Genomic DNA, 57671 nt, shown 5'->3' on the forward strand with positions numbered 1-57671 from the left:
CCCAGACCACCGGCAGCTCGCGGTTGGCGCGCACGCCCGTGACCTGTTGAGCGTTGAGGGATAAGTCATCCCCCAGCACGCCCGCGGTCTTTTTCGCCGCCAGTTTTCCCATCAGTGAAATATCGTCCAGCAGCGTGGCGATATCATCGAGCAGTGTTAATAAGCTACTTCCCGCCAAAATAACGTTCCTTTTTTTGTTAATTACCACAACAGTATGGAGTAAAACCGCGAACCCCGAAACCATCCCGATTAAGTCAACAAATTATTCACATCTGCGACACAATTAAAGTACTCGCCAGCGTGATAGTTTTCACGTTAACTATATGCGACCTTTTTATTACGCCGTGAGGGAGTATGCGTTTCAGGCAAGTATTACCATTAGCGGGCGCGCTGTTCGCGCTCTATATCATCTGGGGTTCTACCTACTTCGTGATCCGCATCGGGGTGGAGAGCTGGCCGCCACTTATGATGGCGGGGGTGCGCTTTCTCTCTGCGGGCGCGCTGCTGCTGGCGTTTCTGTTCCTGCGTGGCCATAAGCTGCCGCCCCTGCGTCCGTTGCTCAATGCTGCCCTGATTGGCGTCCTGCTGCTGGCGGTGGGCAACGGCTTTGTCACCGTCGCCGAACATCAGAACGTGCCGTCCGGGATCGCCGCGGTCGTCGTGGCGACCGTGCCGCTGTTCACTCTCTGCTTTAGTCGTCTGTTTGGCATCAAAACGCGCAAGCTGGAGTGGCTGGGGATCGCCATCGGGATGGCGGGCATTATTCTGCTCAACAGCGGCGGCAACCTGAGCGGTAATCCGTGGGGCGCGGTGCTGATCCTGATTGGCTCGATGAGCTGGGCGTTTGGTTCAGTCTACGGCTCGCGTATTGCGTTGCCGACCGGGATGATGGCCGGGGCCATTGAGATGGTTGCCGCCGGGATCGTGCTGCTGACGGCGTCCGTGCTGTCGGGAGAAAAAATGACCCCCCTGCCCGACCTGTCGGGATGGCTGGCGGTGGGCTATCTGGCGATTTTCGGCTCGGTGATCGCGATTAACGCCTACATGTTCCTGATCCGCAACGTCTCACCGGCGGTCGCCACCAGCTATGCCTATGTGAACCCGGTGGTGGCGGTCCTGCTGGGCACGGGCCTTGGCGGGGAATCGCTTTCGAGCATAGAGTGGCTGGCGCTGGGGATAATCATAATGGCCGTGGTGCTGGTGACGCTCGGCAAGTATCTGTTACCGGCCAAACCGGTGGTTACGCCGTATCAGGCGGAGAAACCCTGAGCGGGCGAATGCCCTGAGTGTCGATCTGCGCGGTTTTGCCGCCGCTGCAGATCCACTCCTCCAGCCGCTCCATAAGCGCCCTGTCATCCAGCTTCATTCGGCCGCGCAGCGCACACTCCCACACCACCAGTACCCGCCAGCCCTGCTCCTGCAACAACGTGATATCCCGCGCGTCGCGCGCCACGTTTTTGCCAATTTTATCCAGCCAGAAATCGGTGCGGGTCGCGGGCACTTTAAACAGGTAGCAGTTGTGGCGATGCCAGAAGCAGCCGTGGGTGAAGATCACGCATTGGCCGCTATCGATAACAAAATCAGGTCGTCCGGGAAGCGCGGCGTCCTGCACGCGAAACTCAAATCCGACCTCCATGAGCAAACCCGCGAGCCGTTTCTCGATAGCGGTGTCCCGCGTACCGATGGCACGCATGTTTTTACTGCGCGTGGCCTTATTGTGAACGTCCGCCATACGCGGCCCCGGTCTTGCGTTGTTCTACCGCCTGCAGAATGCGCGACTCCAGCAAGCGTGCCACGGCGGCAAACGCTGGAACCACCACCGAGTTACCAAACTGGCGATAGGCCTGGGTATCCGATACCGGAATGCGGAAGCTGTAGCCCTGCGGAGTTTCAAAGCCCATCAGGCGCGCGCATTCGCGTGGCGTCAGGCGGCGCGGACGGTGGCGCTGATTTTCGGCATCATCAAAATCGCGCTCGCCCAGGGCTTTATCCCAGCCACGGTCGATGAGGATCTCGGCGCCATCTTTGTAATAGCGTGCCGACAGGGTGCGGGCCACGCTGTGCGGATTGGTGGGATCGACCATCCCAAAGCCAAAGCCGTTGCCCTTGGCCTGATGCTTTTTGGCATAGCGATAAAGATACTTCCACAGCACCGGGGTGAGAATGAATTTGGCGTCCACTACCGGCTCGAGTAGATCGGCAATCGTCGTGCGGCGGGTCGGCCACAGTCCAGGGAGATCGCGCAGCGTAAAGTTGCCCCGCAGGTTGAGATCCCGTCGAAAGCCCACCAGCACGATGCGCTCCCGGTGCTGGGGCAGGAAATGTTTGCCATCGACAATCTTCGGATCGTCCGGCCCGCTATCCGCCGCATCCGCCACGTCATACCCCAGCTCATCCAGGGTCTGCATGATGATGCGGAACGTTTTGCCTCCGTCATGGCTCTTCAGGTTTTTGACATTTTCCAGCACGAAGATCGCCGGGCGGCGGGCGTCAATAATGCGGGCCACGTCGAAGAACAGCGTCCCCTGAGTGTCGCAGGCAAACCCGTGCGCACGGCCCAGCGCGTTTTTCTTTGACACGCCCGCCAGGGAAAACGGCTGACAGGGAAAGCCCGCCAGCAACACGTCATGCTCGGGGATGTTGTCCCGAATGTGCTGCGCCGCTTCTTCGTCAGTGACGCCGCTCTGGTGGCTGAGCGTCACTTCGCGAATATCTTCGTTGAACTGATGCGCGTCAGGATCGCAATACCAGTTGGCCTTGTAGGTACGCACCGCGTGTTTGTTCCATTCGCTGGTAAACACGCACTGCCCGCCAATCGCCTCGAAGCCATGGCGGATACCACCGATCCCGGCAAACAGATCGACAAAGCGGAAAGCATAGTGAGGGTGACAGGCAGGAGGACGCGGGAGCAGGTTTTGCAGCATGCCAAATTCGCCGTCGCTGAGACGATGCCCTGCCCGCTCACTGGTCACCAGCCGCTTGAGGATCGCCGGGCTCCAGTGGCTCTCACCCTGAGCATTTAGAAGATGGGCCAGGGTTCTGGCATCGTAAATTTCCAGCAGTTGGCACAATAACGCCTGAACGGACGCCGTTGATTTTACTGCCAGCAAAGGCGCGGATTCCGTCACTGATACATTTTCCTGCATACATTTAACCGGACCAAAAAGGATGTAAACAGAGTAACACAGAAAGGCCTTACAGACCCTCCCGGAAGCGCTGTAATACCCCGCTGTCGGTACCTTCGTAATCCCCGCGCAGCTCGGCGCTGAGACGGGCCATAAACTGGATCAGAAAATCGGCGCTCTGGCGCGCCAGTTCGCGTCCGGCCGCGGTCTGCATCGTCCGGGGCAGGCGCAGCAGTTTGGTCTGGAAATGGTCCAGCGCAAACGCGCGGTCGTTCAACTCGCGCCCATCGGCAAAGGGATCGTCCGGATCGAAGAGGGGCACGCCCAGCGCGCCGGAGACGGCAAACACGCGCGCCAGACCAATGGCGCCAAGGGCTTCCAGCCTGTCGGCATCCTGCACGATTTTCGCTTCCAGGGTGCGAGGCGGGATCCCGGCGCTGAAGCTGTGCGCCTCAATCGCATGCTGAACGGCAGCGTAAAGCCGGGTGGGGAAATCCGCAAAGTATTCGCCCAGAATAGCGATCGTCTTTTCAGCGGCCAGTTGCGACGAGCGGCCCCGCTGCGGATGGTTTTTCGGCAGGCTGACAATATCGTGAAAATAACAGGCCGTCAGAATGACCAGAGCGTCAACCTGCTGGTCTTTCATCAGCCGCTGTGAGGTATTCCAGACCCGGCGAAAATGAGAAATATCATGCGCGGTATCATCGCTGGCATGATGCGCCATCAGCCAGTTTTCAAAACGTTGCTGCCACTGCACGAGTTCCATAGCGCTTTCCATATAGTGAAAAGCCGTACAATAGCAATTATTTACTGGTCTGGCACATCACGCGGACGGGTGTACCAGGCAATACTGGCAAGGATTGCCCCCACTGCGCTTAACGCCATAAAACGTAACATCACCCCCAACAATTTACTGGATATTACACAGGGATCGTCTCCCGCCAGCGAGTCCAGAAAAGTGGTGACTTTGCCTATCACCCACATATAGTGCATTACTGTCCAGATGAAATAGCCGCAAAATGCATAAAAGACCCACAAGGCCAGTATTCCGCCAGGGCTACGTTCGCGTTTGTTTTGCATATTCCCTTCTCCTTTTGTGCGATGCCGGGGCAACATTCACATCACCAATCCATATTAATAAATCAATTACATTTTATTATAAAATACATTCCCCCGTTACAGAATCCTCCTTAAAAAAATTAATTAAGTTGATCCAGCGCAATTTTATATTGATGATAATTATTAATTAATTAAAGTCATTCATAAAACAAATGGTTTCCACAGAAAGGCAAATAGCTAATTTCCTGCCGCCCCTGAGCCCAAGGAAATATATTCAACAAAGCGGATAAGTGTGTCATGATGCATGAGTTATGTGTTTTTTTCGCTTCACCATAACCACCCTCAAATTACCCTTTATTTTTCCCGATATTCTTATCGGGATTTTTTCCTTTTTGCAGACTATTTCATCTCGCAAATACACATCTCGGCTTCTATTCAAAATTCAAATAGATATTAATTCACAGCAGTCATGATTTCTAATAAATAATTCAACAGATATATAAATACTCATCAATTAACATTTAGAAATAATCTAAATAACTTAGTTACATTTATTTTTAAACAGTAAAAACCCGCTCTGAAATAGTATTGACCCGGTAACCCGGAGGGGGTTGCGTATATTCATAAAGAAAATACATGAAAGGGAATATATAATGAAAAGAAAAGTACTGGCAGTTCTGGTCCCCGTTTTATTGAGCGCAGGCGTGGCTAACGCGGCGGAAATTTACAATAAAAACGGCAATAAATTCGATCTGTACGGAAAGATGGTCGGTGAGCGTATCTGGGACAAGACCGATGATAGCAACAGTGAAAACGCCGATACCTCCTATGCCCGTTTTGGCATTAAAGGCGAAACACAAATCAGCGATCGGCTGACCGGTTTCGGTCAGTTTGAGTACAACATGCCCGCCAACGCCCCGGAAGGCGATCAGGAGCAGAGCACCCGTCTGGCATTTGCAGGCCTGAAATTCGGCGAGTACGGCTCCTTTGATTATGGCCGTAACTATGGCGTAGCCTACGACGCCGGTGCTTACACCGATATGCTCGTAGAATGGGGCGGTGATTCCTGGGTTCACACCGATAACTTTATGACCGGCCGTACCACCGGCGTGGCGACCTATCGTAATTCGGACTTCTTCGGCGCGGTTGAAGGTCTGGATTTTGCGCTGCAGTACCAGGGCAAAAACCATGATAACCAGGTGGAGAAAGCCAACGGCGACGGTTACAGCTCATCAGTTAGCTACAACTTCGATGGCTTCGGCTTCGTGGGCGTATACGGCAAATCTGACCGTACTGACAAGCAGGCTGCTGACGGCTATGGCGAGAATGCTGAAGTCTGGTCCCTGGCAGCGAAGTACGATGCAAACAACCTTTATGCAGCGGTAATGTACGGTGAAACCCGTAACATGACCTGGGCCGGTGGCGATGTTGGATTTGCTAACAAAACCCAGAACGTCGAAGCCGTGGTGCAGTACCAGTTTGATTTCGGCCTGCGTCCTTCCCTGGGCTACGTCTATTCCTCAGGCAAAGATCTGGGTGAGAAGAACGGCCGTGGCGGTTTCAACGCCGATCTCGTGAACTATGTTGAACTGGGTACCTGGTACTACTTCAACAAGAACATGAACGTCTACACCGCATACAAATTTAACCTGCTGGACGAAGACGACGCGGCCCGTACCGGCGGTCACTCTGACGACCAGTTCGCGCTGGGTATCGTTTACCAGTTCTGATTGGCCGACAACAATCTGTTAAGCCCGCTGCGAAGCGGGCTTTTTGCTTTCTGCCGCCCTCCGTTTTACATCCCTTTTACAAATTAGCGCCATCAGCGATAATGCCCTCCTTTCTGTATTTACCGGAGTTTCAATGCGCGATTTGCCGCCCCTTCCCTCCACGCACAAGCGCCCAATGAAACTCAACACGCTGGTCACATTGATGGTGTACAGCGTGACGGGCGCGGTGCTGCTGGTGATTTTTGTCCTCTATTTCGCGCAAATCACCCGGGCCACCCGTGACGGGGTGCGGGATACCGCCCTGGCGGTTGCCAGAACGCTGGCCGACAGCCCGGAGGTTATCCGCGGCTTGTCGCTCCCGCCGGAGAGCAACATTATTCAGCCCGTCGCCCTGGCCGTAATGCAGCGCAACAACCTGCTGTTTGCGGTTGTCACCAATATGCAAGGGATCCGCTATTCGCATCCCAACAGCACTCTGCTGGGCAAAGCTTTTATTGGCGACGATCTCCGCCCCGCGCTGGAGGATAAAGAAAATGTCGCCATCAATCACGGGGTGCTCGACGAGGCGCTGCGCGTGTTCACGCCGGTCTACAACGCACAGCATCAGCAGATTGGAGTGGTTGCGGTGGGGATCTCGCTCAATAAAGTCGAACAGCAGATCGCCCGCAACCGCTGGGATGCCATCTGGCTGGTACTGTTCAGCGCGCTGCTGGGGGCGCTCGGCGCCTGGGGGCTGGTCAGAATGCTGAAGCGCGTTCTGTTCGGACTGGAACCCTGGCAAATCTCAGCCCTGCTGGAGCAGCGTCAGGCGATGCTGCAATCCCTGCGCGAGGGCGTCATTGCCGTAGATCAGCAGGGGCATGTGACGATGGTCAACCATGCCGCCCGGCAGATCCTGAATATCAGCGCCAGCAGCAATACCCTGCATGAAGCCCCGCTGCTGGCGAACCTTCGCGAGGTGTTACGTAGCGGACAATCCCTTGAGGACCAGGAGATCAACTGCCACGGTCGATTGTTGCTCTGTAATACTTTGCCCGTGAAAAGCGATAATCAGCTGATGGGTGCTATCACCACTTTTCGCGATAAGACCGAAATCAGTGAGCTTCTGCAGAGACTGGACGGCATGGTGAACTATCTCGATGCCCTGCGCAGCCACTCCCACGAGTTTATGAATAAGCTGCATGTGATCCTCGGGCTGCTGCATATGAAGCAATATGCCAGACTTGAAGAGTACGTCCTGCTGACCGCCAATACCTGGCAGAGCGATGTCGGCACGCTGCAGCGCAACGTCAAATCGCCGGTGGTTGCCGGGTTTTGCTGAGCAAAATCAACCGTGCCAGAGAACTGGGGGTTAGCCTCACACTCTCTGATGCCAGTCAGGTTCCCGATAACCCGAACGCGCAGCAGGTCGCAGGCCTGGTTACCGTGCTCGGTAATCTGATTGAAAATGCGCTTGATGCCATGGCAACGCAGGGCGAAGGGGAAATCAGTCTGCTGCTGCATTATCAACAGGGCTGGCTGAGTGCCGAGGTGAATGACGATGGCCCGGGTATCGCCCCTGAGCATCTGCAGGCCATTTTTAGCAAAGGTTTTTCCACCAAAGGTGATAACCGGGGGGTGGGACTCTTCCTCGCCCGTCAGCAAATCGAAAATCTGGGCGGGGAGATCGCCGTAGAATCTGAGCCGGGCGTGTTTACCCAGTTTTTTGTGCAACTCCCCTGGGACAGTGAAAGGAATAACGCGTGATACATGTTTTGATTGTTGATGACGATGCCATGGTGGCCGATCTTAACCGCCAGTACGTAGACCGGGTCGAGGGATTTTGCTGCTGCGGCATTGCCACTTCCCTTGCAGAGGCTGAAGCCGTACTGCACTCCCCTGCCCGACAGGTGGATCTGATCCTGCTGGATGTCTATATGCAGCGCGACAGTGGCCTGAGCCTGCTGCCGACGATCCGCGCGTCCGGGCGTAAAACGGACGTCATTATGATCACCTCGGCCTCGGACGCCACCACCCTTCAAACCGCCATGCATTATGGCGTGGTGGATTACCTGATCAAACCGTTTCAATTTCCGCGTTTTGCCGAGGCGTTGAACGGCTGGTGCAAGAAAAAACAGCTGATGGATTCGCACCAGTATTATGAGCAGGCAGACGTTGACCGACTGCTACGCGGTGGTGCGCCGGAGCTGGCGGACAGTCGTCGCCTGCCGAAAGGATTAACCCCTCAGACACTACGTACATTGTGCTTATGGATTGATGCCCATCCGGGGACAGAGTTCTCGACCGACGATCTGGCGAACGCAGTCAATATTTCGCGGGTATCCTGTCGCAAATACCTGATCTGGCTGGCGCAGGTCAACATTCTGCACACCAGCATTCACTATGGCGCAACCGGCCGGCCCGTCTATCGTTATCGCCTGCGTCCAGAGCAGATTGCCCTGCTCAGACAGTATTGCCACCAGGAGTAATGTCCGTAAAACAGCCTCTTCAGGCAAACATCCTGATTTAGCTCACATATATTGTTATGAGGCGGTAAAGGGCTGTTACTTCTCGTAAGCGGAATGATAAGGTAACCAGCGCACAGGAAGTCTGGTGAGAAGCGAGCAGAAATTCTGACGAGTAATCTGGCATTTTAACAGACCATAACCGTTCAATTTTGTTCAAGTAACGAGTTTGCGAGCAAAGCGATGATTAAGTGGCCCTGGAAATCGAATGAATCCGCCCGAAGCGCGGCGCTGCCGTGGGAAGAGGCGCTGGCGATCCCCGTTCTGTCCACTTTATCGGATGAGGATAAATCGCGTCTGGTACAGCTTGCCATGCGGTTCTTACAGCAGAAACGCCTGGTGCCGCTCCAGGGTTTTGAACTCGACGATCGCAAGAGCACCCGTATTGCCCTGCTCTTTTGCCTGCCGGTACTGCAGTTGGGTATCGAGTGGCTGGACGGATTCCATGAAGTGCTGATCTACCCGGCGCCGTTTGTAGTGGACGACGAGTGGGAGGATGACATCGGGCTGGTTCACAGTCAGCGAATGGTGCAGTCCGGTCAAAGCTGGCAGCAGGGGCCGATTATCCTCAACTGGCTGGATATTCAGGACTCCTTCGACGCATCCGGTTTCAACCTCATCATTCATGAAGTGGCTCATAAGCTGGATACCCGTAACGGCGATCGCGCCAGCGGCGTGCCGTTTATCCCGTTACGTGAAGTGGCAGGATGGGAACACGACCTGCACGCTGCCATGAACAACATTCAGGATGAGATCGATCTGGTGGGCGAAAGCGCGGCCAGCATTGACGCTTATGCCGCCACCGATCCTGCTGAGTGCTTTGCAGTGTTATCGGAATATTTCTTCAGCGCCCCCGAGCTTTTCGCCCCCCGCTTCCCGGCGCTGTGGCAGCGTTTTTGCCAGTTTTACCAGCAGGACCCGCTGCAGCGTTTGCGTGAAAATGAAGGACCCGGCGATGATCCCGCCACGCAAGTACACTAAATCAGCAGCCTGAGTCATAATTAATCAATTGAATCAGGGCGTTGAATTTAGTGTTGACACAAAATAGCGAGGCCATTAATATGCGCCTCGTTCACACGATTCCTCTGTAGTTCAGTCGGTAGAACGGCGGACTGTTAATCCGTATGTCACTGGTTCGAGTCCAGTCAGAGGAGCCATATTTGAGAAGCCCGCTTAAGGAAACTTAAGCGGGCTTTTTGCTTTTGCACATTTTTATCAATAAAACTCATCTCAAAGCGCAAAGCCGTAATGGGAGCCATCCGGCAGATCGACCTCCACACGCAGTTTGCCCCCTGCCGCCTCAACATAGCGTTTCAGGGTAGAAAGTTTAATATCGCGCCCGGCCTTTTCCATACCCGCCACCGTCGGCTGCTTCAGGCCCAGCGCCTGAGCCATTTCGTTCTGCGTTTTATTCACTTTCTCGCGCAGTTCAGCCAGATGAATATTGAGAAGCATCTCTTCCGCCAGAACAGTGGCGGCGCTAATGACCTCTGGTTTTTCCTCTGCAAGCAGCTGCTCCAGCGTTCTGCCCATATTTTACTCCTCTCCTTTACTGTTCAGGTAAGCCGTCAATTCGCGATCCGCCAGCACGTTCAACCAACGATCAAACGTATCCGTCGTTTCAATCTTCCACACGAGTCCTCCCTGATAACATAGGTTAAAAACTATATAGGTTAAAGCCTATATTGAAACTATCTTTTTTACCGGGAAAGAGGAAGTGTGGCTGAGGGAAACTGGATGAGATTTCGCAAGAAACATCTTCATGCAATGTAACTGTGTTCATTGCTGGAAGCGACACAGAAAAAACCCCGCATGGCGGGGTCGTTCAGGCTATATCTGGTAGTCAATCGCCGCTTCTTCCGGCTCCATGACCTGACGTTTAATCTCATCCACCGACAGCCCGGCGTTGCAAAGTTCGATAAAGCGCCAGACATAGTTGCGCTGCAACTGTCCCCGCTTAAGCCCAAGCCAGACGGTGTTGGCATCAAACAGGTGGCGAGTATCGAGACGTAGCAAATTCCCCTGCTCGCGCTCGTCGCCGGACTGTTCCGCCACCAGCCCGATCCCCAGCCCCAGCTCGACGTAGGTTCGGATCACGTCGGAGTCCTGGGCGCTGAGCACCACATCCGGCGTCAGCCCTTTGCGGTTAAAGGCTTCATCGATGCGGGAGCGGCCGGTGATGCCCTGGCGATAGGTGATTAACGGCCATTTGGCGATAGCCTCCAGCGTCAGCGGGGAGACCTGCGTCAGCGGATGGTCGACCGGCAGCAGCAGGCTGTGATGCCAGCGAAACCACGGGAACGCCGCCAGCAGCGGATCGTTGCTTAAGCGCTCGCTGGCGATGCCGATATCCGCCCCGCCGTTTTGCAGCAGCACTTCTATCTCCTGCGGCGTGCCCTGGATCAGCTCCAGACGCACATCCGGGAACAGCTCCCGGAAGGCCTTGATCACCGGCGGCAGGCTGTAGCGGGCCTGAGTGTGGGTGGTGGCGATGGTCAACACGCCGGAGGCATCGTTGGTGAAGAGATCGGCCAGACGGCGCACGTTGCTCGCTTCGTTGAGAATGCGTTCGGCGATGGTCAGCAGCGCCTTGCCGGGCTCGGTCATCCCCAGCAGGCGTTTGCCGCGGCGAATGAAAATCTCAATGCCCAGCTCCTCTTCCAGCTCGCGGATATGGCGGCTGACGCCCGACTGGGAGGTGTAGAGCATGTTGGCGACCTCGGTCAGGTTGTAATCCCGACGGGCCGCCTCACGGATAATTTTAAGTTGCTGGAAATTCACGCTTCACTCCGGCGAATCTGACATGACGCTATTGTTAGAGTGTGCCCGTCGTGAGAACAAATAATAAAAACCCGCAACTTATACCTTTATGGAATATCAGCTCACCAGCTGTAGCTCGCGATTCTCCAGTGACGGGCGGCTCACCAGCGACATGAGGATCTCTTTCACCGCCTGCGCCTGTGGTGATAAAGATCCGCGGGCAGAGACATTAAGCGACAACGGCAGGCTCATCGACGGCGAGGAGATTCTCGCCATCCAGCCATTGGCAGCACTGGAAAGCGAGCGCGCGGCGGATTCAGGCAGAACCGTTACGCCCATCCCGCTGGCAATGGCGGCGGTCAGGGTAGATATTGAGTCGATTTCACCGATGATTTTTGCCGTCAGGCGGCGCAGAGAGAAGGCCTCATCGACGCGCAAACGCACGGCGCTGTAATCGCGGGGTAAGAACAGATTCATCTCCGCTACGGCGTTTAAATCCACGCTCTGTCCCGGACAATCCCGCGTGCCTACCAGAAAGAGATCTTCTTTCAGTACCGGCTGGCTGGTGATCCCCGCCACAGGGGAACGATCGTATAGCACCGCCATATCCAGCTGCCCGCTGAGTAATTTATCGTTCAGCGCCGCGCCGCTGTTTTCGTGCAGGTAGACCAGCACCTCCGGTAGTTCTGCGCGCACTGCCTGTAATAACGGCATGGTCACAGACGAGGCCGCCGTGCCCGGCGCCAGCCCAATCGAGACCTGCCCGGTTAGCGTCTGGCCGACATTGCACACCGCAAGCTGCGCCTGCTCACACTGGCGCAAAATAGTGCGTGCATGAGTGTAGAGGATCTTGCCGGCTTCAGTGGGCGTTACGCCGCGTTTCGTGCGGATCAACAGCTGCTGATCGAGTTCACCTTCCAGAGTGGCCACCTGCTGGCTCAATGCCGGCTGTGCGATATGCAACACTTCAGCAGCCTGGGTCAGGCTACCGATATCGACGATTTTTACGAAGTATTTCAGTCGTCTTAAGTTCATTTTGCCCCCTGTACGAAATGCGTTGCCGGTTCCGGCGCGAATGTACAGAGGGTTTTGCAAGATGCTTGCCAGTTTTTAAAAGAGGTCCGATATGTCCGCTAAGCGGCTGAAAATAAGGAAATCCAATTGCTGTCGCGGCTTTTTGAAGTGAAACAGCGGTTTATGATCTGCCCCATTCGGGGTATATCCGCACCAAAAACGTGCAAACCGCTGTGGAAAACGCCACTTTGCTGATTTTGTCAGCAAACGATACCAGCAGGTGGGATCACCCTTTGACAAGTGCACCTGACGTCGATAATATGCGCCCCGTTCACACGATTCCTCTGTAGTTCAGTCGGTAGAACGGCGGACTGTTAATCCGTATGTCACTGGTTCGAGTCCAGTCAGAGGAGCCATATTCCCGTTTTCAGGCGTACTTATAAGTCCCTATTAGATTAGGTTTCAATAAGTTAGCGTGAAAATCTTTCCCGATGTGTATCTGGTTTTCCCTCCGCATCCGGCGAAATTGGTGGTCTGATTTAGGGTCATTTCAGTTCGATAATGAAGTGACCACCATATGTCTCTGTCCGTCGCGAAAATCCGCACTATCAAGCTTTTTGATAAACCCTTTAAACTGACCGATTCTCATGGTCTGTATCTGCTTGTCAATCCGGGCGGTTCACGCTTCTGGTATCTCAAATATCGCTTCAACCTAAAAGAATCCCGCATTGCGTTAGGCGCCTATCCGCAGGTTTCGCTTGCCGATGCCGGCCAGCAGCGCGACGGTATCCGTACACTACTGGCGCAGAATATCAATCCCGCACAACAACGTATGACTGAAAAAGCCGCCACGTCACCGGAAAAATGCTTTGAGGCCGTTGCGGTGGCATGGCATAAAACCAACAAAAAGTGGTCGGCTGACGATGCAGAGTGCATTCTTGCCAGTATGAAAAACCATATTCCTAGCAGTCGGCCATCTGCCCGTCACTCTGCTGAAAACGCAGCATTTCACGGCGTTATTGAAAGTTATCGAGGATAAAGGCTTTCTGGAAGTCGCATCCCGTCCTCGGCAGCAACTCTGCAACATCATGCGTTACGCCGTTCAGCAGGGACTGACTGAAAACAATCCGGCGCTGCATCTGTAAGGCGTCAACGCGCCGCCGGTTAAAAATCATTATCCTGCCCTGCCGCTGGAGCGGTTGTCCGAGTAGCTGGAGCGCATCGGTGACTATCGCGGCAGTTAACAAGACTGGCGGTAGCGCTGACCCTGCATCTGTATATCCGTTCCAGCGAACTGCGCTTTGCCCGCTGGAGGGAGTAAATGAAACCGCTTTCGGTCGAAAACGGCAAGGGGAAGTCGTGGAATACAGATCGCAGATTGTTATAAAAAAGGGTCCCGCAGCACAAGAGCCAGATGTATAACACACCATCAAATCATCCAGCCAATAAATGTATTATAAGCGTTGTTTTATAAAGAGAAATTAATATTAAACATTGAAATGATACCCGATCGGCGTAACATGAATTTGCTGAAATTTTACTCTTCGATAACCCGACATGGATGAGGTGAAATGTGAGTGCCCCTTTATTACGTTCCTACAATGCCGTTATTGAATACACCCTTTCTCAAGCAAGAAAATCCCAAACTACCCGTCGTATCGCAGGATTTTGCCAGCTTCAGGGGCCAACAGGTAGCGGGAAGACGAGCTCGCTTTATCGTCCTGGCCATGAAGACAGCACACTTCCGGCACTGGAATCCATTAAAAAGGCAGGCTTTCAGGCCATTCTGGTAACCCACCGCTGGAACATACTGCACGACATTTATGAAAAAACAGCGGAACATAAAGACAGTAACGGAGAGCCATTCAAGGTCAGCGTGCTTTATGCACAAGAAGAACAGATTGTATCTGCCGTTGAAGCGAAACAGTTACCTCATGAGACAAATATTTCTCCAGCTTCGTTACCCAACCCTTTTACGTCTATCGATGAGTTGCATGCCAGTAACCTGTTTGCCAGAAAGGATATGGCTGAAAAATTGCGCAAAAGTTGCAACAATATACTTCGTATCAACAGAACGCTAAAAAATTATCCATCCCATTTTCGGGCCGCCATCGCCAGTGAGAAAGAAGCGCTAGTCAATTCGTGTACAGCGGTAGAAATAACGCTGATTCAGAATATTAAATCTCTGGATAAAGAATTCAAAAAGCAAAAACAAAAATAAGGCGAAATGAATGAACTTACGCAAGCAGCGAAGCAGCGGCTCGATGATTTCCGTCGTCATGCCTGGATTAGACGAATTCTTCCCGCCATTGCCTGGCGTGACGAAAAGCAACATCTGCTGATCATGACAACCCAAAAGCTGGTTTCATCATTTTACGATGGGCGGCGAAAAGTACGTATGTCCAGCAAAGAGTTACGTAATCACATCATTTTTATTGACGAATTTGATTATCAGGCCGAGGTATTACAGGAGTATCTGGCTCAGGCCCAGTGGGTTCAGGAGCCGCCAGAATGTCTGGGCCAATTGCTGGATGGGGGGCGCAGGTTGTTGCAACGTATGCAGCATGTTGCAACAGAGCCAGCTCCGATGATCCGTATGCGCTTGGCTGAGTTTCTTGAAAATCTGGAAAATACGTTAGTTGAGAAAGATGTAGATTTAACACACGCCAGATCGCTGGTTATGCCACTACAACAATATCTGACAGGTGAGTCATTCGGTGAGCATTACTTATTTCGTTCTGATCATTTAGTCACCAGCGAGCGGCTCATTATGCGAAAAGCGGAGCATGGATATGAAATTATAAAACCCAACGCTTTACCTCAGGACAATAAGTCAATAATTGATATCAGCGATTTTTTACGTCTCATGGAAAAATTTATTCGGCAGTTTAACCTGATGCTAACGGATCTGACAGCCAGTGAAGACGAAGCGCATGAATATATTAAAAAATTAACCCGCCTTCTGTTCGACCCTGTCAATGACTATAGGCCATCATACTATGGCTCAACCCTGCCAAATATGTCCCGGTTTTTGTTACCACGTACCGAGCTGCCAGAACTGCGGGAACTAAGAAAAAATAATATTTTGCCCAATACTCATGCCAGTATTTTTGGGTTAACTAACTGGTTGCTGAAACAAAATGTTGTGGATACCGATATCGATCCATTACGAATACAGATCAAGCGTGCGTTTTTGCCCACAACAGCAGAAGGTCTACTATTGTCACTAGCCAGCCGTAATCTCGTTTTTGCACTATCGGCCACATCATATATTGAAAGGGCCTGCAACCACTTTGATGTCCGGTGGGTAAACTCAGCCTTACGCTATATTGCGGAAGCACGTAACCCCGCAGTTACGAAAAGCTATCTCGGAACAACTTTTGAAAACCGACCTGATTCCTGGTTTAAAGAACCGATACCCTATGTTCAGACAGATGATGACCTTCAGTTACAGAATACCGCGATAGAAGAGATTAATAGCAGCAAGGAAAGCATCAGAAAGACACAACTGAATACTGAGATCCATGATTTTAATAAAATAAAGAACAGCCCGCATTCAGCCGATTTGCTCGCTTCTCTGCCCCCCGCCTTTTTCCAGAATGATGATGAACCTTCAACAGATTTCGAATCAGAATATCGCCAGAATATTCTACTTAAACTGCTTGATGTGCTGGATCTGGCAGGGAAAAAACCTCAGCACCGAGGACATCTGGCTTTCGTTAATTCCATATCTTATTTAAGAAAATGGCTAACTGCTGCAATAGCGACACAAAGCAGAGATTGCCTAACATGGTTAAAACTGGACCCGCCTTTATCCGACAATCTTCTGCTAAAGAATTTTACTGATGTGTTTATCCCATTGACCATACATAACGAGCCCGCACTAATCTGTCTGTTAACCGCAGAATGCCAGAAAAAAAGGGCTTCAGTGATGCCTATCAGGCCGCATTTGCTTCCCGGCGTATTGTTATTGTGCTGACACAAACTGCCTCTGCCACTAACGGTATAAATCTGGATTTTAGCTTGCCTGAATCCGGCAAAAATATGGATTTGACCTGTTTATATTTACTGGAATCACGGCATTATTACTTTTCCGCTTTCCAGACCAGTGCAGATAGCAATGATGATATGGCTCATGCAGGCTTCCAGTTACGCAATCTGGAAAAACTACTCCGTGCAGGAGAAATTTCACGTAAACAGCATCAGCGCTTCATCCTGCCACTGATGCTGAACCGGAAGAACGAAATTTCCCGGTTAAACGGAGAGTATAAGAGAACCAGCGATTATATAAAAAATACGGCAGCCAATGTTCAACAGCAGGTTGGTCGTATTGAGAGGGCCTGGTGTGAAGTACCCACCGCTGAGATTCAGCTTGATTCTGAACTGGCAAAAGATCTGTCCCGCTTTGCTTCACTGCCTATTTATACATCAAATCGTCGACAGCTTTCCGCACTCAATCGTCAATTACTGGATACACTTCGGGAGCGTGATGAACTGACACAGAGCAATTTCTTCAGCCAGCTCATGACGCCGACACAGCCTGGAAAACTAGCATTGGATTATATCGATCAGCGGCTGGTTCCGGCTATTCGGTTATTACGGGAACAGTCAACACCAAGAGATGACATCCCATTACTCTGGCGACAACTCGGTAAAGCAGTACTTCAACATGATTTAGCCTGGGAACCGGGAAAAAACGCTTTCGACATTGATCTTGAATTATATAAATGGGCTTGCTTTGAAAAACCGAAACTAGCTAATACTGACGGCAAAATCTGGTACTCCCCACAGACATGGCGGTTTTTTGACAAAGCAGCAGAAGGGCTGCGCCAATACAACCCTCAGAAACTTTATCAGTATATCCAACGTCATCCTGCCATTACTGACTGGTTCAACCGTAAAGGTTACAGAACGTCTATTATGCCCTTCGCGAACGATTTGGAAGAACGTTACGCATTCCATCCACTTGTTGTACAACGCCTGCTAATGGGACGTCTGGGAGAAGAGGCTATCCGGGCACTTCTTTATTCAGAGAGCATCATTACCACCGGTCAGGTGAGCAATCACCGGCTTTTTGAGCTATATGATTTCAGCATAAAAAATTCTGATTATCGTGTGGATGCTAAGTTCTGGAGACAAGATACTCTCGATAAGGCAGATGAAGAATATCAACAATGGTTGGCGTTTGGCGCAAATCAAGAGCATACCCCTCTGGGTTTGAGTAAAAAACTGGCACAAATTCGCGCTATCGAGGGTAATAAAACCAAATTGGTTATCGCCAACTTTGTTGCTCCACATGCTAATAGTCAATTACTGGGTTTCTCTCACCAATTAACCCCTGTTCAAAATCCTTATAATGCGGACATTCTGGTTCTCGGCGGGTGTGTGACCCCGGACACAGTTTCAGTGGAAACACCCGGATTCGGGCAACTCAAAAAAATCATTAATCAAAACATTATGGAAAGAGCATAACATCATGGCGAAACGTAATGACGAAATAAACCGTTCTCTCCCCCTTTCACACATGATTTACCGGGACAACGAGATCGATCGGGAGAAAGCTAAAAAACTGGTTGTCTATCATTATCCATTAAGTAAAAACTATCGCTGGAAAGAATGGCAAACCCAAATTGATGATGAGTTAGGTAGCCGCTATTACCCTTATTTGATGAAGTCTCATAAAGATCAATTTGGACTATACGTTGCTTTGGACTCTGAGCAGGATAATCCACCAGTAATTAAAAATGGTGATGGGATTATTGTTGAACCAACGCGTGTCCATTACGAGGCTATGCTGAATCCGGTATGGATCCGGCTTATCATGCGTAAAGTCTCTGCTTTTGGTTCGCATTGCAAAGGTAGCCATACTCTGGGATGCCCATTACTGCAGACAGACGTCTGGAAAAGTAAGAATAGTTGCGGTATCAATGCAATTAGTCTGGACTGTCGCACTCAACAAAGAAGCGATAAAAATACAACTGAGGTTATATTATTTCATAAAAATGTTCCGTTACGTCCAGTCGATATAAAAAACGAACCATTTAATATTCATCAACCATTATGGATATATGATAAAAATAATGTTCTTGTCCGCTGGAAAGCGGAGAAAACAACAAAACCTAAATCTCAGATTTACCGGGAAGTAAGCAAAAATAAAGACAAACGCAAGTTACGCCCTTTCCTCGATCTTTCGTCCTCAACCTCACTCAAAAATAGCTGGCCGTGGATCCTTCAACCTGTTCAAAATGAATTTATTGAGCAAGCAAGGAAATTTGGCTTCGGGTTATCTGCAGTAGTCCTTAAGTTACGCCCTTTACCGCTTAAAACGAAATTTAAAACAACTGACAAGGCTAAATTCCCAAGTGTACAGCTTGACAAAGAGATAAAGGTTCTCGATCTTCGTTTTTCTAAAAATGTATCTGCGCAATATATTGTTAATAACATTCAGTCTCTGCTGAATGAAAAATATCCTAATGCACAAATGTCATTATTGTCTGATATAGAACCTGATCAGATTGGGAATATAGAAATTGATAAATCACAGTGCCTCCTTGTTCTGTTGGATCAGACTCCGGGTATCATCGAAGATCGCTACCCATTAACACAAACGTTGAGAACCAAAGTTGCTTGCCAGCATATTAATATTAACCCTTTTGATCTCACAGGTGACCCTGTTAAAGATAAATGGCTCATCGAACACTTTACTTCTGACGGTGACACTAGGCTTATTCCTGCCGCAGATTCTCGTTACTATGATTATAATATCAGTGATTTTGAGAAAAAAGCGGTTCAGGAAACCTTGGCACGTAATGTTGAAATTGTATATAAAGAGTTAGCCCTGAAGCATTTGCTGCTATGCAATGAGGCCAAAATTAGTGTTACGCTCCCGCAACAAAAGGATCTACTCACTACCAATCTTGCTGTAATTACTGATGGTTTTTTGTTTACTGTTAAACAAGACCGCCCAATAATATTACCATTTCACCCAACTCTGACAGATGCTGTTTCAGCTTGTGATAATGTACTCCGTTCATTTGATACCTCCGTAACAGTATTACTCGCTCTACTTAACGAAAAGTGGCCTTACCATTATCGCCCTCAGGATATTACTCAAGGGATTTGGAATGAAGCAGATAAGTTGACCCGGTTTATTAATCGGTTGACGATAATAATTCACAAAACGGAAGAAGTGACTATCCTCCTACAGGATCCACAATATGGAGCACCTCATATGCTTCCGGAGAAATTAAACGATTTAATGACTATTCTGGATTATCAAAGGCAACAGCTCCCCCTTAATAAATGGCTATTACCCGAAATGGATGAACTCACTTTTCATATAGACCAACTTACTGAAGAGGGTGAATTATCCGATACAAATAGAAATACGTTACTTCGTGAACTAAAATTGTTGTGTAAGCTATGGGAATGCGCTTTAAAAAAATATTATTCCAACAATGAATTCAATGTCACTTATGATATTTTAAAAAAATTTGTTTTTGCCAATGGCCTGAAAAGAAAAATGCGCTAATGGAGGGAGTCGCTCAAAAATCAGTAAAGAGAGCTAGTACATCGCTAATAGCATCATGGAATAAATTATTATCGCGTGTCTTCGATTTACCTTTAGGCGATCCCCGCAACTGGCTCAAAAACGTACCGGGTATTACACGGCTCTGGCATGATCCAGAGCAAAATTATGTCATTGTTGGCAGTCTTTCCTCCCCTCAACCCCTTATTCAACGTCAGCCCAGTATTCGCCAGTGGCATGCATTACAGGGGGAACTGAATTATGAACTTCTTGCAGGACTGGTTGACGTTGACTGGGTCAGAATGAATCAACTAGCGGGTAATCCCTGTGTGGCTACGCTTGTTCGTCGGTGGCAGGAATGGCAGGTTCAACCAAATGAGGTGCCATGTGTTCCGTAAGAAGAATAAAAAAACTGGCTGTATTTCAAATGGAAATAAACCATTGGAAGTGCTGTGCACACTCAAGAAAATAATAAATAATATCAATGCATTAAACATAAAACCCACAGATGGGTAGCTAATGAGGGGCGTATGCGTATTCAACAAATTAGAATCAAGAACCTCCGCCTGTTAGCAGAGCTGGAGCTTATGCTAAACGCCTTCGCCAAATGGTGGTCATTCTAGTGGTCTTGACAACCCAATTTTTAGGTTTAGCTTACCAATCAGCCAGTTAATGGCTAAGGCGATCCCCGTCAGAGGAGCCATATTTAAGAAGCCCGCTTAAGGAAACTTAAGCGGGCTTTTTGCTATCTCAACGTTGTTCACTGGCCTGACGTGCTTACCAGTGGCGTGTTCAACGCCCCCCAACTTACCTTCACCGGCATACCCGACCGGCGCTCCAGTGCTCCGTCAACCTTCACTGCATCCACATCTGCACCGTTGAGCTGCGCGCGCAGCCCCGCCGTCATCGGCAACGGCACTTTATTGCTGGATTCAAATTCCGCGCGATTGCGCGACAGCGGTTCGTGAACTTCGACCCACCGGCTGCCGTCCGGCTCGGTGGTGACTTTAACCGGCTGATCGATAAGCTGCACCCGGGTTCCGACCGGGACATTGTCGAACAGGTATTTAATATCGGCGTTACGCAGACGAATGCAGCCCTGGCTCACGCGCAGCCCGATGCCAAAGTTTGAATTGGTACCATGAATAGCATACAGCCTGCCGATATACAGGGCATATAGCCCCATCGGGTTGTCCGGCCCTGCAGGCACGAAGGCTGGCAGCGTTTTGCCCTCTTTGGCGTAGGCCCGACGGGTGTTTGGCGTTGGTGACCAGGTTGGCCCGTCCTGCTTGCGCTCAACGGCGGTGACCCAGTTGCGCGGCGTCTCGCGCCCGGCTTCACCGATACCGATTGGGAAGATCTCAACGGTGTTGCTCCCTTTCGGATAATAATAGAGACGCATCTCCGCCACGTTGACCACAATGCCCTCGCGCACCGTCGGCGGCAGGATCAGCTGCTGCGGCACGACCAGCTGTGTACCGGCTTTGGGTAAAAACGGATCGACACCCGGGTTGGCCTCCAGCATATTGCTGAGCCCCTGCCCGTGCTGCGCCGCAAACGCCTCCAGCGGCAATTTATTATCATGCGGAACGACGATCGTCTGCGCGCTTCCTACCAGGCGGCTCCCTTCAGGCGGCAACGGATAGCTCACCGCCAGTACATTCTGGCTCACCAGTAAAGCAGTAATAAAACCCAACTTCTTAATACGACCCATCATTCCCTTCCTCTGTCGCTCCACGTGTCTGACAAGCATAGCCTTGTTGCTGCGTTTATAGCCAGCCAACAAATCATCATTACGATGAATATCACCCGTTTAGCTCATGCCGGGATAAAAACGTTTTCAGCTGTCCGCTGTCGCGGTAGTCTCTTACCCGCCGCTGTTTAAAGGCAACCGTAATGTGAGCGATCTTCTTCCTATACCTATAAGAAAATAACCTCAGACAGGATCACTATGGATACCACCCTCGCTTCCTCGTCCCCCGACGGGGCAACACCATCGCTTCAGCGCGCACGCCGCGCGGCCCTTGGCAGTTTTGCCGGTGCGGTAGTCGACTGGTACGATTTTCTGCTGTACGGCATTACCGCCGCGCTGGTTTTTAACCGCGAATTTTTCCCGCAAATAAGCCCGGCAATGGGCACCCTCGCCGCCTTTGCCACCTTTGGTGTCGGCTTTCTCTTTCGCCCGCTGGGCGGAGTGATCTTCGGCCATTTCGGCGACAGGCTGGGCCGCAAACGGATGCTGATGCTGACGGTGTGGATGATGGGGATCGCCACGGCACTGATTGGTATCCTGCCCTCTTTTGCCGCTATTGGCTGGTGGGCGCCGGTTCTGCTGGTGACCCTGCGCGCCGTTCAGGGCTTTGCCGTCGGCGGCGAATGGGGCGGCGCAGCGCTGCTGTCGGTTGAAAGCGCCCCGGCACGTAAAAAAGCCTTCTACAGCAGCGGCGTACAGGTGGGTTATGGTGTGGGTCTGCTGCTCTCCACCGGACTGGTGTCGCTGATAAGTACCCTCACCACAGACGAACAGTTCCTGAGCTGGGGCTGGCGCATCCCGTTCCTGTTCAGCATTGTACTGGTGCTGGGGGCGCTGTGGGTACGTAAGGGGATGGATGAGTCTGCCGAGTTCGAACAGCAGCGACAGCAACCCGCAGAGCAGCGCCGCCTACCGGTGATGGACGCGCTGATCCGCCATCCCGGCGCGTTTTTGAAAATTATCGCCCTGCGCCTGTGTGAACTGCTGACCATGTATATCGTCACCGCCTTCGCGCTAAGCTACTCGACCCAGAACCTGGGCCTGCCTCGCGAGCTGTTTTTGAATATTGGCCTGCTGGTGGGCGGCATCAGTTGCCTCACCATCCCCTGCTTTGCCTGGCTGGCGGACAGGTTTGGCCGCCGCCGGATCTATATCACCGGTGCGCTAACAGGTGCCCTGAGTACCTTCCCCTTCTTTATGGCCCTCGAAGCCCAGTCTGTTTTCTGGATTGTAGTCTTCGCCATTATGCTGGCGAATATTGCTCATGACATGGTGGTGTGCGTCCAGCAGCCGATGTTCACCGAAATGTTTGGTGCCAGCTACCGCTACAGCGGCGCAGGGGTTGGCTATCAGGTGGCGAGCGTGGTGGGAGGCGGATTCACGCCGTTTATCGCCGCCGCGCTGGTGACCTTCTCCGGCGGCGACTGGCACAGCGTGGCTATCTATCTGCTGGCCGGGTGCCTGCTCTCTGCCGCGACCTGCCTGCTGATGAAACGCGCCGACGCCTGATCTCACTTTTGTTTCACATACAGGTGACATACTATCGGGTAACGCCGTACACCTGTGGAACAAGGAGACAGAGATGAATAATAAGGGCTCCAGCCTGACCCCGGCTCAGGCACTGGAAACGCTGGATGCGCTGTACGACCAGGCGGTCAACGCCCTGCGCAGCGCCATCAGCAACTATATCAAAGACGGAACGCTCCCCGATCCAGAGGCCAGAATGAATGGCCTCTTTGTTTATCCGTCACTTTCCGTGACCTGGGATGGTAGCGCCACTAATCCACCAAAAACCCGCGCCTATGGCCGTTTTACCCATGCCGGATGCTACTCCACCACCGTTACCCGTCCGACGCTTTTCCGTCCTTATCTGGAAGAGCAGCTGACGCTGCTGTATCAGGATTATGGCGCCCACATCACCGTAGAGCCATCGCGCCATGAGATCCCCTATCCGTACGTTATCGACGGCTCAGAGCTGACCCTGGACCGCTCCATGAGCGCGGGCCTGACGCGCCACTTCCCGACTACCGAGCTGTCGCAGATCGGCGATGAGACGGCGGACGGGATCTACCATCCCGCAGAGTTTTCCCCGCTGTCGCACTTTGATGCCCGCCGCGTCGATTTTTCACTGGCGCGCCTGCGTCACTACACCGGCACGCCCGCAGAACATTTCCAGCCGTTCGTGCTGTTTACCAACTACACCCGCTATGTGGATGAATTTGTGCGCTGGGGCTGCAGTCAGATCCTCGATCCTGACAGCCCGTACATCGCCCTCTCCTGCGCGGGTGGGATCTGGATCACCGCCGAAACCGAAGCCCCGGAACAGGCCATCTCCGATCTGGCGTGGAAAAAGCACCAGATGCCCGCCTGGCACCTGGTCACCGCCGATGGCCAGGGCATCACCCTGATTAACATCGGCGTAGGTCCGTCTAACGCCAAAACCATCTGCGATCACCTCGCGGTACTGCGCCCGGACGTCTGGCTGATGATTGGCCACTGCGGTGGGCTGCGCGAAAGCCAGCTGATTGGCGATTACGTGCTGGCCCACGCCTACCTGCGTGACGACCACGTGCTGGATGCGGTGCTGCCGCCGGATATCCCTATCCCGAGCATCGCCGAGGTGCAGCGGGCGCTGTACGACGCCACTAAAGAGGTGAGCGGCATGCCGGGCGAAGAGGTTAAGCAGCGTCTGCGTACCGGAACGGTGGTCACCACCGACGACCGTAACTGGGAGCTGCGCTACTCGGCGTCGGCGCTGCGCTTTAACTTAAGCCGCGCGGTGGCGATCGATATGGAGAGCGCCACCATCGCCGCCCAGGGTTACCGCTTCCGCGTGCCCTACGGCACCCTGCTGTGCGTCTCCGATAAGCCGCTGCACGGCGAAATTAAGCTCCCCGGCCAGGCCAACCGTTTCTACGAGGGGGCCATCTCCGAGCATCTGCAGATTGGCATTCGCGCCATCGATCGGCTGCGCGCCGAGGGCGATAAATTACACTCGCGTAAACTGCGTACCTTTAACGAGCCGCCGTTCCGCTAATCATAAAAAAGGAAAGTTATGCAAACCACATCACCGCTATCCGCCCTGCGCCAGTGGCTGGAAACCCAGGCGCTGGATGGCATTATCGTGCCGCGCGCCGATGCCTTTCAGAGTGAATATTGCCACCCGCACGATGATATTCTCGCCTGGCTGACCGGCTTCGACGGCTCGGCGGGCCACGCACTGATCCTGCGCGATCGCGCCCTGCTGTTTGTCGACGGACGTTATCAGGTTCAGGCCCGTGAACAGGTTAATCTGGCCGAGGTTGAGATCCTGCACCTGCACAACGATCTGCTGGCGGACTGGTTGCAGCAGAACGTGGCGGCAGATACCCGAATCGCTTTTGAAGCGATGCTGATGACCAACGCCCAGTACGAAGCGCTGAACGCCAGCCACTGCGAGCTGGTCGCCCTGAATGACTCCCCGTTCGATCTGCTCTGGCAGGATCGTCCGGCCCCGCCTGTGGGTGCCATCCGCGAAATGCCGTTGGAGATCAGCGGCGAGAGCAGCGCCGATAAACGCCAGCGCGTGGCCGCCATCCTGGCAAAACAGAACACCGATTATCTGGCCATCACTCAGCCGGACAACATCGCCTGGCTGCTCAACGTGCGCGGCAGCGATATCCCGATGAGCCCGGTGCCAAACTCGTTTGCCCTGCTGAGCCACGAGGGTGCGGTGGAGTGGTTTGTCACGCCAGAGAAAACCCGCGGACTTCCGTCCGCGCTGCTGGAGAGCCTGACGTTATCGCCTGAAGCAGATTTCCTGACGCGCAGCCAGCAACTCTGTGTGGGTAAACGACTTATGATTGATGCCGATACAGCGCCTGTCGCCCTGCGCTTTGCCGTTCAATCGCAGGGCGAGATCGTCTGGCACGCCGATCCGATCACCGCGATGAAAGCACACAAAAACCCTGTCGAGCTGGCGGGCTACCGCGACAGTCACCATCAGGATGGCGTGGCATGGGTCAACTTCCTTGCCTGGCTGGCGCATGAGGTGCCGCGTCGCGAAGCCGCTGGCAACCCGATTACCGAACTGGAGGCCCAGGCGCAGCAGCTTATCTTCCGCCAGCAGCGGCCGGGCTTTATCGAACAGAGTTTTGCCACCATATCCGCCTCCGCCGGCAACGCGGCGATGTGCCACTACCACTCCAGCGAGCAGACCAATACCGCCATCACCCGCGCGCATTTTTACCTCAACGATTCCGGCGGGCAGTATCACAACGGCACCACCGACGCCACGCGCACTCTGGCTTTCGGTCCGCTGAGCGAGCAGTGTCGACTGCATTACACTGCGGTGTTGAAAGGCTTTTTATCGCTCATTTCCCTGCAATTCCCAACCGGGACATGCGGGCATCAGATTGATGCTTTTGCGCGGTCTGCGCTGTGGGAGCTGGGGCTCGATTTTGATCATGGCACCGGACATGGCGTCGGCCACCAGCTGCTGATCCATGAAAATCCGCAGCGGATCGCGAAGAAGGTCAATCCCTGGCCGCTGGTGGCAGGCAATATCATGACTATTGAGCCGGGCTATTATCTGGCCGATGCGTACGGTATCCGCATTGAAAACCAGGTGGAGGTGGTAGAAAGCGTGCCGGGCTTCTGCCGCTTCGCGTCGCTGACGCTGGCCCCGATTGATCTGAGCCAGGTGCAGCTGGCGCTGCTCAGCGATAAAGAGATTAAGTGGCTGAATGATTACCACCACCGGGTACGCGAGGCGCTCTCGCCGCACGTTAGCAGTGAGGCCCGTCCGTGGCTGATCGCGGCAACGGCGCGCGTGCACCGGTAGCCTGTACTCGCCCTCTCCTGGCGGAGAGGGCAATCAGAAAAAGCAAAAAGCCCGCTTAAGTTTCCTTAAGCGGGCTTCTTAAATATGGCTCCTCTGACTGGACTCGAACCAGTGACATACGGATTAACAGTCCGCCGTTCTACCGACTGAACTACAGAGGAATCGTGTGAACGGGGCGAATATTAGCGATGCCACCTGGCGATGTCAAAGGCAGAATGCAGTTTTTGCATCGTTTGCCGATTTATTCCCCAGTTTGCACATTCGCTATCCGTTCCTCGGGGATTACCGCCGCATTTTCACGCGCGGGTCGCGGATATTTCCACAGCCAGCGTCCGCTGACCATGCGCCAGTAGAACAACGCGCCGCGTACCGCCCAGTCGAGGAACATCCCCAGCCAGACACCCACCACGCCCATACCCAGCATGATCCCCAGGGTATAACCGGCCACCACGCGACAGCCCCACATCCCGAGCATAGAGACCCACATGGCAAAGCGGGCATCGCGCGCGCCTTTCAGCCCGGCAGGCAGCACCCAGGACGCCGCCCAGATCGGCATAAAGGCGGCGTTAAGCCAGATAAGGATCACCACCACGTCCTTAACGTCCTGCTCATGGGTATAGAACGACGCCAGCAGGCTGGCGAACGGCGCAGTGCCCCAGGCAATGGCGGTAAGCCCTATCGTCGAGAGCCAGAAGACGTGGCGCAACTGGCGCTCCGCCTGGCCGATCTGCCCTTTCCCGAGCCGTTTACCGGTGATGATGGTGGAAGCGGAACCCAGGGCGTTACCCGGCAGGTTGATCAATGCGGCGATGGAAAAGGCGATAAAGTTACCGGCGATGACGTCGGTCCCCATCCCGGCCACAAACATCTGGGTCAACAGTTTGCCGCCGTTGAACAGCACCGACTCAATACTGGCGGGCACGCCGATGCCCATCACTTCCCAGATAATGGCGAAGTTGAGCGGCTTGAAATAGCTTTTGAGGCTGATACGCAGTGCAGGATTAAAACCAACCGCCAGCACCACAATAATCGCGATGGCACCGATATAGCGGGAGATCGTCAGCCCCAGACCGGCCCCGACAAACCCGAGCCCGTCCCAGGAGAAAATCCCGTAGATCAGCACGCTGCTGATCATGATGTTGAGGATGTTCATCCCGCCGTTAATCAGCAGTGGAATTTTGGTATTCCCTGCCCCACGCAGCGCCCCGCTGCCAATCAGCGCAATGGCCGCTGCCGGGTAGCTGAGCACCGTCATTTCAAGATACGACAGCGCCAGGGCTTTCACCTCGCCGGTGGCCTCACCGGCAACCACATTGATGATCTCTTCGCCGAAATAGTGGATCACCGCCGCCAGCACAATGGAGAACAGGGTCATGATCACCAGCGACTGTCTGGCAGCCGCCCGGGCCCGGCGCGGATCGCGCTTACCGAGGCTAAATGCCACCACCACCGTGGTACCCAGATCGATGGCCGCAAAGAAGGAGATGATGACCATATTGAAACTGTCGGCCAGCCCCACGCCCGCCATCGCCTCTTTACCGAGCCAGCTCACCAGGAAGGTGCTGAGCACGCCCATCAGCAGAACGCAGGTATTTTCCAGAAAAATAGGCACGGCCAGGGGGGTGATTTCGCGCCAGAAGAGAACTTTGTAGCTCTTACGTTTGCTATACCAGCGCGTGCGCATCACGGCCTGGCGTAAAGCGGAGGTGACGTTCAAAATGGACCTTAGAGAGAGAGTTGAAACTACATTTCAAATAATGAGGGAGAAATGCAGATCCTGCAAAGTATTTCCCACAAAAATATGTTGGTAATTACGACAAACTGATGACAGAATCGGCAGTTGAACAATCCTGGCTAAGATCAGGTTTGACAAAAGTTTTTTCGCCGCTAAGATAACGCTCCACAACGATTCCTCTGTAGTTCAGTCGGTAGAACGGCGGACTGTTAATCCGTATGTCACTGGTTCGAGTCCAGTCAGAGGAGCCACATTTAAGAAGCCTGCTTTCGAGCAGGCTTTTTGCTTTTCCGGGGCGGGTAAACGGCGGCCAAAAAAAGCCCCCCGACAGGTCGGAGGGCTTAGTCTGTTCAGCGGCGATTATTCGCCTTTGACTTCAGCGTGCTTCATCTCGCCCATCACTTTCAGCTTTTTCGAGATTTCACGACGTTCTTTAGAGATCTCAGCGTTTTTGATGATGTAGTCGTCTACGCGGTCTTCGTAGTCGCTTTTCATGCTGGCAATGATGCCCTGGATTGCTTCAACGCTCATGCCTGGTTTGATGTAATCGCTCAGGTTGTCCAGCAGCAGAACTCGCTTCTGGTTGTCACGGATCTTCTTCTCAACGTCCTGGATTTCACGTTGCAGTTTGTTCTTGCGGCGGAACAGGCGGACGAATTCCAGAACATCCTGGAACGAAGGCTTAGTAGTTTCCATTTTTACACCCCTGATAATGTGAGATTCGGATTCGTTTAAACAACCGCTATGGCATTAACTTACTGATAGCGATTGCTGATGACAATAATTTTTCCTTTGTCCCTATCATAACCTCAATTTCTGCTGAATCGAAGCAGCAGACAACGCAACCGCGCATAGCCGCTTTTTATTTGCGCAGTGCCCGGCAGATAAGATGTGACAGTAATTCCAGCTGGCGGGCAAGTTCCATGCTCAACCATACATAGCCGTGAATGGGCGTTTCCGCCACGTTTTCACTGCGGTGATCGTTCATCAGCTGACGCAGCTCGGCAACAATTTCATTCAGCCGCTCGGTGTTGGCCAATATGGGCTGCGGATTGCCTTCGTAAAGCGCATGGGCGATGGTGAGCAGCGTTTGCTGAGTCATCTGCTGCGTCTCTTTGAGGGTCCTGGCATTCAGCATCACAAAATGGCTGGCCCGGGAGGACCAGTGCGCGTTGATCTGCAGCTCAAGCATGCAGACCAGGTTGCGGCTGACGGTCTGGATCGCCTCGAAGATGGCTCGCTGAATATGGGTCTCTTTGCTGGCCGGGGTAATCAGGCCACGCATTTTTACCACGTCGTTGAGGATGGTTTGCAGGTGCTTTTCCAGCCGCGGACGCTCAACCAGGTTGGGTGAAAAGCCCGCCTGGTAGACCCGGTTAAAGGCGGTAACGTAGTTCGCCATCTGGATACGCCAGTGTAAAAACGCCCGCTGCGGCCAGATGCCGGTAAACAGCATCGCCAGCAGGGAACCGAGGATCACGTCGCCGCTTCGCCACAGCGCGGTCTGCATGTCCCCGGTCGGCGCGCCAATGACCACCGCGAGGGTGATGCCGATAAGCAGCGCCTGGTAAGGGCGTTTACCCAGCGCCAGCCAGCCGCAGAGGAACATGGCCGCCGCGCACCACAACAGCATCAGCGGCAGAGAGATAAGCTCCAGCTTCAGGGCAATTAACCCCAGCGCCGAGCCCAGAATGGTGCCGCCAATACGCTCGTAAGCGCGCGGAACCACGTTCCCCCAGAAAGAGATGGGCCCCATGATGACTACCAGGGTAATGAGCGGCCATGTTCCTTCTGGCACGTCCAGCAGACGCACCAGTAAAAAGGTGAGGATAAACGCCAGTGCGATACGGCAGCCGTGTACGGTGCGGTAATGACGATACAGTCGAATTTCAAAAGGTGTCAGAGACTTGTCGGGGCGCACAGGCTCTCCAGCTTTACGGCAAACCCTGATTGTACTGCGTTTTCTGCCGGAGTTGTGCCCCCCGGCAGAAAAACCCTGGAAAGAGTAAGAATTAGTGGCCTCTTACGCGATACGGTTCTGAACAGGAATAAACATCTCAATATCCCAGAAACCGTCGGCATTGCCGTCATTCAGATAGCGTTCAAAGCAGGCTTTTGGCGCGATCTGGTAATCGACATCTTCAAGCAGGCTATCGAAAAACAGGTTCCACGGGGTGGCGAAATCGTGGTTCTCGACGCGGGCTTTCGCCACCGCGTAGTCGCCCTCTGCCACTTCGGTGAGGATCACCCCTTCGCTGTTAGGTGGGATAACAAAATCGTCCGGCACGGTGACAACCGTGTCGCAGCGCAGCTTTTCAGCAGGAACTTCATCGGGATTATCGTAGTAAACCGCCACCCACTCCAGGGGTTGGATCTGACGCCCTTCCACCCACATCATCAGTTGCTCAAAACCCTGCTTAACGGTTTGTTCCCATGGGCCAACCATATGAAAACCGGCAATTTTGCGTTTATTCTGGTGCGTGATGCTGTAGTCCATGCTGCCTCCGATTGTTTACTGTATATATATACACTGTAATGCAGAGAAAAGCGGTTTAACAATGATGAACTGTTTATTATGCGAGCAGGCTCGCACAGTCGCCAGCCTGCTCCTTCATACGTTATGCTTTATGATGCAGATAATCGCTCAGACGCGAGAACATCCCGCCTTTACCGACGCTTTCCAGCGTCACCAGCGGCCAGTGGGCCACGACTTTATCGCGATCGTATAGCTCGATCTCCCCGACCCGCTGATGGGCGGCAATCGGCGCTTCCAGCTCTTTCTTGTCCAGCACGTATTTGGCCTTAATGTTCGGCACCTCCGCCTTCGGCAGCGCCAGCCAGAAATCCTGATCGGTGCCGAGTGAAATACGCTCCTTATCGCCGTACCAGATGCGCTCGTTGCCCACCTGCTTGCCGTTACGCAGGATCTGCACGGTATCGAAATTCTGCTGTCCCCAGTGGAGAAGTTTGCGCGCCTGATCCTCGCGACCTTTCGGGCTTTCGGCTCCCATCACGACGGCAATCAGACGGCGCTCACCGTCAACGGCGGAGGCGATCAGGTTAAAGCCGGCGCCGGAGGTGTGCCCGGTTTTCAGGCCATCCACGCTGAGCGACTTATCCCACAGCAGGCCGTTACGGTTCTGCTGGGTGATGCCGTTCCAGGTCAGGCTCTTTTCGCTGTACATGTGATAAAACGCCGGCTCGCCGTGGATGATGGCACGGGAGAGCACCGCCAGGTCGAAGGCGGAGCTGTGCTGGCCCGGCGCATCAAGACCGTGGACCGTTTCAAAATGGGTATCGCGCAGATTCAGCTTTTTGACGTAATCATTCATCATCGTAACGAACTGCGGCTGCCCGCCCGCCACATAATCGGCCAGCGCCACGCAGGCGTCGTTGCCAGAGTCAACAATCAGGCCGCGGCTAAGGTCGCGCACGGAAACGCGCTCGCCCGCTTTCAGGAACATCAGCGAGGAGCCGTCAAAGACCGGATTGCCCTTTGCCCAGGCGTCCTGCCCCACGGTGACCATGTCTTCCGGCGTGATACGGTGGCTGTCGATAGCGCGATCGACCACATACCCCGTCATCAGCTTGGTCAGGCTCGCAGGATTGCGCTGCTGGTGTTCATTGCCCGCCGTTAAAATTTGCCCCGTCGTATAGTCCATCAGCACCCAGGATCCCGCCTGGATAGCCGGCGGCTGCGGCGCATAGTTAATTGGGTCGGCAGCCAGCGCGGATGAAATGCTCAAAGTGAGTAAAGAAACAGCAATAAACAGACGGCGTTTCAACGAAGTATCCTCAGGTCATTTAAAATCGTTGACCTTTTTACGGAACTTTTCAGGTTGATTCCTGGATTAATTGCAAAAAAATGTGACAGTACGCATAGTTTTCCCGGACGATGCTTCGCAAATTTGCACGGTTTCAGCGCATTTCCTTCGGCGTGCCAGGCCGGATGGTTTACCATAGTGAGGTCACTCATAAACAGGATGGTATTACTGGTGTCTGACTCCGCCGCGCGCCCTACATTTTTATTTCACGATTACGAGACCTTTGGCACCAGCCCGTCGCTGGATCGCCCCGCTCAGTTTGCCGCAATCCGCACCGATGAAGATTTCAACGTTATCGGCGAGCCGGAGGTGTTTTACTGCAAACCGGCCGATGACTATTTACCCCAGCCCGGCGCGGTGATGGTGACCGGCATCACGCCGCAGGAAGCCCGCGAGAAAGGGGTGAATGAGGCAGAGTTCGCCCGTCGTATTCACGACCTGTTCACCGTGCCCAACACCTGCGTGGTGGGCTACAACAACGTGCGCTTCGATGACGAAGTGACCCGCCATATCTTCTACCGTAACTTCTACGATCCCTATGCCTGGAGCTGGCAAAACCGTAATTCTCGCTGGGATCTGCTCGACGTAATGCGCGCCTGCTACGCCCTGCGCCCGGAGGGGATCAACTGGCCTGAGAACGACGACGGGCTGCCCAGCTTCCGCCTGGAGCATCTGACCCGCGCAAATGGCATTGAACACAGCAACGCCCACGACGCCATGGCGGATGTGTATGCCACCATTGCGATGGCGAAGCTGGTGAAGACCCGGCAGCCGAAGCTGTTCGAGTACCTGCTCAGCCATCGCAGCAAGCAAAAATTAACCACCCTGATTGACGTACCGCAGATGAAGCCGCTGATGCATATCTCCGGCATGTTTGGTGCCTGGCGCGGCAATACCAGCTGGGTCGCCCCTCTGGCCTGGCATCCGGAAAACCGCAACGCGGTGATTATGGTGGATCTGGCGGGTGATATCACCCCACTGCTGACCCTCGACAGCGACCAGCTTCGTGAGCGGCTGTACACGCCGAAAGAGGCGCTGGGCGAGGATGCCGCCGTGCCGGTGAAGCTGGTGCACATCAACAAGTGTCCGGTGCTGGCCCCTGCCAACACCCTGCGCCCGGAAGATGCTGAGAGGCTGGGAATCGACAGGCAGCGCTGCCTGGCTAACCTGAAGTTGCTGCGGGATAACCCGCAGGTGCGCGAAAAAGCGGTGGCGATTTTTGCCGAAGCGGAGCCGTTCATCCCCTCAGAGAACGTCGATGCCCAGCTCTATAACGGCTTTTTCAGCGATGCGGACCGCAATGCCATGAACATCGTGTTAAAGACCGATCCCCGCAACCTGCCCGCGCTGGATATCACCTTTGTGGATGAGCGCATCAGGAAGCTGATGTTTAACTACCGCGCCCGTAATTTCCCCGGCACGCTGGATGAGGCCGAGCAGGAGCGCTGGTTACAGCATCGCCGCAACGTCTTTACGCCGGAGTATTTGCAGGCTTACGCGCAAGAGCTGGAGATGCTCTACGGTGAGTATGAAGGCAACGCCGAGAAGCAGGCGCTGTTGAAGGCGCTGTATCAGTATGTGCAGGAAATTGTGTAAGTTCAGGGCATAAAAAAACCGGAGGCGATGTTCTCCGGTTTTTTGCTTTGCCCGGCGGCGCTACGCTTGCCGGGCTCAGGATTTGTTATGCAACGTCTTCGTACTGAGGAACCGGGTTGCGGAAGCTTTTGGTCACGCAGGCCAGGTAAATCAGGCCGATACCACCCCAGATCAGACCCAGAACCATGGAGCTCTCTTCCAGGTTGACCCACAGTGCGCCAACGGTCAGCGCGCCACAGACTGGCAGTACCAGATAGTTGAAGTGGTCTTTCAGCGTTTTGTTGCGCTTCTCACGGATCCAGAACTGAGAGATCACGGAGAGGTTAACAAAGGTAAAGGCAACCAGCGCGCCGAAGTTAATCAGGGCAGTCGCGGTAACCAGGTCGAAGTTGATTGCCAGCAGCGCAATTGCACCGACCAGCAGCACGTTCCATGCCGGGGTACGCCATTTCGGATGAACATAACCGAAGAAGCGAGTCGGGAACACGCCATCGCGACCCATTACATACATCAGACGAGAAACGCCTGCGTGCGCCGCCATACCGGATGCCAGAACGGTAACGCTGGAGAAGATCAGCACGCCCCACTGGAAGGTTTTACCGGCAACATACAGCATGATTTCTGGCTGTGACGCGTCCGGATCTTTGAAGCGAGAGATATCCGGGAAGTACAGCTGCAGGAAGTAAGACGCGCCAATAAAGATCACGCCGCCCAGCAGCGCCGTCAGGAAGATGGCACGCGGGATCACACGCTCTGCGTCTTTGGTCTCTTCAGACAGAGAAGAGATACCGTCGAAGCCCAGGAACGAGAAGCACAGGATTGTCGCACCGGTGATCATCGGCACAACGTGCGCGCCTTCAGACCAGAACGGACGTGAGCTTACCAGCGTACCTGCACCTTCACCGTGGGAAACACCGTAGATGATCAGACCGACAATCACCGCCACGATACCCATCTGCAGGATAACGATCAGGGTGTTGAAGTTAGCAACGGTCTTGATGCTGCGCAGGTTAGAGATGGTCATAAAGGCCACCAGCGCCACAACGAAGATCCACGACGGTACGGAAGGCACCAGCGCTTCGAAGTAAATTTTTGCCAGCAGAATGTTGATCATCGGCATGAACAGGTAGTCCAGCAGGGATGACCAGCCCACCATAAAGCCAACAGCCGGGCTAATGGATTTCTGGGCATAGGTGTACGCAGAGCCTGCGGACGGGAAGCGGCGAACCAGCTTGCCGTAGCTCAGCGCAGTAAAGAGAATCGCGACCAGCGCAAAGGCATACGCCGTTGCAACGTGACCGTCAGTGAGGCCTGATACAATACCGAATGTATCAAACAGCGTCATCGGCTGCATATAGGCAAGGCCCATCATAACAACCGGAATCAACGTAAGCGTTTTACGTAATTCCACGCGAGAGGTTTTTGGAGTTGCGTTATGCGACATAGTTATTCTCCTTTACGGTGAATACCGCCACGTAAGCGAATGATTGCCCCATTTCTTTCTTCCTCAGCGACAACAACTGTCGGATTTTAGTAAATATCTATCCGGTACGAAGCCCGGCCTCTTGGATTTAAATGATTTTCTTACATGCAAAAAAAAATAACCGACGCCTTTTATATCGTCGATTATTTATATGTTTGCAGCGGCGCATTTTGCCCTGGTTTGGGACGAAAAGGCAAGAGTGCATAGGCCCCGTGCAACAAAAAATTCATACTAATCGCTTGATTTATCGGCTTCGCTTTGCCCATAAACCGCAGCAATAGCACTATTTGCTAAAATTTCCTGCCGCCACCATGCACTCGCCAGCCCAGCGGTCTGCTCATTCCAGCCGATCCATACGGAATCATAGCTGGATTGCGTCATCACCTGCTTCTCAATTAACGCCCCGCTCTCAATAAAGCGCTGAGCTAAATAACGGGGCAGATAACCGCAGCCCAGGCCGCTTATTTGCAGTTCCAGTTTGGTTTTAAAATCGAAGACGGTGATGGCTTCCTGATCGTCAAGCAGCTGTGATGAGGCTGTGGAGTTATCGCCCACCACAATGGCGCGGTAGCTTTTAATGACCCGACGGTTAACCGGCTCCGGCTCCTGGGCCAGAGGGTGGTGCGGCGCGATGACAAATACCTGTTCCAGCTGTCCCAGGCAGGCAAAACCAAAATCGCTGATCCGGGGCGGTTCATGTAACGCGCCAACGACGATATCCGCCCGCCCCTGCACCAGCGCTTCCCACGATCCCGCCAGCACGCCGTTGATAAACTTAAGCCGGGTGACGCTGTGATGCTGATAGAAGGCTTCAATTAACGGCGCCAGCAGTGAAAAAGGGAAAGTGTCGTCTACGCCGATAATCAGCTCGTTTTCCCAGCCCTGATGCAGCTTAACGGCCTGTTTTTCCAGCTCACGCACGGAATGCAGCACTTCCCGTCCTTTTTCCAGCAGCATCTGTCCGGTGCGGGTAAACCGCGCCCGATGGCCGGTACGGTCGAGGATCTGAATATTGAGGTCGCTTTCTAGCTTATGGACGGTGTAGCTGAGGGCGGAGGGCGTTTTGAAGAGCTTCGCCGACGCCGCAGCAAAGCTCCCCTCTTTTTCCAGTGCATCAAGGATTATAAGGACATCCAGCAGCGGTTTCATGCTCACCCCCTTGTGGTGCGCCTACGCTCCGCCAGCGGCATTACTCCATTGGCATAACCAGCGGATCGGGAAAGAGATACTCAAATCCCAGTTCATGACAGATGCGGTTCCCATCAATCAATTTGCCCTTCCCCTCTCCGGGAGCATCGTGGAAGTGCGGTGGCTCCAGACCAAGCTGACGGGCCATCACCGGATAGAATGTACTGCGTGTTGGATGAGAGGGCGCACATATATTATAGATGTGCCCGCCCTTTGGAGCCTGCAATAGCAGAGTAATCGCGTTAATTACATCTTCCAGATGGACGAGATTGACGCCATGCTGTCCATCAGGCGCTGATTTTCCGGCAAAAAAACGTCCCGGATGACGGCCCGGACCTACCAGCCCTGCCAGACGTAATATATCCACCTGTGTGCCGGGTAAATTATGCAGCCAGTCCTCCAGCTCTTTTAATACACGCCCGCTGGCCGTTACCGGCTGGCGCGGCATATTCTCTTTGACGGCGCCTTCGACATCGCCATATACCGAGGTTGAGCTGGTGAAAATAATGCGCGGAATATGATGGGCCAGGGCGCTGTCGACAATTTCCTGCACGGCCTGCAGGTAATAGTTCTCCCCCGGACCGGTGCGACGCGCCGGTAAGGTAATGACCAGCGCATCGACATTCATCAGGGCATCCAGGTCATCGGCGTCGCACACCAGTTCCGGCTCCAGGCGCAACTCCACGCTCTCGATGCCGCACATTCGCGCCGCTTCGACGCCATCTGCGGTGGTTTTACTGCCGGTAACATGCCAGCCCCGCGCCTGTAACGACATGGCCAGCGGCATTCCAAGCCATCCCAGACCGACAATTGCGACCTTTTTCATGCGTTTTCTCCTGACTTTTACGCCTCTGCTGTAAGGCTACGCCAGCCACGCGGAACTGACAATTGATAGCGCCAATATGAAATCATTTAATGATAAAAAAAGCCCTTGCTTTATGTAGCGCAAGTGGTTTAGGTTAAACGACATCACATGAATAAGCATTCATCGAGAATTTTATGACACGCGTTCAATTTAAACACCACCATCATCACCATCATCCTGACTAGTCTTTCAGGCGATGTGTGCTGGAAGACATTCAGATCTTCCAGTGGTGCATGAGCGCAAGAAAAAGCCCCCGGAAGATCATCTTCCGGGGGCTTTTTTTTGGACCGTATTCAGGCAAGTTACAACAGGATCATGAGGAACCGACAATGTTAGATAATTCACGTTTACGCATAGCTATGCAGAAATCAGGTCGTCTTAGCGACGATTCCCGCGAACTGCTGGCGCGCTGCGGCATAAAAATCAACCTGCACACCCAGCGCCTGATTGCGCTGGCAGAGAATATGCCGATTGATATTCTGCGCGTGCGTGACGACGACATTCCGGGCCTGGTCATGGACGGCGTGGTGGATCTGGGCATCATCGGCGAAAACGTGCTGGAAGAAGAGCTCCTGACCCGCCGCGCGCAGGGCGAAGACCCGCGTTACTTCACGCTGCGTCGTCTGGACTTTGGTGGCTGCCGCCTGTCGCTGGCCACCCCGGCTGACGAAGCCTGGGACGGCCGGCCGGCTGAACGGTAAGCGTATCGCCACCTCCTACCCTCACCTGCTGAAGCGTTACCTCGATCAAAAAGGCGTGCAGTTTAAATCCTGCCTGCTGAATGGTTCTGTTGAAGTCGCGCCGCGTGCCGGTCTGGCTGACGCGATTTGCGATCTGGTCTCCACCGGCGCAACGCTGGAAGCTAACGGCCTGCGCGAAGTGGAGGTGATTTACCGCTCCAAGGCCTGCCTGATCCAGCGCGACGGCGACATGCCGGAAGCCAAACAGCAGCTGATTGACCGCCTGCTGACCCGTATCCAGGGCGTGATCCAGGCCCGCGAATCCAAGTACATCATGATGCACGCGCCAACCGAACGTCTGGATGAAGTGATTGCCCTGTTGCCGGGCGCCGAACGCCCAACCATTCTGCCGCTGGCAGGGGATCAGCAGCGTGTGGCGATGCATATGGTCAGCAGCGAAACCCTGTTCTGGGAAACCATGGAAAAACTGAAAGCGCTGGGCGCCAGCTCTATCCTGGTGCTGCCGATCGAGAAGATGATGGAGTAATTCCACTTTTGCTGCCCGGTGGCGCTGACGCTTACCGGGCCTACGGGTCTAGTAGGCCGGATAAGCAATGCGCATCCGGTAAAAGGAAAATGATATGAGCTTTAATACCCTCATCGACTGGAACACCTGCGACGCAGAGCAACAACGCGCGCTGCTGATGCGCCCGGCTATTTCCGCCTCGGAGAGCATCACCCGCACCGTGGCGGAGATCCTGGACAATGTAAAAGCCCGCGGCGACGATGCCCTGCGGGAGTACAGCGCGAAATTCGACAAAACCGAGGTTGGCGCGCTGAAGGTGAGCGAGCAGGAGATCGCCCTGGCTGCGGCACGTCTGAGCGATGAATTAAAGCAGGCGATGGCCGTTGCGGTGCAGAACATTGATACCTTCCACACCGCCCAGCAACTGCCCGCCGTCGACGTGGAAACGCTGCCCGGCGTACGCTGCCAGCAGGTGACCCGTCCGGTCGACTCGGTGGGCTTGTATATTCCGGGTGGCTCCGCCCCGCTCTTCTCTACCGTGTTGATGCTGGCGACGCCTGCCCGTATCGCCGGCTGTCGGAAAGTGGTGCTCTGCTCGCCGCCGCCGATTGCCGATGAAATTCTGTATGCCGCTCAGCTGTGCGGCGTGCAGGAGGTCTACAAGGTTGGCGGGGCACAGGCCATCGCGGCGCTGGCGCTGGGTACCGAATCCGTTCCGCGCGTGGATAAAATTTTTGGCCCGGGCAACGCCTTCGTCACCGAAGCCAAGCGCCAGGTCAGCCAGCGGCTGGACGGTGCGGCCATCGACATGCCGGCCGGTCCGTCGGAAGTGCTGGTCATCGCCGACAGCGGTGCAACGCCAGATTTCGTAGCCTCTGACCTGCTCTCCCAGGCCGAACACGGCCCGGATTCACAGGTGATCCTGCTGACGCCGGATGCGGATATGGCAAAACGGGTCGGCGAAGCCGTGGAACGCCAGCTCGCGGATCTGCCCCGGGCAGAAACTGCCCGTCAGGCGCTCTCTGCCAGCCGCCTGATTGTGGCGCGGGATCTTGACCAGTGCATCGCCATTTCTAACCTGTATGGCCCGGAGCACCTGATCATTCAGACCCGCAACGCCCGTGAACTGGTCGACAGCATCACCAGCGCCGGTTCGGTATTCCTCGGCGACTGGTCCCCGGAATCCGCAGGGGATTACGCCTCCGGCACCAACCACGTGCTGCCTACTTACGGTTATACCGCGACCTGCTCCAGCCTGGGACTGGCGGATTTCCAGAAGCGCATGACCGTGCAGGAACTCTCCCGCGAGGGCTTTGCCAGCCTGGCGGCCACCATTGAAACGCTGGCCGCCGCCGAACGTCTCACCGCCCACAAAAATGCCGTGACGCTGCGCGTTGCCGCCCTGAAGGAGCAAGCATGAATATTGAAGAGTTAGCCCGCGAGAACGTTCGCGCCCTGACCCCGTATCAGTCTGCCCGCCGCCTGGGGGGCAATGGCGATGTCTGGCTGAACGCCAATGAATTTCCGACGCCTGTCGCCTTTGAGCTGACCCAGCAGACGCTGAACCGCTACCCGGAGTGCCAGCCGAAAGCGGTGATCGAAAACTACGCCGCCTATGCTGGCGTGCAACCGGAGCAGGTGCTGGTAAGTCGCGGCGCAGATGAGGGTATCGAACTGCTGATCCGTGCCTTCTGCGAGCCGGGCCAGGACGCGGTGCTCTACTGCCCGCCGACCTACGGGATGTACACCGTGAGCGCCGAAACCTTCAACGTTGAGCTGCGCAAGGTGCCCTCTCTTGAAAACTGGCAGCTCGATTTGCAGGGTATCGCCGATAATCTCGACGGCGTGAAGGTGGTGTTTGTCTGCAGCCCGAACAACCCCACCGGCCAGCTGATTAACCCCCAGGACATTCGCGCCCTGCTGGAGATGACCCGCGGCAAAGCCCTGGTGGTCGCCGATGAAGCCTATATTGAGTTCTGCCCGCAGGCGACGCTGGCCGGGTGGCTGGCTGAGTATCCGCACCTGGTGATCCTGCGTACCCTGTCAAAAGCCTTTGCCCTTGCCGGGCTGCGCTGCGGCTTTACGCTGGCGAATAAAGAGGTGATCGATCTGCTGATGAAGGTGATTGCGCCCTATCCGCTCTCGACCCCGGTGGCGGATATCGCTGCTCAGGCCCTTGCGCCAGCGGGAATTACCGCCATGCGCGCTCGGGTGGCGCAGATCGTTGCCGAGCGCGAGTATCTCGTCAGCGCGCTGAAAAACATCGCCTGCGTTGAGCAGGTTTTCGAGTCAGAAACCAACTATATTCTGGCGCGCTTCACCGCCTCGAGTGCAGTATTTAAATCTTTGTGGGATCAGGGCATTATCCTTAGAGACCAGAACAAACAACCCTCTTTGAGTGGCTGCTTACGTATCTCCGTGGGCACCCGGGAAGAGAGCCAGCGCGTTATCGACGCCCTGAATGCGGAGAAAGTATGAGCCAGAAGTACCTCTTTATCGATCGTGACGGCACCATCATTTCAGAACCACCCACGGACTTTCAGGTCGATCGTTTCGACAAGCTGGCGTTTGAAGCCGACGTTATTCCTGTGCTGCTTAAGCTGCAGAAGGCCGGTTTTAAGCTGGTGATGATCACCAATCAGGACGGTCTGGGCACCGACAGCTTCCCCCAGGCCGATTTTGACGGTCCGCACGATCTGATGATGCAGATCCTCTCTTCTCAGGGCGTGGCGTTTGATGAAGTGCTGATCTGCCCGCACTTACCCGCAGACAACTGCGACTGCCGTAAGCCGAAGGTGAAGCTGGTTGAGCAGTACCTCGCCGAAGCGGCGCTGGATAAAGCCAACAGCTACGTGATTGGCGATCGCGCCACCGACATTGAGCTGGCCACCAACATGGGCATCGCGGGCCTGCGCTACAACCGCGATACCCTCAACTGGGCGATGATTGGCGAGCAACTGACCAGACGCGACCGTTTCTCCCACGTTGAGCGCAACACCAAAGAGACGCAGATTGACGTGAAGGTGTGGCTGGATCGGGAAGGCGGGAGCAAGATCCACACCGGCGTCGGCTTCTTCGATCATATGCTGGATCAGATCGCCACCCACGGCGGATTCCGCATGGAGATCGGCGTAAAAGGCGATCTCTACATTGACGATCACCACACCGTGGAAGATACCGGCCTGGCGCTGGGCGAAGCGCTGAAGCTGGCGCTGGGCGACAAGCGCGGGATCAACCGCTTTGGCTTTGTGCTGCCGATGGACGAGTGCCTGGCCCGCTGCGCGATGGATATCTCTGGCCGTCCGCACCTGGAATATAAAGCCGATTTTACCTACCAGCGCGTGGGCGACCTCAGCACCGAGATGGTTGAGCACTTCTTCCGCTCCCTCTCCTATACCATGGGCCTGACGCTGCACCTGAAAACCAAAGGCAAGAACGATCACCACCGCGTGGAGAGCCTGTTTAAGGCCTTTGGCCGCACGCTGCGCCAGGCCATTCGCGTGGAAGGCGATACCCTGCCGTCGTCAAAAGGAGTGCTGTAATGAACGTGGTGATCCTCGATACCGGCTGCGCCAACCTTAACTCCGTAAAATCCGCCATCGCCCGTCACGGCTACGACCCGCTGGTCAGCCGCGATCCGGATGTGGTCCTGCGCGCCAGCAAACTCTTTTTACCGGGCGTCGGTACGGCGCAGGCGGCGATGGATCAGATCCACCAGCGTGAGCTGGTCGAGCTGATTAAAGCCTGTACCCAGCCGGTGCTAGGGATTTGTCTGGGGATGCAGCTGCTGGGCCGTCGCAGTGAAGAGTCTAACGGAGTGGATCTGCTGGGCATTATCGATGAAGACGTGCCAAAGATGACCGATCACGGTTTGCCGCTGCCGCACATGGGCTGGAACCGCGTCTATCCGAAGGCGGGCGATCGCCTGTTCCGCGGGATCGAGGACGGGGCGTACTTCTATTTCGTGCACAGCTATGCGATGCCGGTTAACGCCCACACCATCGCCCAGTGCCACTACGGTGAACCTTTCACCGCCGCAGTGCAGAAAGATAACTTCTACGGCGTGCAGTTCCACCCGGAGCGTTCCGGTGCCGCAGGGGCGCAGCTGCTGAAAAACTTCCTGGAGATGTAATGATTATTCCCGCTTTAGATTTAATTGACGGCACGGTTGTCCGTCTTCACCAGGGCGACTACGGCCAGCAACGCGACTATGGCAACGATCCGCTGCCACGGCTGCAGGACTATGCCGCTCAGGGTGCAGAAGTGCTGCACCTGGTTGACCTGACCGGCGCGAAAGATCCTGCCAGACGCCAGATCCCATTGCTGAAAAAACTGGTCGCGGGCGTGAACGTCCCGGTCCAGGTTGGCGGCGGCGTGCGTACAGAAGAGGACGTGGCGGCGCTGCTCGACGCGGGCGTGGCGCGCGTGGTGGTAGGCTCTACGGCAGTAAAAGATCCGGAGACGGTAAAAGGCTGGTTCAGACGCTTCGGTGCCGACGCGCTGGTGCTGGCGCTGGACGTGCGTATCGATGACCAGGGACAAAAACAGGTTGCGGTCAGCGGCTGGCAGGAGAACTCCGGCGTGACGCTGGAAGCACTGGTGGATCTCTATCTGCCGGAGGGGCTGAAGCATGTCCTCTGCACCGATATATCCCGTGACGGCACGCTGGCGGGCTCTAACGTGTCGCTGTACGAAGAGGTTTGCGCCCATTATCCGCAGGTGGCGTTCCAGTCCTCAGGCGGTATTGGTGATTTAAATGATATCGCGGCCCTGCGTGGTACGGGCGTTCGTGGGGTTATCGTTGGTCGCGCCCTGCTGGAAGAAAAATTTACTGTGACGGAGGCGATTCAATGCTGGCAAAACGGATAATTCCTTGTCTCGACGTGCGTGATGGACAGGTCGTGAAAGGCGTGCAGTTCCGCAACCACGAAATCATCGGTGATATCGTTCCCCTGGCTAAACGCTATGCGGAAGAAGGGGCTGACGAACTGGTCTTCTATGACATCACCGCTTCCAGCGATGGACGCGTGGTGGATAAAAGCTGGGTCGCGCGCGTCGCGGAAGTGATCGACATACCTTTCTGCGTGGCGGGCGGGATTAAATCGGCGGAAGATGCGGCCAAAATTCTCTCCTTCGGCGCGGATAAGATCTCCATTAACTCCCCTGCCCTGGCCGACCCCGAGCTGATCACCCGCCTGGCGGACCGCTTCGGCGTGCAGTGCATTGTGGTCGGGATCGATACCTGGTTTGACGAGACTACCGGCAAGTATCACGTCAATCAGTATACCGGCGACGAGAGCCGCACCCGCGTGACCCAATGGGAGACGCTGGACTGGGTGCAGGAAGTGCAGAAGCGCGGTGCGGGAGAGATCGTGCTGAACATGATGAACCAGGACGGCGTGCGTAACGGCTATGACCTGGCGCAGCTGAAAAAAGTGCGCGAAGTATGCCACGTGCCGCTGATTGCCTCGGGTGGCGCAGGCACAATGGAGCATTTCCTGGAAGCCTTCCGCGATGCCGACGTTGACGGCGCGCTGGCGGCCTCGGTGTTCCACAAGCAAATTATTAATATTGGTGAGTTAAAAACGTTCCTGGTGAATCAGGGCGTGGAGATCAGGGTATGTTAACAGAACAACAACGTGCGCAGCTGGACTGGGAAAAAACCGACGGCCTGATGCCGGTGGTGGTGCAGCACGCGGTGTCCGGTGAAGTGCTGATGCTGGGCTATATGAATCAGGACGCCCTGGCGAAGACCCTCGACAGCGGCAAAGTGACCTTCTTCTCACGCACCAAACAGCGTCTGTGGACCAAAGGCGAGACCTCCGGCCATTTTCTGAATGTGGTGAGCATCACCCCGGACTGCGATAACGATACCCTGCTGGTGCTGGTTAACCCTATCGGGCCAACCTGCCATCTCGGCACCAGCAGCTGCTTTGGCGACGCCAGCCACCAGTGGCTGTTCCTGTATCAGCTGGAGCAACTGCTGGCGGAACGCAAAACCGCTGACCCGCAGAGCTCCTACACTGCGAAGCTCTATGCCAGCGGCACCAAGCGCATCGCGCAGAAGGTTGGTGAAGAGGGCGTGGAGACAGCCCTGGCCGCCACCGTGAACGACCGGGCCGAGCTGACGAATGAAGCCTCTGACCTGATGTATCACCTGCTGGTGCTGCTGCAGGATCAGGAGCTGGATTTAACAACGGTGATTGAGAATCTGCGTCAGCGACACAAATAAAAAAACCGGGGAAACCCGGTTTTTTCAGCTCTTGAACCTGTATCAGGCTCTGGCGTTGTAGTTGCGCAGCGCGTTGCGGCCTAACACCACACCGGAGCCGATGATGCCGCCGAGCAGTACCGCGAGGATCAGCACGATTGAACGTTTCGGGCTGTCACGGCGGATCGGCAGATCTGGCTTCATCACGTAGCGATAGGCATGGATAGAGGTCGGATCGATTTTCAGCTTCTGAATATCCAGCAGCTTCTGTTTATTCTGGTAGTAGCTATCGGACAGCGTCAGAGGACGCGAAGACTCGTGGGCAATCATGGATTGCAACGCTTCGGTACCTAACAGGAACATCGTCTCCTGCGTTACATCCTGGGTCTGCTGAATTTTAGGCGTCGTAATGTTTGCCGCCTCGGCGTACTTCAGCGCTTCGGTAATCTGTCTGATACGCAGGTCTTTCTGCTCCTGAGCAATGGTCTCCTGGTTACCCAGAACGTCCTTCAGGGTCAGAACCTGCTGCTTGATGTTGTCGTTGAGATCAACTTCAAGCTCTTTTTGAATTTGCTCATCTACCTGCTGAATGTATTTCGCCACCTGCTTTTGCGCCGCTTCAGCCGAACCATTTACGTAGCTGATGCTCAACGGCAAAGGCTGGCCTTTCACTGATTGTTCAATGATCAGCTTTTCAGGAATGTCCTGGTTTTCCAGCGTCTGGGACAATGCGGAGAAAGAGGCGTTATAACGGGTAATCACGCTCTCCTGAATATCCGTTAATTTCGGCGCATTAGCACCGTAGAGAATGTTCAGCGCGTTGCTATAACCACCAATCTGGGCTGCATCGGGCTGGGTAATAATTGCGGTAGACGTCCACTTCTCTTTGGCAAAAGCCAGGTACACTCCAGCAAGAATCAGTGCGAGGGCGATAAACGCAGCAACGATCCATTTTCCCCGCCACAGCTGGACAACAAGATCAATCAAATCAATCTGCTCAGGGTCACTGCTTCGCGTGACCACGTTATTGTTGTTGTGAGTCATATAGTCCTTAGAATGCAAATAAGCGCAAAGAATAAAGTTTGAGATATAGTTTATCGATTGTTTTCGGATTATCTATAGGAATCCGATGAGCGATATCGAAAATATGATGTTTGGTAACCCTGCGCATCGCGTTATCATACCCCAAATCCGGTACTTAACGCACCGGACATGATAAGTAACAGATGAGGACAGTTATGAAATTTCTGGTCACTGGCGCAGCGGGCTTTATCGGCGCACATGTCAGCAAGCGGCTCCTGGATGCCGGGCATCAGGTTGTAGGTATCGACAACCTCAATGACTATTACGATGTGAACCTGAAGCAGGCGCGTCTTGATCTTTTGACATCCGCGAACTTTACCTTCCATAAGCTCGATCTGGCTGACCGTGAAGGCATGGCCACGCTCTTCGCCGATGAAAAATTCGATCGCGTCATTCATCTCGCCGCCCAGGCAGGCGTGCGCTACTCCCTGGATAATCCTCACGCTTACGCAGAAGCCAACCTGGTTGGTCATCTGAACGTGCTGGAAGGCTGTCGCCACAATAAGGTGCAGCACCTGCTGTACGCCTCTTCAAGTTCGGTTTACGGCCTGAACCGTAAAATGCCTTTCTCGACCGATGATTCCGTAGACCACCCGGTATCGCTCTACGCCGCGACCAAAAAAGCCAACGAGCTGATGTCGCACACCTACTCCCATCTGTACGGCCTGCCGACCACCGGCCTGCGCTTCTTTACCGTATACGGTCCGTGGGGCCGTCCGGATATGGCGCTGTTTAAATTCACCAAAGCCATGGTTGAAGGCAAGAGCATCGATGTTTATAACTTCGGTAAAATGAAGCGCGACTTCACCTACATCGATGATATCGCCGAGGCAATTGTTCGCCTGCAGGATGTGATCCCACAGGCTGACAGCCAGTGGACGGTGGAGTCAGGTTCCCCGGCCACCAGTTCAGCGCCTTATCGCGTCTATAACATCGGTAACAGCTCACCCGTTGAGCTGATGGACTACATCACGGCGCTGGAAGAGGCCTTAGGCATCGAAGCGGACAAAAATCTGATGCCGATCCAGCCAGGCGACGTCCTGGAGACCAGTGCGGATACGACTGCGCTGTATGAGGTCATCGGCTTTAAGCCGCAGACATCGGTGAAAGACGGCGTGAAGAACTTCGTTGACTGGTATCGCGACTTCTATAAGGTTTAAAAAAAAGCCCGGCATTATCGCCGGGCTTTTTTCTTTTACAGCATAATCAGTCGCTGCCAAACAGATCGCGGGTATAGACCTTATCCGCCACGTCAGACAACTCTTCCGCCATCCGGTTGGAGATAATCACATCCGCTTCTTTTTTGAAGGCATCCAGATCGCGAACCACGCGTGAATGGAAGAATTCATCTTCCTTCATCACCGGTTCATAAATAATAACCTGGACGCCCTTCGCCTTAATACGCTTCATAATCCCCTGAATGGAGGACGCACGGAAGTTATCCGAGCCGCTCTTCATGATCAGACGGTACACACCCACTACTTTCGGCTGACGCGCCAGAATGGAGTCGGAGATAAAGTCTTTACGCGTGCGGTTCGCATCTACAATCGCAGAGATTAAGTTATTCGGTACCGCCTGATAGTTTGCCAGCAGCTGCTTGGTGTCTTTCGGCAGGCAATAGCCACCGTAACCGAAGGATGGGTTGTTATAGTGATTACCGATACGCGGATCGAGGCAGACGCCTTCGATGATCTGACGAGTGTTCAGCCCCAGGCTCTCTGCATAGCTGTCCAGTTCGTTAAAGTAGGCGACACGCATTGCCAGATAGGTGTTAGCAAAGAGTTTGATGGCTTCCGCTTCCGTCGCATCGGTAAACAGCACATCAATGTTCTGTTTGATAGCGCCTTCCTGCAGCAGCGCAGCAAAGCGTTCCGCACGCTCTGAGCGCTCACCAATGACGATACGGGATGGGTGCAGGTTATCGTACAATGCCCTGCCCTCACGCAAAAATTCTGGTGAGAAAATGACATTATCGATACCCAGCTCTTCTTTGATCGACTGAGTGAAGCCAACAGGAATGGTTGATTTGATGATCATCACGGCATTTGGGTTAATCGCCGTTACGTCTTTGATCACCGCTTCTACACTGGAAGTATTGAAGTAGTTGGTTTTAGGATCGTAATCAGTTGGCGTCGCAATGATGACAAAATCCGCACCACTGTAGGCATCAACTTTGTCCGTCGTGGCGCGGAAGTTCAGTGGCTTGTTGCTCAGGTAATCCTGGATCTCTTTATCTACAATTGGGGAGATCTTCTGGTTAAGCATATCAACCTTGGCCTGCACGATATCCAGTGCGACCACTTCGTGGTGCTGTGCAATCAGGATCCCGTTGGAGAGACCCACATAACCTGTTCCGGAGATTGTTATTTTCATTGAGTTAACTTCTTTAGATTGAGTGTCCGGGAGCGACGACCGCCCCACCGCAATAAGCAACTTTTGGGGTTTTTACCTCGTATGCTGAGTTGATGTCAAGGCGAATGGCTGGCTGCAGAAAGGCGTGATTACAGTGATTTATGCTGCAGTATAACCTGTCGGATGAATCAGGCGAGGTAATGCAGGGGATTACGCATAAAAAAAGCCCGGTGATGTTCACCGGGCTTCGCTACATGACTGAGTTAAATCAGATTAATCCAGCCACTCAGTGTGGAACACACCTTCTTTATCAGTACGCTTATAGGTGTGCGCGCCGAAGTAGTCACGCTGCGCCTGGATCAGATTGGCAGGCAGTACGGCCGCACGGTAGCTGTCGTAATAAGCAACGGCTGCGGAGAAGGTTGGAACCGGAATACCGTTCTGTACCGCATACGCCACGACGTCACGCAGCGCCTGCTGGTAATCGTCAGCGATTTGCTTGAAGTACGGAGCCAGCAGCAGGTTAGCGATGTCCGCATTTTCAGCGTAAGCATCGGTGATTTTCTGCAGGAACTGAGCACGGATGATGCAACCGGCACGGAAGATCTTCGCGATCTCGCCGTAGTTCAGGTCCCAGTTGTTCTCGTCAGACGCAGCGCGCAGCTGTGAGAAGCCCTGAGCGTAAGAGACGATTTTGCCCAGATACAGCGCACGGCGCACTTTCTCGATGAATTCAGCTTTATCACCTGCCACTTTCGGCTGCGGTCCGGTCAGCACTTTAGAAGCCGCCACACGCTGCTCTTTCAGGGAAGAGATATAACGCGCGAAGACGGATTCAGTGATCAGTGACAGTGGCTCGCCCAGATCCAGGGAGCTCTGGCTGGTCCATTTACCGGTACCTTTGTTTGCCGCTTCATCAAGGATCACATCGACCAGATATTTACCGTCTTCATCTTTCTTGGTGAAGATGTCTTTGGTGATGTCGATCAGGTAGCTGCTCAACTCGCCGTTGTTCCAGTCGGTGAAGGTCTGCGCCAGCTCTTCGTTAGTGAGGTTCAGGCCGCCTTTCAGCAGAGAATAGGCCTCTGCGATCAGCTGCATATCACCGTATTCGATACCGTTATGAACCATCTTCACATAGTGACCCGCACCGTCCGGACCGATATAGGTCACGCACGGCTCACCGTCTTCAGCAACGGCAGCAATCTTAGTCAGGATAGGCGCAACCAGCTCATAAGCGTCTTTCTGACCGCCAGGCATGATGGATGGACCTTTCAGTGCGCCCTCTTCACCGCCGGAAACACCTGTACCGATGAAATTGAAGCCTTCAGCAGAAAGCTCGCGGTTACGACGGATGGTGTCGTGGAAGAAGGTGTTGCCGCCATCAATGATGATGTCGCCTTTTTCCAGGTACGGCTTCAGAGAGTCGATGGCAGCATCGGTGCCGGCGCCTGCTTTCACCATTAACAGGATACGACGAGGCGTTTCCAGGGATTCAACAAACTCCTGAACCGTATAGAAAGGAACGAGTTTTTTGCCTGGATTCTCGGCAATCACTTCTTCAGTTTTATCACGGGAGCGGTTGAAAACGGAGACGGTATAACCACGGCTTTCGATGTTCAGCGCCAGGTTGCGCCCCATCACTGCCATACCGACAACGCCGATCTGTTGTTTGGACATTACATACTCCTGTCAGGTGTGGTCACCACGGCTTATGCGCGGCTTGAAATGTGGTTGAGATGTTAACTCAGTATTAGGTGACATGAATAGCTTTTGCTGATCTATGTCACACTGATTGCATAATCCGGGTACAGTCAAGCCGCCAGAAAATCACTAGCGGCATACTCTCACTTTCTCAGCAAAGCCAGAATTTCTTGCGTCTTCTCTTCCATCAGAGCAGTATCAGCGCGGGATTCCACGTTCAGGCGTACCACAGGCTCGGTATTGGACGAGCGCAGGTTAAACCGCCACTGCGGGAACGCCATGCTAATGCCGTCGGTACGGTCAATTTCCAGCGCGTGAATTGCAAAGTGCTGCTCAACGCGGGCAATAGCCTCGGCTGGTTGCGCCAGCTTGCTATTGATCTCCCCGCTCGCCGGGAACGCCGCCATACGGTCACGTACCAGCTCGCCCAGGTTTTTCCTCTTCAGGCATAGCAGTTCGGTCACTAGCAGCCACGGGATCATCCCGCTGTCACAGTAGGCAAAATCGCGGAAATAGTGGTGGGCGCTCATCTCTCCGCCGTAAATGGCGTCTTCTTCGCGCATGCGCTCTTTGATGAAGGCATGTCCGGTCTTGGACATCACCGGCGTGCCGCCTGCTGCCGACACCACGTCGACGGTGTTCCAGGAAAGACGCGGATCATGAATGATCTTCGCGCCCGGGTTTTTCTCGAGGAACGCTTCAGCCAGCAGGCCGACAATGTAGTAGCCCTCGATGAATTGCCCTTTTTCGTCGAACAGGAAGCAGCGGTCGAAATCGCCGTCAAAGGCGATGCCCATATCCGCGCCATGCTCAATCACCGCGTTGCGGGTATCGTCGCGGCACTCAGGCAGCAGCGGGTTAGGAATACCGTTCGGGAAGGTACCGTCCGGGGTGTTGTGCACCTTGACGAAGATTACCGGCACGTTCAATGCTTTAAAGCGTGCTTCGAGTGCGTCCACCACCGGGCCAGCCGCGCCGTTACCGGAGTTAATCACCAGCTTCAGCGGCTTCAGGTTTGCAACGTTGATGTAGCCCAGCAGGTGGTCGATATAATCTTTCTGTAGGTTGATTTTTTTGTAGCTACCGCGCTTCGCCTCATTCACCGGCGGGAAATCGTTAACTTCCGCCAGACGCTGCACGTCGCGCAGGCCGGTATCACCGCTGATAGGACGCGCGCCCTTACGTACCAGCTTCATCCCGTTGTAGTCCATCGGGTTGTGGCTGGCGGTGACTTCGATACCGCCGTCAACGTCGAGGTGGAAGGTGGCAAAGTAAATCTCTTCAGTACCGGAAAGGCCGATATCCAGCACGTCCACGCCCGCGTCCTGCAGCCCTTTCGCCAGGGCCAGCTTCAGAGATTCACTGGTCAGGCGTACGTCGCCGCCCAGCACAATGGTCTGTGGTTTTAAATATTCGCCGTACGCGCGGCCAATGCGCCACGCGATGTCTTCGTTCAGCTCTTCACCCAGCTTGCCGCGAATGTCGTAGGCTTTAAAACAAAATAATGTCTTCATAGTGTGCAAATTAAACTCGACCATATCGATCAGCTATGCGAACGATGTCATCGTCCCCAAGATAAGGACCAGAACGAACCTCAATAATTTCTAGTGGGATTTTACCTGGATTTTCAAGGCAATGTTGCGCTCCTGCGGGAATGTACACAGACTCATTTTCACCAAGTAAGAACTGTTTATCCTGCAGCGTTACTTTCGCAGTACCAGCAACGACAACCCAATGCTCTGATCGATGAATATGTGTTTGAAGAGAGATACCTTCGCCTGGATTTACTTCAATCCTTTTAACTTCATACCGTTTACCAGTATCAATAGTGTCACATCTCCCCCATGGTCGATAAACTTCACGATGAATTTTGTATTCACTACGACCGGCCGTTTTCAGCTCTTCAACGATTTTTTTAACGTCCTGGACGGCATCGTGTTTGGTTACTAAGATGGCATCTTTAGTTTGAACAACAATTAAATCGTCGACACCAAGCATAGTCACAAGTCCTGATTGTGCATGGACATAATTGCTTGAACTATTATGAATTATAACATCACCAATTAAGACATTTCCGCGTTCATCTTTATCGCTAATGTCCCATAATGAAGACCATGATCCCACATCACTCCAACCCGCACTCATCGGTACAACAACGGCATTGGCTGTATGTTCCATCACGGCGTAGTCAATAGAAAGATCAGGGCAATGAGAAAAGATATCATGATCAATGCGGATAAAGCACAGATCCTTGTCAGGCGACTGTATCGCTTTACTACAAGAATCATAAATATCAGGGCAGAATTTGTGCAACTCAGAAAGATACTTCCGAGCACCAAACATAAACATTCCACTATTCCAATAATATCCGCCGTCAGATAAAAAACTTTCTGCTACTGCTTGTTCTGGTTTTTCAACGAAGGCATTAACTTTGAAGGCGCCAGAAACTCCTCCGCTGCTTATATCAACACCCGCCTGTATATAACCAAAACCTGTTTCTGGCGTGGAAGGCTCAATGCCGAAAGTAACTAAATTGCCATCTATAGCATAGGATGTAGACGTCTTAATGGCGTTAATGAATGCAGCGTTATCTTTAATTATATGGTCTGCCGCCAAAATTAATAAAAGCACATCTTCATTATCAGCAAGATCTTTTAAACACTGAATTGCTGCTAATGCAACTGCAGGAGCAGTATTGCGACCAACGGGTTCAAGTATGATTTCTTTAAGAGCATTTATTTGCCTAAGCTGTTCAGCAACAATAAATCGATGCTCTTCATTACAAATAACAACCGGAGATTCAACCTCAAGCTTACTTAGTCGTGAAATTGTTTGCTGAAGCATAGTTTGCTCACCTTCAAGCGTTAAAAATTGCTTAGGATAAGTCAAACGTGAAAGTGGCCACAGTCGGGAACCGCTACCGCCAGCCATGACTACAGGAATAATCTTCATTAATTATCTCTCAAGAAATCTTTAACCCAATAACTAACAGAATATTTATTATATAACTCTGCCGTTAATGCTTTATAATTTTTTTGCAGGAAGCTCTCAATTTGCTTAGTTGTAACTGACTCATCAATTACAAGTATATTGTCTTCATTATAAAAATCATAATGCAAGATATTTTTATTTGTTGTAATTAGTTTACGTTTCGCCCCCAATGTTTCTATAGTGCGCATGGTCAACCCCTGTTGCAAAGGATGAGATATATCTAAGATACATCTTGAATTGGCAACTACCGATACAACATCATTTTTACTTAGAGAGCTAAATGAAACATCTTCAAGCGAAACTCTTTTAATTTCACGAGTAATATATTTCTTAAATAAGAAAACCATATAACTCGGGCAATAAAAAAACACATAACAACTAAACCCACTACATATTTTTTTACTTGTTCGTATCTTAATGAGTGGACAGTTCCAATAAATGATATGTCGTACTGTGGGCGTGCACTCAATTCATCAATCTTATAAGCATTTGAATAGAAAAGCGGCTTAAATTTAATATTATATAATTCCGCATCATCTGAATCAAAAGTGTAAAACGCATCGGAAAAGGGTATTAAATTAAGTGCCTGGGGCTTATTCTTAAAAGAATCCCACATATAAACAACTATATAACTGCATTTTTCTCTAAACTTTCTAAGCATTTCAGGCGTAATACATTCCGGGCTAATTATGATCAGAAAATCCACTGGCTCGATCAATTTATTCAAAATCTTCAAATAGTAACTTTCGATCTTTTTATTCAAAATACTATTATAACCAAGCCTGATAAGAGCACGAATAAATATATTCGTGGAAGGACGTTCATCATGCAACTCAACATCATAGCCTTGGCTCTCAATTGCCTTTTTTATTTCAACATCATATGAAAAAATTTTGGACAGAAAACTAGAGCTTTTTTAAACTTAAACACGAACCCACTCTCCAGACTCTTTATTATATATTTTGATTATTTTTGCAGGAACCCCAGCAATTACACAATAATCAGGGAAGGTTCCTCGCACTACAGAATTCGCACCAACAATGCATTGTTCACCAAGAATTGTACCAGCCTGAATTGCAACACCCATTCCAATGAAACAATTTTTGCCAATGATAGTTTCTCTATATTTGTGACTCTGCCGTGGAATTGGCACACCTATTTCTTCATAATTATGGTCAATAGAAGTTATATATACATTAGCAGTAATTAGTGTTCCCTGCTTGATAACTAATTTAGTCCCGGAGGTAATATGAACATTTTGGGCTAATGAAACATCATCTTCTATAATTATTTCACCATCACCATGAGTTTCTAACCGGCAGCCAGGAAAAATACGTACATGCTTTCCAATGGAAACGCGATTCAGACCTTTAAAAAAAACCGGAAATGCAATAAACGTAGGGAATTTAATTTTTTTAAGAAGAGAGATAAAAATAATGCTGAAAATAACCATTTGATTTTGAAAAACATTTCATCCCCTAAGTTTGACTATAATTAAACGTCTTAAATACTTTATTTTAAAGAATATATACAAGAGAACGTAAACTGAAAATGATATATCTCCGCGTTTACGAGTCTTGTGCAACATATAACAGGCCCCTTTTTCCATTAACTTTAAATTTGCTGATAAACCAGAGTCACCATAATTATGTTTTCCGGAACCTGTTGAAACCGTAGATTCAGGGTGGTAATAAAAATTACCACCACGGGCGCAAATGCGCACCCATAAATCTGCGTCTTCGCTATGTGTCATGTTAGTGTCGTATAGTCCGCAATTCATTATCATATCTTTGCGCACCAGTGCTGTAGATGTTTGCGGAAAAACTTTAATGAGTAGATCTATTAAACGTGCTTTATACAACGAAGTAATTTTTTGACCACATAAAGAAAGAACTTCTTGATTGCGTGCAGAACCTATAAAAACCGGTTCAACGCAAGATTCTGTAAGATATTTATATTGTATTTCGAGTTTATTATTACACCAAATATCATCAGCATCAAGAAAACCAATCCAATCATATCTCGATTTCTTTATTCCATAATTTCTGGCATGGGAGACTCCACCATTTGCAGTTGTATAAATTGAAACATTCTGTAATTGATGAGTCCGGACATATTCATTCAAAACCTGTAGCGTATTATCCACAGAACCATCATTAACAACTATGATTTCAATATTAAAATCGTCAGCAGGTTTTTTTTGTTCAACTACGGACTTAACTGCATTAACAATTGTTTTTGCACCATTGTATACAGGTATAACCACTGATAAATTCATTTAAAAATATCCTGCCAATACTCTGTTATTTTATCGTCATTCCATTGCTGTGCTGATTTATAAGCACCCGAACTTAAGCTATCCTGCAACCCGCCTGAATTTACCAACTCAATTAACTTATTTTTGAATAAATCTCGATTACCATCTTCAATTAAAAAGCCATTTTTATCATTGATTATATCTATTGGGCCTGAAGGGCAATTAAAGCTAATAGCAGGTAAGCCAAAAGAAATGGCCTCAAGTAACACCATTCCAAAGCCTTCACTACGTGAAGTCAAAACAAAAATAGAGGAGTTATAATATAATTCTGATACATCCCGGACAGAACTACTTAATTTAACACTATCTTCAAGTTTATTGCTTATAATAAATTTCTCGATATCTGGTTTAAGTTCACCATCACCCACTATATGAAGCAACCATCCTTTTGGTAGTTGATTTATACACTCTCTCCAGATATCGAGTAAAAGCAAGTGCTGTTTATCTGGTGTTAGTCGTCCCACGCACAAAACAGTTCTAACATTGTCAGCATGCATTCTATATTTTAAGTTAGGTTTATAGTGAGGCGTATACCGTACCGGAAAACCCATTTCCTTATAAAAAGCATAATCACTTTTAGTCGGCAAACAGTACGCATGACAATGTTTATACGAAATTTTTCGAATGAATCTATATATTTTATTATAATTATTACGTGCGCCATGTTCGCTTATGATTATTTTTTTCGATTCTACGCCAGCAAGCAGTAGCATTAAATGGACCAAAGGGTGTGTTACATAGACATAGTCGTAGTATTTGGTCGAAAAAAAACTTTTTAGCTTAAACACTGATATCAAAAAGTTTGTACCGACTTGTATCAAACGCCTCCATCTATGATTCATATCAAGATTTAGTTTTTGATTTAAGGTATACCGACCAACATGTTTATCAACGTGGTAAAAATATTCTTTATTGTCAAAAGTGAGTACATCACATTCATAAAGCTCCGAGAGTTTATTAACAAGTGTTGATATTACCCTTTCAATACCACCGGCAGGAGACATTGATGGTATTATAAATAAAATACTCTTCATTATATCCTTCTAAAGCTGAGTTTATTAAATAACAAAATTATGCGCCAGAGTACAACAGTTTGGAAGGCAATAGATATTTCCCATATATCAAATGACAAAAAAGATAAGTACATGATGAGGAAAAAAGCGACTATTCTGTAACGCCTGTTGAAAACAGGAATTAGCAAATAGATACTTACAAGTACTAGTGATATTATTATAGAGTTAAATATAAAACTAATCATTTCTCCTTGCAGAAGAAAAGCTAAAAAACCAGGCATGCCCATAAATATACTATATCCTGCATCTTGCCCTACGATTGCCAAATTGAATATATTTGAAGGTGAGATCGTATCAAAGAGAGTAATTCCCAGCAATCTTTCGAGCATTATTCCCAGACTAAAGAAATCAGAAACGGATTGACTATTGTAATTATTGTGCAGAATTTCAATCAAAGACGATGTTGTCGATATCCGACCAATAGCAAGAGACAATATTTCATTAGAATCGAATGCCACCCCACGCATTTCATTTCTTAGCGTATATACATAGCTTATTAAATCAAGTAATGGACCTATAAAAATTAGTGGGAGTACAAATAAAATATTCAGCGTAATTTTATTTATTTTGTTATTAATAATGTAATACGCACCAAGGCATAAAATACTAATGAATATCCCCTGCAAGGAACGTTGCATGTAAGAAAAAAAGATCACAATTAACACGCTTACTATAAACTTTCGGTGTGATATTGCTGAGAAAGTGAGTAATGGCAGCATCGCTAAAGGGTTTAACTTACTTGCAATTTTTATCATTAAACCGGAAAACCCAGTTTGTGCAACCTGCCCAATCTGATTAGCACCAAATAATAAAGTAATGATACCAGTTAGCATCAACAATCTAAAAAAGATAATATCCAGTCGTTGATTCCCACAATCATATATATGAATACGCCCAAATACTTTGATCATGCAATATATAAAAAGCAATGGCAGTATGTAAAAAAACAAAATACTAGCAGCTTCAGTGAAATCTAAGTAATAGGAATAACTTCTAAAATCACCGAGCAGGTATCCAGTATTATATATAAAATATAGTGACACGATGATTGGCGCAATGTAAATATACACCATATACTTTGAAATCTTATTCATTATGCATAATCTCTGCGATTCTTGCTTTATAATTTTCAAATTTAAAGTCTTCGCGAACTTTACTTAACACCTCTTTGAATTTATCAAGAAGTTCTCTATTTTGTGCCATTTCCTGAACTGCATCAGCCATTTCCTTTACCGAATCGCACAGGAAACCAAATTGTCCATATCTTTCAAAATAATGCGACAACTGTTTGTTTCGCATAGCTATGAAAGGCATATCAAAAGCAATGCAATCCGCAAAAACACCGCTTGAAACCAAGTCATATGGCGTCTCAGAAATTGTTGACTGGCCAGAAAATATAAGTGCGATATCTATTTGCTGGACATTATTATAGAATTCATCTTTACTTATCAATGATTCTTTAAGATACCCTTTGCATAAATGTTGAACATTTGGGCTTTTATCATAAATGAATCCTCCATCACTTACACCTACTGTTATCAACCTTAAACATTTTAGATGCATTGAACTTAGATAAGTAGCGAGCTCATAAATCCTGTCACTGCCTTTATTTTTACTTTGAATTCCAAAACTCCCAAACTTTATATCCTTTGTACTTTTTAGCAATTTTTGATGCGTCAATATAGGATGTTGTACATAATAAAATGTTCGACTTACGAAAAGCTGTGACAAACTTTCATGTATTGATG

51 protein-coding genes, 4 tRNA genes, 3 pseudogenes and 1 other annotated feature (2 of these 59 running past the window's edge) are annotated in these 57671 nt (G+C 51.9%); of the genes and pseudogenes, 28 read left to right on the top strand and 30 right to left on the bottom strand.

From position 1 onward, the window contains the following. Nucleotides 1–244 carry the 5' portion of a DUF808 domain-containing protein gene (locus K5I40_RS01955; RefSeq protein ID WP_375540625.1) on the bottom strand. Its footprint begins 740 nt before the window's first position, so the window shows 244 of its 984 coding nt (coding positions 1–244); it begins with the start codon at nucleotides 242–244; the stop codon falls past the left edge of the window. A 110-nt stretch (nucleotides 245–354) separates the two neighbouring features. On the opposite strand from K5I40_RS01955, the gene yedA reads away from it, so the two are divergent. Further along, nucleotides 355–1269, top strand: a complete 915-nt coding sequence (yedA, locus tag K5I40_RS01960; protein WP_223073818.1) for a drug/metabolite exporter YedA — start codon at nucleotides 355–357, stop codon at nucleotides 1267–1269. Here the strand turns inward: yedA and K5I40_RS01965 are convergent. The 4 genes from K5I40_RS01965 to drpB are packed head-to-tail and all read right to left on the bottom strand — an operon-like array spanning nucleotide 1241 to nucleotide 4205. Further along, nucleotides 1241–1732: a very short patch repair endonuclease gene (locus tag K5I40_RS01965; protein ID WP_223073817.1), complete on the bottom strand. Its 492-nt coding sequence runs from the start codon at nucleotides 1730–1732 to the stop codon at nucleotides 1241–1243. The genes yedA and K5I40_RS01965 overlap by 29 nt on opposite strands. Then, on the bottom strand, nucleotides 1713–3146 hold the full coding sequence (locus K5I40_RS01970; RefSeq protein ID WP_223073816.1) for a DNA cytosine methyltransferase: 1434 nt from the start codon (nucleotides 3144–3146) through the stop codon (nucleotides 1713–1715). Before K5I40_RS01970 ends, K5I40_RS01965 begins: the two co-directional genes overlap by 20 nt. A 49-nt stretch (nucleotides 3147–3195) precedes the next feature. Next, nucleotides 3196–3891: a phosphohydrolase gene (locus K5I40_RS01975; protein WP_223073815.1), complete on the bottom strand. Its 696-nt coding sequence runs from the start codon at nucleotides 3889–3891 to the stop codon at nucleotides 3196–3198. 41 nt (nucleotides 3892–3932) lie between these two features. Then, nucleotides 3933–4205: a cell division protein DrpB gene (gene drpB / locus K5I40_RS01980; protein WP_223073814.1), complete on the bottom strand. Its 273-nt coding sequence runs from the start codon at nucleotides 4203–4205 to the stop codon at nucleotides 3933–3935. Between the two features lie 632 nt (nucleotides 4206–4837). Here drpB and K5I40_RS01985 point away from each other — a divergent pair. The 5 genes and pseudogenes from K5I40_RS01985 (at nucleotide 4838) to K5I40_RS02005 (ending at nucleotide 9575) form a co-directional block, all read left to right on the top strand. Then, nucleotides 4838–5914, top strand: coding sequence for a porin (locus K5I40_RS01985; protein WP_223073813.1), 1077 nt, complete (start codon nucleotides 4838–4840; stop codon nucleotides 5912–5914). A gap of 133 nt (nucleotides 5915–6047) precedes the next feature. After that, nucleotides 6048–7660: pseudogene (locus K5I40_RS01990) on the top strand (sensor histidine kinase). Then, nucleotides 7657–8382, top strand: a complete 726-nt coding sequence (gene dcuR / locus K5I40_RS01995) for a two-component system response regulator DcuR (protein WP_223073811.1) — start codon at nucleotides 7657–7659, stop codon at nucleotides 8380–8382. The pseudogene K5I40_RS01990 and the gene dcuR overlap by 4 nt, the downstream one beginning before the upstream one ends. A gap of 219 nt (nucleotides 8383–8601) precedes the next feature. After that, on the top strand, nucleotides 8602–9399 hold the full coding sequence (gene mtfA, locus K5I40_RS02000) for a DgsA anti-repressor MtfA (protein ID WP_039032533.1): 798 nt from the start codon (nucleotides 8602–8604) through the stop codon (nucleotides 9397–9399). Nucleotides 9400–9499: 100 nt separating this feature from the next. Then, nucleotides 9500–9575, top strand: a tRNA-Asn gene (locus K5I40_RS02005). Between the two features lie 73 nt (nucleotides 9576–9648). Here the strand turns inward: K5I40_RS02005 and K5I40_RS02010 are convergent. From K5I40_RS02010 to nac, 3 genes are all read right to left on the bottom strand, one after another. Continuing rightward, nucleotides 9649–9951 carry a helix-turn-helix transcriptional regulator gene (locus tag K5I40_RS02010; RefSeq protein WP_223073810.1) on the bottom strand — a complete coding sequence of 101 codons (303 nt, stop codon included), beginning with the start codon at nucleotides 9949–9951 and terminating at the stop codon, nucleotides 9649–9651. Nucleotides 9952–10248: 297 nt separating this feature from the next. Beyond that, nucleotides 10249–11199, bottom strand: a complete 951-nt coding sequence (gene cbl, locus K5I40_RS02015) for an HTH-type transcriptional regulator Cbl (RefSeq protein ID WP_039030218.1) — start codon at nucleotides 11197–11199, stop codon at nucleotides 10249–10251. Nucleotides 11200–11295: 96 nt separating this feature from the next. Further along, a complete protein-coding gene (gene nac / locus K5I40_RS02020) occupies nucleotides 11296–12213 on the bottom strand; it encodes a nitrogen assimilation transcriptional regulator NAC (RefSeq protein ID WP_039030219.1) in 918 nt (305 codons plus the stop codon). Between the two features lie 319 nt (nucleotides 12214–12532). Between nac and K5I40_RS02025 the strand changes: the two genes are divergently transcribed. The 7 genes and pseudogenes from K5I40_RS02025 (at nucleotide 12533) to K5I40_RS02055 (ending at nucleotide 20118) form a co-directional block, all read left to right on the top strand. Then, nucleotides 12533–12608, top strand: a tRNA-Asn gene (locus tag K5I40_RS02025). A 161-nt stretch (nucleotides 12609–12769) separates the two neighbouring features. Further along, nucleotides 12770–13510: pseudogene (locus K5I40_RS02030) on the top strand (tyrosine-type recombinase/integrase); the annotation flags it as partial. Between the two features lie 255 nt (nucleotides 13511–13765). Beyond that, nucleotides 13766–14413, top strand: coding sequence for a hypothetical protein (locus tag K5I40_RS02035; protein WP_251929506.1), 648 nt, complete (start codon nucleotides 13766–13768; stop codon nucleotides 14411–14413). Between the two features lie 6 nt (nucleotides 14414–14419). Then, nucleotides 14420–16171, top strand: a complete 1752-nt coding sequence (locus tag K5I40_RS02040) for a hypothetical protein (protein ID WP_251930992.1) — start codon at nucleotides 14420–14422, stop codon at nucleotides 16169–16171. Then, nucleotides 16099–17664 (top strand): hypothetical protein, encoded by a 1566-nt coding sequence (locus K5I40_RS02045; protein WP_251930993.1) that lies wholly within the window; start codon nucleotides 16099–16101, stop codon nucleotides 17662–17664. Before K5I40_RS02040 ends, K5I40_RS02045 begins: the two co-directional genes overlap by 73 nt. A gap of 4 nt (nucleotides 17665–17668) precedes the next feature. Beyond that, nucleotides 17669–19723: a hypothetical protein gene (locus K5I40_RS02050; protein ID WP_251929503.1), complete on the top strand. Its 2055-nt coding sequence runs from the start codon at nucleotides 17669–17671 to the stop codon at nucleotides 19721–19723. Beyond that, on the top strand, nucleotides 19723–20118 hold the full coding sequence (locus K5I40_RS02055) for a hypothetical protein (RefSeq protein WP_251929502.1): 396 nt from the start codon (nucleotides 19723–19725) through the stop codon (nucleotides 20116–20118). The genes K5I40_RS02050 and K5I40_RS02055 overlap by 1 nt, the downstream gene beginning before the upstream one ends. A 362-nt stretch (nucleotides 20119–20480) precedes the next feature. Here K5I40_RS02055 and ldtA read toward each other — a convergent pair whose 3' ends face one another. Then, on the bottom strand, nucleotides 20481–21434 hold the full coding sequence (gene ldtA, locus K5I40_RS02060; protein ID WP_223073992.1) for a L,D-transpeptidase: 954 nt from the start codon (nucleotides 21432–21434) through the stop codon (nucleotides 20481–20483). A 237-nt stretch (nucleotides 21435–21671) separates the two neighbouring features. Between ldtA and shiA the strand changes: the two genes are divergently transcribed. From shiA to K5I40_RS02075, 3 genes are all read left to right on the top strand, one after another. Beyond that, nucleotides 21672–22982: a shikimate transporter gene (gene shiA / locus K5I40_RS02065; RefSeq protein ID WP_039030224.1), complete on the top strand. Its 1311-nt coding sequence runs from the start codon at nucleotides 21672–21674 to the stop codon at nucleotides 22980–22982. Between the two features lie 73 nt (nucleotides 22983–23055). Continuing rightward, nucleotides 23056–24510: an AMP nucleosidase gene (locus K5I40_RS02070; RefSeq protein ID WP_039030225.1), complete on the top strand. Its 1455-nt coding sequence runs from the start codon at nucleotides 23056–23058 to the stop codon at nucleotides 24508–24510. An 18-nt stretch (nucleotides 24511–24528) separates the two neighbouring features. Further along, on the top strand, nucleotides 24529–26295 hold the full coding sequence (locus tag K5I40_RS02075) for an aminopeptidase P family protein (protein WP_223073808.1): 1767 nt from the start codon (nucleotides 24529–24531) through the stop codon (nucleotides 26293–26295). 85 nt (nucleotides 26296–26380) lie between these two features. On the opposite strand, the gene K5I40_RS02080 is transcribed toward K5I40_RS02075, so the two are convergent. Both K5I40_RS02080 and K5I40_RS02085 read right to left on the bottom strand, forming a co-directional pair. Beyond that, a tRNA-Asn gene (locus tag K5I40_RS02080) sits at nucleotides 26381–26456 on the bottom strand. 80 nt (nucleotides 26457–26536) lie between these two features. After that, a complete protein-coding gene (locus tag K5I40_RS02085) occupies nucleotides 26537–28012 on the bottom strand; it encodes an EmmdR/YeeO family multidrug/toxin efflux MATE transporter (RefSeq protein ID WP_039030227.1) in 1476 nt (491 codons plus the stop codon). 193 nt (nucleotides 28013–28205) lie between these two features. Between K5I40_RS02085 and K5I40_RS02090 the strand changes: the two genes are divergently transcribed. Then, nucleotides 28206–28281: transfer RNA gene (locus K5I40_RS02090), tRNA-Asn, on the top strand. Nucleotides 28282–28390: 109 nt separating this feature from the next. On the opposite strand, the gene K5I40_RS02095 is transcribed toward K5I40_RS02090, so the two are convergent. The 4 genes from K5I40_RS02095 to dacD form a co-directional block, all read right to left on the bottom strand. Beyond that, the gene (locus tag K5I40_RS02095) at nucleotides 28391–28726 is read right to left on the bottom strand and encodes a DUF496 family protein (protein ID WP_039030228.1); all 336 of its coding nucleotides are present in this window, start codon (nucleotides 28724–28726) and stop codon (nucleotides 28391–28393) included. Nucleotides 28727–28892: 166 nt separating this feature from the next. Next, on the bottom strand, nucleotides 28893–29951 hold the full coding sequence (locus K5I40_RS02100; protein WP_039030229.1) for an FUSC family protein: 1059 nt from the start codon (nucleotides 29949–29951) through the stop codon (nucleotides 28893–28895). Between the two features lie 102 nt (nucleotides 29952–30053). After that, nucleotides 30054–30527: a DNA gyrase inhibitor SbmC gene (gene sbmC / locus K5I40_RS02105; RefSeq protein WP_039030230.1), complete on the bottom strand. Its 474-nt coding sequence runs from the start codon at nucleotides 30525–30527 to the stop codon at nucleotides 30054–30056. Between the two features lie 121 nt (nucleotides 30528–30648). Then, nucleotides 30649–31815 (bottom strand): serine-type D-Ala-D-Ala carboxypeptidase DacD, encoded by a 1167-nt coding sequence (gene dacD / locus K5I40_RS02110; RefSeq protein WP_039030231.1) that lies wholly within the window; start codon nucleotides 31813–31815, stop codon nucleotides 30649–30651. A gap of 210 nt (nucleotides 31816–32025) precedes the next feature. Between dacD and sbcB the strand changes: the two genes are divergently transcribed. Next, the gene (gene sbcB, locus K5I40_RS02115) at nucleotides 32026–33450 is read left to right on the top strand and encodes an exodeoxyribonuclease I (protein ID WP_039030277.1); all 1425 of its coding nucleotides are present in this window, start codon (nucleotides 32026–32028) and stop codon (nucleotides 33448–33450) included. Nucleotides 33451–33535: 85 nt separating this feature from the next. On the opposite strand, the gene K5I40_RS02120 is transcribed toward sbcB, so the two are convergent. The 4 genes from K5I40_RS02120 to K5I40_RS02130 all read right to left on the bottom strand — a co-directional run bounded on the left by K5I40_RS02120 (nucleotide 33536) and on the right by K5I40_RS02130 (nucleotide 36947). Further along, on the bottom strand, nucleotides 33536–34894 hold the full coding sequence (locus K5I40_RS02120; RefSeq protein ID WP_039030232.1) for an APC family permease: 1359 nt from the start codon (nucleotides 34892–34894) through the stop codon (nucleotides 33536–33538). Further along, the gene (yoeI, locus tag K5I40_RS24060; RefSeq protein WP_138370007.1) at nucleotides 34884–34946 is read right to left on the bottom strand and encodes a membrane protein YoeI; all 63 of its coding nucleotides are present in this window, start codon (nucleotides 34944–34946) and stop codon (nucleotides 34884–34886) included. Before yoeI ends, K5I40_RS02120 begins: the two co-directional genes overlap by 11 nt. Nucleotides 34947–35164: 218 nt before the next feature. Beyond that, entirely contained in the window at nucleotides 35165–36082 is a 918-nt protein-coding gene (locus tag K5I40_RS02125; RefSeq protein WP_223073806.1) for a LysR family transcriptional regulator, read from the bottom strand. Nucleotides 36083–36122: 40 nt separating this feature from the next. Then, complete coding sequence (locus K5I40_RS02130; RefSeq protein ID WP_138369976.1) at nucleotides 36123–36947, bottom strand: SDR family oxidoreductase; 825 nt, start codon at nucleotides 36945–36947, stop codon at nucleotides 36123–36125. A gap of 173 nt (nucleotides 36948–37120) precedes the next feature. Here K5I40_RS02130 and hisL point away from each other — a divergent pair, with 173 nt between their 5' ends. The 9 genes and pseudogenes from hisL (at nucleotide 37121) to hisIE (ending at nucleotide 44424) form a co-directional block, all read left to right on the top strand. Beyond that, nucleotides 37121–37171, top strand: a complete 51-nt coding sequence (gene hisL, locus K5I40_RS02135; RefSeq protein ID WP_001364200.1) for a his operon leader peptide — start codon at nucleotides 37121–37123, stop codon at nucleotides 37169–37171. Beyond that, nucleotides 37147–37270, top strand: a sequence feature (His leader region). It overlaps the preceding gene by 25 nt. A gap of 45 nt (nucleotides 37271–37315) precedes the next feature. Then, a pseudogene (hisG, locus tag K5I40_RS02140) lies at nucleotides 37316–38213 on the top strand (ATP phosphoribosyltransferase). 94 nt (nucleotides 38214–38307) lie between these two features. After that, on the top strand, nucleotides 38308–39612 hold the full coding sequence (gene hisD / locus K5I40_RS02145) for a histidinol dehydrogenase (RefSeq protein ID WP_138369975.1): 1305 nt from the start codon (nucleotides 38308–38310) through the stop codon (nucleotides 39610–39612). Next, on the top strand, nucleotides 39609–40670 hold the full coding sequence (gene hisC / locus K5I40_RS02150; RefSeq protein ID WP_223073805.1) for a histidinol-phosphate transaminase: 1062 nt from the start codon (nucleotides 39609–39611) through the stop codon (nucleotides 40668–40670). Before hisD ends, hisC begins: the two co-directional genes overlap by 4 nt. After that, nucleotides 40667–41734 carry a bifunctional histidinol-phosphatase/imidazoleglycerol-phosphate dehydratase HisB gene (gene hisB / locus K5I40_RS02155; RefSeq protein ID WP_223073804.1) on the top strand — a complete coding sequence of 356 codons (1068 nt, stop codon included), beginning with the start codon at nucleotides 40667–40669 and terminating at the stop codon, nucleotides 41732–41734. The genes hisC and hisB overlap by 4 nt, the downstream gene beginning before the upstream one ends. Beyond that, the gene (gene hisH, locus K5I40_RS02160) at nucleotides 41734–42324 is read left to right on the top strand and encodes an imidazole glycerol phosphate synthase subunit HisH (protein ID WP_138369973.1); all 591 of its coding nucleotides are present in this window, start codon (nucleotides 41734–41736) and stop codon (nucleotides 42322–42324) included. The genes hisB and hisH overlap by 1 nt, the downstream gene beginning before the upstream one ends. Then, nucleotides 42324–43061: a 1-(5-phosphoribosyl)-5-[(5-phosphoribosylamino)methylideneamino]imidazole-4-carboxamide isomerase gene (gene hisA / locus K5I40_RS02165; RefSeq protein ID WP_223073803.1), complete on the top strand. Its 738-nt coding sequence runs from the start codon at nucleotides 42324–42326 to the stop codon at nucleotides 43059–43061. Before hisH ends, hisA begins: the two co-directional genes overlap by 1 nt. After that, on the top strand, nucleotides 43043–43819 hold the full coding sequence (hisF, locus tag K5I40_RS02170; RefSeq protein ID WP_223073802.1) for an imidazole glycerol phosphate synthase subunit HisF: 777 nt from the start codon (nucleotides 43043–43045) through the stop codon (nucleotides 43817–43819). Before hisA ends, hisF begins: the two co-directional genes overlap by 19 nt. Then, nucleotides 43813–44424, top strand: coding sequence for a bifunctional phosphoribosyl-AMP cyclohydrolase/phosphoribosyl-ATP diphosphatase HisIE (gene hisIE / locus K5I40_RS02175; protein ID WP_223073801.1), 612 nt, complete (start codon nucleotides 43813–43815; stop codon nucleotides 44422–44424). The genes hisF and hisIE overlap by 7 nt, the downstream gene beginning before the upstream one ends. Before the next feature lie 42 nt (nucleotides 44425–44466). Here the strand turns inward: hisIE and wzzB are convergent, their stop codons facing one another. After that, nucleotides 44467–45447, bottom strand: coding sequence for an LPS O-antigen chain length determinant protein WzzB (gene wzzB, locus K5I40_RS02180; protein ID WP_223073800.1), 981 nt, complete (start codon nucleotides 45445–45447; stop codon nucleotides 44467–44469). 194 nt (nucleotides 45448–45641) lie between these two features. On the opposite strand from wzzB, the gene K5I40_RS02185 reads away from it, so the two are divergent. Then, nucleotides 45642–46646 (top strand): NAD-dependent epimerase, encoded by a 1005-nt coding sequence (locus tag K5I40_RS02185; RefSeq protein WP_138369970.1) that lies wholly within the window; start codon nucleotides 45642–45644, stop codon nucleotides 46644–46646. A gap of 46 nt (nucleotides 46647–46692) precedes the next feature. On the opposite strand, the gene ugd is transcribed toward K5I40_RS02185, so the two are convergent. The 10 genes from ugd to K5I40_RS02235 all read right to left on the bottom strand — a co-directional run. Beyond that, nucleotides 46693–47859 (bottom strand): UDP-glucose 6-dehydrogenase, encoded by a 1167-nt coding sequence (gene ugd / locus K5I40_RS02190; RefSeq protein WP_039030245.1) that lies wholly within the window; start codon nucleotides 47857–47859, stop codon nucleotides 46693–46695. A 252-nt stretch (nucleotides 47860–48111) separates the two neighbouring features. Continuing rightward, nucleotides 48112–49518, bottom strand: a complete 1407-nt coding sequence (gene gndA, locus K5I40_RS02195) for an NADP-dependent phosphogluconate dehydrogenase (protein WP_039030246.1) — start codon at nucleotides 49516–49518, stop codon at nucleotides 48112–48114. 167 nt (nucleotides 49519–49685) lie between these two features. Further along, on the bottom strand, nucleotides 49686–51056 hold the full coding sequence (cpsG, locus tag K5I40_RS02200) for a colanic acid biosynthesis phosphomannomutase CpsG (protein ID WP_223073799.1): 1371 nt from the start codon (nucleotides 51054–51056) through the stop codon (nucleotides 49686–49688). 10 nt (nucleotides 51057–51066) lie between these two features. After that, nucleotides 51067–52494, bottom strand: a complete 1428-nt coding sequence (locus K5I40_RS02205) for a mannose-1-phosphate guanylyltransferase/mannose-6-phosphate isomerase (protein ID WP_223073798.1) — start codon at nucleotides 52492–52494, stop codon at nucleotides 51067–51069. After that, nucleotides 52494–52880, bottom strand: a complete 387-nt coding sequence (locus tag K5I40_RS02210; protein ID WP_251929501.1) for a hypothetical protein — start codon at nucleotides 52878–52880, stop codon at nucleotides 52494–52496. The genes K5I40_RS02205 and K5I40_RS02210 overlap by 1 nt, the downstream gene beginning before the upstream one ends. 575 nt (nucleotides 52881–53455) lie before the next feature. Further along, the gene (locus K5I40_RS02215; protein ID WP_251929500.1) at nucleotides 53456–53986 is read right to left on the bottom strand and encodes a DapH/DapD/GlmU-related protein; all 531 of its coding nucleotides are present in this window, start codon (nucleotides 53984–53986) and stop codon (nucleotides 53456–53458) included. Nucleotides 53987–54004: 18 nt separating this feature from the next. Then, a complete protein-coding gene (locus tag K5I40_RS02220) occupies nucleotides 54005–54811 on the bottom strand; it encodes a glycosyltransferase family A protein (protein WP_223073795.1) in 807 nt (268 codons plus the stop codon). After that, the gene (locus K5I40_RS02225) at nucleotides 54808–55884 is read right to left on the bottom strand and encodes a glycosyltransferase family 4 protein (RefSeq protein ID WP_223073794.1); all 1077 of its coding nucleotides are present in this window, start codon (nucleotides 55882–55884) and stop codon (nucleotides 54808–54810) included. The genes K5I40_RS02220 and K5I40_RS02225 overlap by 4 nt, the downstream gene beginning before the upstream one ends. Then, a complete protein-coding gene (wzy, locus tag K5I40_RS02230; protein ID WP_223073793.1) occupies nucleotides 55884–57017 on the bottom strand; it encodes an oligosaccharide repeat unit polymerase in 1134 nt (377 codons plus the stop codon). Before wzy ends, K5I40_RS02225 begins: the two co-directional genes overlap by 1 nt. Then, on the bottom strand, nucleotides 57010–57671 hold the 3' portion of the coding sequence (locus K5I40_RS02235; RefSeq protein ID WP_251929499.1) for a hypothetical protein. Its footprint extends 115 nt past the window's final position; the window shows 662 of its 777 coding nt (coding positions 116–777); its start codon lies beyond the right edge, outside the window; the stop codon is at nucleotides 57010–57012. Before K5I40_RS02235 ends, wzy begins: the two co-directional genes overlap by 8 nt.

The organism is Leclercia sp. LTM14, assembly GCF_023736175.1.
Classification (GTDB): Bacteria; Pseudomonadota; Gammaproteobacteria; order Enterobacterales; family Enterobacteriaceae; genus Enterobacter; species Enterobacter barmai.

Coding starts and splice junctions, on each gene's coding strand:
- yedA (WP_223073818.1), top strand. CDS start 355: ATGCGTTTCAGGCAAGTATTACCATTAGCGGGCGCGCTGTTCGCGCTC.
- K5I40_RS01965 (WP_223073817.1), bottom strand. CDS start 1,732: ATGGCGGACGTTCACAATAAGGCCACGCGCAGTAAAAACATGCGTGCC.
- K5I40_RS01970 (WP_223073816.1), bottom strand. CDS start 3,146: ATGCAGGAAAATGTATCAGTGACGGAATCCGCGCCTTTGCTGGCAGTA.
- K5I40_RS01975 (WP_223073815.1), bottom strand. CDS start 3,891: ATGGAACTCGTGCAGTGGCAGCAACGTTTTGAAAACTGGCTGATGGCG.
- drpB (WP_223073814.1), bottom strand. CDS start 4,205: ATGCAAAACAAACGCGAACGTAGCCCTGGCGGAATACTGGCCTTGTGG.
- K5I40_RS01985 (WP_223073813.1), top strand. CDS start 4,838: ATGAAAAGAAAAGTACTGGCAGTTCTGGTCCCCGTTTTATTGAGCGCA.
- mtfA (WP_039032533.1), top strand. CDS start 8,602: ATGATTAAGTGGCCCTGGAAATCGAATGAATCCGCCCGAAGCGCGGCG.
- K5I40_RS02010 (WP_223073810.1), bottom strand. CDS start 9,951: ATGGGCAGAACGCTGGAGCAGCTGCTTGCAGAGGAAAAACCAGAGGTC.
- nac (WP_039030219.1), bottom strand. CDS start 12,213: ATGAACTTAAGACGACTGAAATACTTCGTAAAAATCGTCGATATCGGT.
- K5I40_RS02040 (WP_251930992.1), top strand. CDS start 14,420: ATGAATGAACTTACGCAAGCAGCGAAGCAGCGGCTCGATGATTTCCGT.
- K5I40_RS02045 (WP_251930993.1), top strand. CDS start 16,099: ATGCCAGAAAAAAAGGGCTTCAGTGATGCCTATCAGGCCGCATTTGCT.
- K5I40_RS02050 (WP_251929503.1), top strand. CDS start 17,669: ATGGCGAAACGTAATGACGAAATAAACCGTTCTCTCCCCCTTTCACAC.
- K5I40_RS02055 (WP_251929502.1), top strand. CDS start 19,723: ATGGAGGGAGTCGCTCAAAAATCAGTAAAGAGAGCTAGTACATCGCTA.
- ldtA (WP_223073992.1), bottom strand. CDS start 21,434: ATGGGTCGTATTAAGAAGTTGGGTTTTATTACTGCTTTACTGGTGAGC.
- shiA (WP_039030224.1), top strand. CDS start 21,672: ATGGATACCACCCTCGCTTCCTCGTCCCCCGACGGGGCAACACCATCG.
- K5I40_RS02070 (WP_039030225.1), top strand. CDS start 23,056: ATGAATAATAAGGGCTCCAGCCTGACCCCGGCTCAGGCACTGGAAACG.
- K5I40_RS02075 (WP_223073808.1), top strand. CDS start 24,529: ATGCAAACCACATCACCGCTATCCGCCCTGCGCCAGTGGCTGGAAACC.
- K5I40_RS02095 (WP_039030228.1), bottom strand. CDS start 28,726: ATGGAAACTACTAAGCCTTCGTTCCAGGATGTTCTGGAATTCGTCCGC.
- sbmC (WP_039030230.1), bottom strand. CDS start 30,527: ATGGACTACAGCATCACGCACCAGAATAAACGCAAAATTGCCGGTTTT.
- K5I40_RS02120 (WP_039030232.1), bottom strand. CDS start 34,894: ATGTCGCATAACGCAACTCCAAAAACCTCTCGCGTGGAATTACGTAAA.
- K5I40_RS02125 (WP_223073806.1), bottom strand. CDS start 36,082: ATGAAACCGCTGCTGGATGTCCTTATAATCCTTGATGCACTGGAAAAA.
- K5I40_RS02130 (WP_138369976.1), bottom strand. CDS start 36,947: ATGAAAAAGGTCGCAATTGTCGGTCTGGGATGGCTTGGAATGCCGCTG.
- hisD (WP_138369975.1), top strand. CDS start 38,308: ATGAGCTTTAATACCCTCATCGACTGGAACACCTGCGACGCAGAGCAA.
- hisC (WP_223073805.1), top strand. CDS start 39,609: ATGAATATTGAAGAGTTAGCCCGCGAGAACGTTCGCGCCCTGACCCCG.
- hisB (WP_223073804.1), top strand. CDS start 40,667: ATGAGCCAGAAGTACCTCTTTATCGATCGTGACGGCACCATCATTTCA.
- hisH (WP_138369973.1), top strand. CDS start 41,734: ATGAACGTGGTGATCCTCGATACCGGCTGCGCCAACCTTAACTCCGTA.
- hisA (WP_223073803.1), top strand. CDS start 42,324: ATGATTATTCCCGCTTTAGATTTAATTGACGGCACGGTTGTCCGTCTT.
- hisF (WP_223073802.1), top strand. CDS start 43,043: ATGCTGGCAAAACGGATAATTCCTTGTCTCGACGTGCGTGATGGACAG.
- hisIE (WP_223073801.1), top strand. CDS start 43,813: ATGTTAACAGAACAACAACGTGCGCAGCTGGACTGGGAAAAAACCGAC.
- wzzB (WP_223073800.1), bottom strand. CDS start 45,447: ATGACTCACAACAACAATAACGTGGTCACGCGAAGCAGTGACCCTGAG.
- K5I40_RS02185 (WP_138369970.1), top strand. CDS start 45,642: ATGAAATTTCTGGTCACTGGCGCAGCGGGCTTTATCGGCGCACATGTC.
- ugd (WP_039030245.1), bottom strand. CDS start 47,859: ATGAAAATAACAATCTCCGGAACAGGTTATGTGGGTCTCTCCAACGGG.
- gndA (WP_039030246.1), bottom strand. CDS start 49,518: ATGTCCAAACAACAGATCGGCGTTGTCGGTATGGCAGTGATGGGGCGC.
- cpsG (WP_223073799.1), bottom strand. CDS start 51,056: ATGAAGACATTATTTTGTTTTAAAGCCTACGACATTCGCGGCAAGCTG.
- K5I40_RS02205 (WP_223073798.1), bottom strand. CDS start 52,494: ATGAAGATTATTCCTGTAGTCATGGCTGGCGGTAGCGGTTCCCGACTG.
- K5I40_RS02210 (WP_251929501.1), bottom strand. CDS start 52,880: ATGGTTTTCTTATTTAAGAAATATATTACTCGTGAAATTAAAAGAGTT.
- K5I40_RS02215 (WP_251929500.1), bottom strand. CDS start 53,986: ATGGTTATTTTCAGCATTATTTTTATCTCTCTTCTTAAAAAAATTAAA.
- K5I40_RS02220 (WP_223073795.1), bottom strand. CDS start 54,811: ATGAATTTATCAGTGGTTATACCTGTATACAATGGTGCAAAAACAATT.
- K5I40_RS02225 (WP_223073794.1), bottom strand. CDS start 55,884: ATGAAGAGTATTTTATTTATAATACCATCAATGTCTCCTGCCGGTGGT.
- wzy (WP_223073793.1), bottom strand. CDS start 57,017: ATGAATAAGATTTCAAAGTATATGGTGTATATTTACATTGCGCCAATC.